This window comes from Rhodococcoides fascians NBRC 12155 = LMG 3623 (assembly GCF_001894785.1).
In the GTDB taxonomy this organism is placed as follows: Bacteria; Actinomycetota; Actinomycetes; order Mycobacteriales; family Mycobacteriaceae; genus Rhodococcoides; species Rhodococcoides fascians.
This window is the reverse complement of the sequence record NZ_BCWW01000009.1, coordinates 170,528-228,198: the sequence shown is the minus strand read 5'-3', so window position 1 is coordinate 228,198 and position 57,671 is coordinate 170,528. Positions and strand designations below refer to the sequence as shown.

Sequence of the window (57,671 nt, the reverse complement as noted above, 5' to 3'; positions counted from 1 at the left end):
GCAGTAGCCGCGCGGCTCGGCGAGAAGCACTCGCTTACCCCCGGCATGCGCGGTCGTGTGCGAGCCGGCGGAGTGTGCGATACCAAGATTCAAAGGAACAGCCGAAGACATACCTCCCAGGATACGTGTATCGCAGCAACCGGGTCATTCCGCAGGCCCTGGCCTGTCGGCTACCCAAAGACGACGACTTCGGGCAGTCTGGTGTGCATGACTCGACTCCCCTTTGCGGCGCGGGTGGCTGCAGGCGTCGCCGTGACCGTCGTGGAAGAGGCCCGCAAGCTTCCCGGTTCCGCGTTGATGTTGCCGATGACCGTCGTCAGCGAGGCGTTGGCGCGCGGCATGCGGCTTCAGCAGCAGGTGACAGCCCTCGCCATCAAGGGCGATCTGGTCATTTCGGCTCTGCCGGTGATCGGAACTCCGCGCGAGGAGCAGCCGTCGTGGGCGAGTTTCGACGAGGACGACGACGACGCGTTCCCGGCCACGTCGAGGTTCGACTCCGCAGCAGTCACCGATGACGTCGATGTTCCCGACACACCGGTGGCCGAGCCCATCGCCGCGAACGGACGATTTGCTCTGTACTCGACGCCTCCGCTGGACGAACCGGTGCAGGACACGTCGGCGAAGCCCGCAGCAGCTGCGAAGCCCGAGATCGTCGAGATGATCGACTTCGACACCCTTGCCCTGGCTCAGTTGCGCGCACGGCTGCGCACGCTGTCCATCGAGGATCTGGAAACCCTGCTCGAGTACGAGAACGCGACGTCGGCTCGCGCACCGTTCCAGACCATGCTCGCCAACCGAATCACCACCGCCAAGGCGAAGTGAGCACTCCCCCCACTCAGTCCGGCCCCGCCCCATCCGGTGCGAGCACCGCCGAACAACCATGGCCGGTGCGCACCGTCGCGATGAAGGTCGCCGGGTGGATCGACAAACTCGGCAGCATCTGGGTCGAGGGGCAGCTGACGCAGATCAACGCCCGCCCCGGCACGCGCACGGCATTTCTGACTCTGCGTGATCCGTCGGCGGACATGTCGTTGTCGGTGACCTGCTCGCCGCAGCTGCTGGATCGTTCGCCCGTTCCGCTGACCGAAGGCGCGCGCGTCATCCTCTACGGCAAGCTGTCGTTCTTCACCGGCCGCGGCACCATTTCGCTGCGCGCCACCGATATTCGCGCTGTGGGTGTCGGCGAACTACTGGCCCGCATCGAACGGCTCCGGGCTCTGCTGGCCGCCGAAGGACTGTTCGACCCGCGACTCAAGCGTCCGCTGCCGTTCCTGCCCGGCACCATCGGGCTCATCACCGCTCGCGCCAGCGCAGCCGAGAAGGACGTCCTCACCGTCGCGCAGAGGCGTTGGCCTGCAGTGCGATTCGAGGTACGGAACACTCCGGTCCAGGGTCCACAAGCGGTGCCGGCAATCCTGGACGCGTTGAAGGATCTGAACGACGACCCGCGCGTCGACGTCATCGTCCTCGCCCGCGGCGGCGGTAGCGTCGAGGATCTATTGCCGTTCTCCGACGAGGCACTGTGCCGAGCCATCTCACGGGCGACGACGCCGATCGTCAGCGCCATCGGTCACGAACCCGACAGTCCCCTCAGCGATCACGTCGCCGACCTGCGCGCTGCCACCCCCACCGATGCCGCCAAGCTCGTGGTGCCCGACGCCGTCGCCGAACAAGCGTTGGTCGCGGAACTGAAGGCCAGAAGCGCTGCAGCGCTTCGCAATTGGGTGGAACGTGAGGCGCGCGGGCTGGAGATGCTGCGGCATCGACCCGTGTTGGCCGATCCGTTGGCGGCCCTCGAACAGCGTCGCGAGGAAGTTCGGCGACTCGCCGATGCAGCTCGACGCGACGTGCAGCGCGAGCTGACCACCCAGGACACGCTCGTCGAACATCTGCGGGCGAGGCTGTCGACGCTGGGGCCTGCTGCCACACTTGCCCGGGGCTATGCCGTCGTACAGCGGGTGGTGCCGGGTGCCGATCCCGAGGTACTGCGTTCGGTCGAGGACGCGCCGCCGGGTACACAGATCAGGGTGCGGGTGGCCGACGGTGCCGTCACCGCCGCAGTAATGGGCCGAGTGAAATGACGCCGAGTGAAAAGACAGAGGGAGATTCGATGAGCGAGAACGAAGACAAGCCGGTGTCCGAACTGGGCTACGAGGAAGCCCGCGACGAGCTGGTCGGAGTGGTGAAGATCCTCGAGCAAGGCGGGCTCGATCTCGACGCATCCCTCGCTCTGTGGGAGCGCGGCGAACAATTGGCGACGCGCTGCGAGGAACAACTGGCAGGTGCACGCAAGCGCATCGAGACCGCGCTGGCGAGCACCGAGAACGACAGCTAGGGCGCGAGCGGTTCGGTGGCCTCGACCGCAGCCGCGAGAGTGGTGAATTCTTCGGTGTTCGCCGTGCCGCCCAACAGGATTCGCACGTCACCGAAGTCCGAGACCCAGTAGGTGCGCGAGCCTTCCTCGCCGTACACGACCCAGTCTCGACCCGAGACGTTCTGCGCGCCCGACGCGTACACCGTCTCCCCGGCCACGAACGGCACCACCAGTTCCTCGGACGCGGCCGTCTGAGTCAGTTGCAGGTACGCACCCGATCCGGTGATGTATCCGACAGTCGACGCCGCTCCACCGCTGTCACCGGAAATGGTCGCGCGGCTCCCCGAATTGGGCGTCCATTCCTCGGGAACGACCGGATTGCGCACCGGGAACCCGATTTCGGCCGCGTCGTACTGCAGTGCCGAGTTCACGTCGAAGTTGGGAATGGGTCCCTGCTTGGGTCCACCCGGGCTCAACGAGCACTGACTGGCCACGCCTGCAATCAACAAACACGCAATGACCAGCGGAATCAGCGACCAGACCATGTCGCGGTTGTTGTTGAGAATCCGAGGTTTGCTGTTTGCCACATTTCCAGTATCCCCTCTGTGCGGCAGTGCTCGGTCGGCGCGTACCTCACAGTCGACCCGACCCCACCGCGGGCATCACAGAAGTGAGATAATCCTGCCTGGGTAACACCCCACCAACCAGGAGGCTACAAACCGATGACGGCCAGCACCGAGTCCACTCGCGCCATGGCGCCAGATCGCAACCTCGCACTCGAACTCGTCCGCGTCACCGAGGCCGGTGCGCTCGCCTCGGGTCGCTGGGTCGGTCGGGGCGACAAGGAAGGTGGCGACGGAGCAGCCGTCGACGCGATGCGTCAGTTGGTCAGCTCGGTCTCCATGCGCGGCGTCGTCGTCATCGGCGAAGGCGAGAAGGACGAAGCGCCGATGCTCTACAACGGCGAGCAGGTCGGCAACGGAAACGGACCCGAGGTGGACTTCGCCGTCGACCCCGTCGACGGAACCACCCTGATGGCCAAGGGCATGCCCAACGCCATCTCGGTACTCGCCGTCGCCGAGCGCGGCGCGATGTTCGATCCCTCGGCCGTGTTCTACATGGAGAAGATCGCAGTCGGACCCGATTACGCCGACGTCATCGACATCACCGTCCCCGTCGCCGAGAACATCGCCCGCATCGCCAAGATCAAAAAGGGTTCCGCCTCCGACGTGACGGTGTGCATCCTCGACCGCCCCAGGCATGCCGAACTGATCCAGCAGGTGCGCGACGCCGGATCACGCATCCGGTTGATCTCCGACGGTGACGTCGCCGGCGCCATCGCCGCCGCTCGTCCCGACTCCGGCACCGACATGCTCATCGGCACCGGCGGAACGCCCGAGGGCATCATCGCGGCCGCCGCGATGCGCTGCATGGACGGCGCGATCCTGGGCCGTCTGGCACCCACGGACGACACCGAGAAGCAGAAGGCCATCGACGCCGGCCACGACCTCGATCGCGTCCTCGACACCAAGGACCTCGTCTCGGGTGAAAACGTCTTCTTCACCGCCACCGGCGTCACCGACGGCGACCTGCTGCGCGGCGTTCGCTACGCGGGCGGCGGAGCCCACACCCAGTCCATCGTCATGCGTTCGAAGTCCGGCACCGTGCGCATGATCGACGCCTACCACCGCCTCGAGAAGCTGCGCGAGTACTCCTCGGTGGACTTCGACGCCGACGAATCCGGCCAGGCACCGTCCTTCTGATCCCCGAAACCACGACTGGCAAAGTAAGGCTCATGACGCAGACAGACGAACAGCAGTTCCGGATCGAACACGACACCATGGGAGAGGTTCGCGTCCCCATCGACGCGCTCTGGCGCGCCCAGACGCAGCGTGCGGTGGAGAACTTCCCCATCTCGGGCCGCCCGCTCGAGCGCACCCAGATCCGCGCGATGGGCCTGCTCAAGGCAGCCTGCGCGCAGGTCAACAAGGATCTCGGTCTGCTCGACGGCACATTGGCCGACGCGATCATCGCGGCAGCCAACGAAATTGCCGAGGGCAAGCACGACGATCAGTTCCCGATCGACGTCTTCCAGACCGGCTCGGGCACCAGCTCCAACATGAACGCCAACGAGGTCATCGCGTCGATCGCCAAGGCCAACGGCGTCGAGGTGCACCCCAACGACCACGTGAACATGTCGCAGTCCTCCAACGACACGTTCCCGACGGCCACGCACGTCGCCGCCACCGAAGCAGCCGTCACCTCCCTGGTGCCCGCGCTGCGGCACCTGCACGAGGCTCTGGTGACCAAGGCCACCGAGTGGAAGCACGTCGTCAAGTCCGGACGCACCCACCTGATGGATGCCGTCCCCGTCACTCTCGGTCAGGAATTCGGCGGCTACGCCCGGCAGATCGAGGCCGGCATCGAGCGCGTCGAAGCCACCCTGCCGCGTCTGGGTGAACTGCCCATCGGCGGCACCGCCGTCGGCACCGGCCTCAACGCACCCGACGGCTTCGGCCCGAAAGTTGTTGCTGCTCTGGTGAAGTCGACGGGCATCGACGCCCTCACCGCCGCCAAGGATTCGTTCGAGGCGCAGGCCGCTCGCGACGGACTGGTCGAGGCATCGGGCGCACTGCGCACCATCGCAGTGTCACTGACCAAGATCGCCAACGACATTCGCTGGATGGGATCGGGGCCGCTCACCGGACTCGGCGAGATCGCACTCCCCGACCTGCAGCCCGGCAGCTCGATCATGCCCGGCAAGGTCAATCCGGTTCTGCCCGAGGCTGTCACGCAGGTCGCCGCACAGGTCATCGGTAACGACGCGGCAGTGGCCTTCGGCGGCGCATCGGGTGCCTTCGAGCTCAACGTGTACATCCCGATGATGGCCCGCAACGTTCTCGAATCCTTCAAGTTGCTCGCCAACGTCTCGGTGCTGTTCGCCGACAAGTGCGTCGTCGGCCTCGAAGCCAACGTCGAGCACCTCAAGACCCTCGCCGAGTCCTCGCCGTCCATCGTGACGCCGCTGAACTCCGCAATCGGCTACGAGGAAGCGGCCGCAGTCGCCAAGCAGGCACTGAAGGAAAAGAAGACGATCCGTCAGACCGTCATCGACCGCGGACTGATCGGCGACAAGCTCAGCGAAGCAGAACTGGACAAGCGCCTCGACGTCCTGGCCATGGCGAAGGTCAAGGACTAGTTTCGCTGCTCTACCCGCAGGACCCGCAGGACCCGCTGCACCCTTGAACGCGCCCGCCCCCGGTTGGATCAATGTGGGTTTCAGTCACTCTGACTGCAACAAAGTCGCATTGATCCGACCGGGGGCGGGTCGGTTTCGAAAGGGGCGTACCTCAGGCCAGGTGCGCGAGTTCTTCGCGTGCCTTCAGGCCGTCCTCACCCAGATCGGTGCGGTCGAAGATCTTCCAGCCTGCGAGCAACGGCTTGAACACCTTGTCGCGTTCCTGGTCGGCGTCGTAGATGCCGGCTTCGGCGAGGGCGGCGATGCTGCTGCCGCGGTCCGGAAGCTCGATCTCGGGGATCTTGAAGCCGTTGATGCGGTCGGCCACTGCGCGCGCAGCCTGATCGGGTACGACAGCGAATGCCTCGTCGAGGATGCTGGCGAAGAATGCCGACTGCAGCTCGTCGTCGTCGGCAATTTTGCCGAGGATGGTGGCCAGTACCGGATCCTTGCCGAGGGCGATGGTGTTGCGGTTACGCAAGGCGGCGGCAGCTTCTTCGATGGCGAAGTGCGCCAGGATGTCGAGCAGCCGCTGGCTGGGCGCGTCGAATCCGAGGGTCATGTGTTCCATCCGCACTCGCTCGAGGGCGACCGGATCGACAGCGCGGGTGAGCACCAGGAAGTTGCGCAGCACGATCGACTGTCGGTTCTCTTCCGACGTCCAGCGGCCCGTCCACTTCCACCAGGCACCGAGGCCGGTGAGGGCGTGGGCCAGTTCCCGGTGGTAGGCGGGGAGGTTGTCGGCCACCAACACGCCCACCGTGGCGGACAGAATTTCGACGTCGCTCAGGTGCGACTGCTCGGGCGACCAATCCTCGCCGCCGAGGAACGCGAAGTTCTTGCCGTCGTCGAACGGCGCGAGCTCATGGGGGTGCCAATCACTCGCTGCCTCGATATGGCGTCGTAGATTCTCTTCGACCGCGGGCTCCAAACGGACCAGCAGATCACCGTCGGACAGGTTCGTAGACATGCGGTAACCGTAGCGCCTGCCGCCGAGCGTCCGACGTCGCGCCCCTGACCTCTGTGAATTCTCCTAACGCCAGGTCGTTGCGGGTCTATCCTCAGGTGCATCCAATCATCGACGTGAGGACTCCTCATGATGCGGTCGGGTCGAAATTTTCTGTGTCTTGCTGTCGTGTGCTCTCTGGTTCTGTTGGCAGGGTGCTCCGAAGACGCACCCACCGCAGACAGTCCACCGGCGTCCGAGCCGGCGCCGACCGAGGATCTGTCGCCCGGCCAGGTTGCCGGCGTCGACGTTCCGGCCGGTCGCGTCGACGATGCGGTCGGCAAGCTCGACGGTATCGCCGACGAACTGATGGCGTCGTCGAACATTCCGGGTATGGCCATTGCCGTCGTGCACGGTTCCGACGTCGTCTACTCGAAAGGCTTCGGCGTTCGCGAAATGGGCAAGGACGACCCGATCGACGGCGACACCGTGTTCCAGCTGGCCTCGCTGTCCAAGTCGGTGGGTGCGACGGTGGTCGCGTCACAGGTGGGAGCGGGTGTCATCGACTGGTCGACGCCGGTGGTCTCCGAGCTGCCGTGGTTTGCGCTGGACGATCCGTGGGTGACTCAGAACATCACGGTCGGCGACTTCTACGCGCATCGAAGCGGACTCCCAGAGCACGAAGGCGATCTGCTCGAAGACCTCGGCTACGACCGCAGACAGATCCTCGAGCGCCTTCGGGAGGTGCCCCTCGATCCGTTCCGATCCACGTATCACTACACCAACTTCGGGATCACAGCCGCGGCCGAGGCCGTCGCTGCCGCCTCGGGCAAGGACTGGGACACCCTCAGCCAGGACACGATCTACGGTCCACTCGGCATGACCTCGACCAGCTCGTCGTTCTCCGACTACATCGACCGCGCCGACCGAGCGGTACCTCACGTCCTCGTGGACGGCGAGTATCAGGCCCGATACCAACGCGAACCCGATCCGCAGACGCCGGCCGGTGGCGTCAGCTCCTCGGTGAACGATCTCGGCAGGTGGCTGACGATGCTCATCGCCGACGGCACCCACGACGGGAACCAGATCGTCGATCCCGACGCCCTCCTTCCTGCCATCAGCGCGCAGATCGTCTCGAGCCCGTCGACGACGGCGGATTCGCGCGCGGGCTACTACGGATACGGATTCAACATCTCCACCAGTGCAGCCGGCCGCACGACCGTCAGCCATTCCGGAGCGTTCGCACTCGGGGCGGGCACGAACTTTCACTGGATCCCGTCGCTCGACGTCGCCATCGTCGTACTGACCAACGCCGCGCCACTGGGCATCGCAGAAACGGTCACGGCCGAGTTCGCCGACCTCGTGCAGTTCGGCGAGGTACGCGAGGACTGGCGAACGCTGTACAAGAATGCTTTCGCCGGTATGAGCGAGCCGGAGGGCGAGCTCGCGGGGAAGACCGCTCCGCCGAATGCCGCTGCACCGCAACCGCTCACGTCGTACACCGGGTTGTACCAGAACGCCTACTGGGGGCCGGCCACCGTCGCGGAGGTCGACGGGAGGCTGGTGTTGACCCTCGGACCGAACTCGACTTCCTACGAGTTGTCGCACTGGGACGGTGATACGTTCGCGTTCGAGCCGACCGGTGAGAACGCACCGGACGGAACGATTTCTCAGGCGACTTTCGAGGGGAACACGGTCACACTCGAGTTCTTCGACGGCGATGGATTAGGACGGTTCACCAAGTGACTGATACCCGACAAGCAACCGATATCGTGCAAAACCTGTTCGACGCGTTGAGGCTTCGCGAGACCGATCGCGCGCTGACGCTTCTCGACGAGAAGATCGTGTGGCACAACGTCGGGCTTCCGAAGGTACGCGGAATCTCGAACGTCGGCAGATTTCTGACGCTGCTGGCCAAGCCGGGTTACGGCTTCGACGTCGTCGTGCACAACATCGCGGCCGACGGAGATGTCGTGCTCACCGAGCGCACCGACGTCCTGATCTGGCGTCGGCTTCGTGTCGAGTTCTGGGTGTGCGGAACATTCGAGCTGCGCGACGGCAAAGTAGCTGTGTGGCGCGACTATTTCGACAACGTCGATTTCCTCAAAGGCGTTGCGCGAGGAGTGCTCAGGGCTGCACTCGGCCGGTGACCCATGTGAGTGGAACTTCGTAGCAGGCTACGAAGTTCCACTCACGAGGGGCGTCAGGCCCCTGACGGACCGAATTCCTCGAGCATTTCGGTCACCAGTGCAGCGATCGGTGAACGCTCACTGCGAGTAAGGGTGATGTGCGCGAAAAGTGGGTGTCCCTTGAGCTTTTCGATGACGGCAGCGACGCCGTCGTGTCGTCCGACCCGCAGGTTGTCTCGTTGCGCGACGTCGTGGGTGAGCACGACGCGTGAGCCCGACCCCAGTCGGGACAGGACCGTGAGCAGCACATTGCGCTCGAGTGACTGCGCCTCGTCGACGATCACGAACGAATCGTGGAGCGAGCGACCACGAATGTGCGTGAGCGGCAACACTTCCAGCATTCCGCGGGCGATGACTTCTTCCATCACCTCCGGGCTGGCGAGCCCTTCGAGGGTGTCGAAGACAGCCTGGCCCCACGGGCCCATCTTCTCACTCTCACTGCCGGGGAGGTAGCCGAGTTCCTGCCCACCGACGGCGTAAAGAGGCCGGAAGACAACAACTTTCCGATGTGAGCGACGTTCGAGGACGGCCTCGAGTCCGGCAGTGAGAGCCAGTGCGGACTTACCGGTGCCGGCCTTGCCGCCGAGCGAGACGATGCCGATGCTCTCGTCGAGCAGAAGATCGAGCGCCACACGCTGTTCCGCCGAACGACCGTGCAGGCCGAACGCCTCACGCTCGCCGCGCACGAGCTGCAGCTGCTTGTCGGGCGTGACGCGTCCCAGTGCACTCTGCCGTCCGGCAAGCAGTCGAACTCCGGTGTGACACGGCAAGTCTCGGGCCTCGACGAGATCGATGACACCGTCGTTGAACAGGGTGTCCACGGCGTCGGAGGGCACCTCGAGCTCCGTCATACCGGTCCATCCGGACGGCACGACGTCGTGAGCGTGGTACTCGTCGGCGGGGAGCCCGACAGCACCGGCCTTGACGCGCAGCGGGATATCCTTGCTGACCAGCACCACATCTTTGCCCTCAGCCGCCAGATTCAGGGCGCAGGCGAGGATTCGAGAATCGTTGGAGTCGGTACGGAATCCGACGGGAAGCACCGACGGATCGGTGTGATTGAGCTCGACTTGCAGTGTGCCGCCGGATGTTCCGATGGGGACCGGCTGATCGAGTCGGCCAAATTCTACGCGAAGATCGTCGAGCATGCGCAAGGATTCCCGCGCGAACCATCCCAGTTCGTGATGGTGGCGTTTGCCCTCCAACTCGCTGATCACGATCAACGGAAGTACCACATTGTGCTCGGCGAACCGGATGACTGCCCACGGATCCGACAGCAGGACCGAGGTATCGAGCACGAATGTCCGAAGAGGGGCGGAAACGGAGCGTGAAGTGGTCACGTGGGGCTCCTACGTTTGCGCGGCACCGCGCAAACTCTGTCGCTCGGCCGGTCGGGTCCGATGTGTCAGGTGACACGAGGACCGGGTACCGGCCCTCTCGCGCTCACTAGCTCAGTCACGTATCAGAACCTCCCGCACAGGCAGCTTCCCCGCTGCCTGTTACTGCCGACGGTACCGCCGAAATCCGGTATCGGCTCGCTGGAAGTCTGGCGTGTCGGTGAACAACGCGTTACGGCCGATTCGCCCCAGGTCGGCGGGACGTTCGGTGCCGAGACCGCCCTCCCCCGTCGGATCAATGTGGCTTTGTTGCACTCAGATCGACTGATAGCCACATTGATCCGACCGGGGGCCAGCGTGAATGAACCACTGCAGACGTCTGAACGCTGCAACGGTCCATTGACGCGACCGGGGTGGGGCGGATCCGCAAGAAGGAAAGCCAGGGTCAGCCCAGCAATCCCCAGTCTTCGAGGCCCTCGTACAGCGGCTTGCTCTGTGCCAGTTTCACGACGCGTTCTTTCAGGGCGTCGGTGGCCTGACCCGTGGCCAGGGCGGTTGCGATGATGTCGGCGACCTCGGTGAACTCGGCTTCGCCGAATCCGCGGGTGGCGAGTGCGCCGGTGCCGATGCGCAGGCCGGAGGTGACCATGGGCGGGCGTGGGTCGAAGGGCACGGCGTTGCGGTTGACGGTGATGCCGACCTCGTGCAGGAGGTCTTCTGCCTGCTGGCCGTCGAGCTCGGAGTTGCGGAGGTCGACGAGGACGAGGTGCACGTCGGTGCCGCCAGTGAGGACGGACACGCCCTTGTCGGCGACGTCGGCACCGGTGAGACGCTCGGCGAGCAGCGACGCGCCGAGGAGGGTGCGTTCCTGACGTTCCTTGAACTCGGGCGTCGCAGCGATCTTGAAGGCGACGGCCTTCGCGGCGATGGCGTGCATCAGCGGCCCACCCTGCTGGCCGGGGAACACGGCGGAGTTGAGCTTCTTGGCCCATTCCTTCTTGGCGAGGATGATGCCGGAGCGCGGTCCGCCGAGGGTCTTGTGCACCGTGGAGGACACGACGTCTGCGTAGGGCACGGGTGAGGGGTGTACGCCTGCGGCGACGAGTCCGGCGAAGTGCGCCATGTCGACCCAGAGCAGTGCGCCCACTTCGTCGGCGATGGAACGGAACGCAGCGAAGTCCTGGTGGCGCGGGTAGGCCGACCAGCCGGCGATCAGCACCTGGGGCTTGGCGGCGATGGCCTGCTTGCGCACCTCGTCCATGTCGATGCGGTGATCTTCTTTCGACACCCCGTAGGACTCGACCTCGTAGAGCTTGCCCGAGAAGTTGAGCTTCATGCCGTGGGTGAGGTGGCCGCCGTGGGCCAGGTCGAGTCCCATGATCTTGTCGCCCGGGTTGATCAGTGCCATCAGTACCGCGGCGTTGGCCTGCGCACCGGCGTGCGGCTGCACGTTGGCGAACTCGGCACCGAAGAGTTCCTTGGCGCGATTGCGCGCGAGGTCCTCGACGATGTCGACGTGCTCGCAGCCGCCGTAGTAGCGGCGTCCGGGGTAACCCTCGGCGTACTTGTTGGTCAGGACGCTGCCCTGGGCCTGCAGAACCGCGCGGGGCACGAAGTTCTCCGAGGCGATCATCTCGAGGGTGTCGCGCTGACGTCCCAGTTCACCTGCCATCGCCGCGGCGACCTCGGGATCGAGCTCGGCCAGTGACAGGTTGTTGACGTCAGTCATAACAGGAGTCTCCAAGGGACAGCAGAGTAAGGGGGCATCAATAAACAACGGACCTGGGCCAGTTTACGAGACGCGTACTGCGCCCGGTGTCAGTGGCTCGTCGAGCAGTCTGCCGAACAGCTGTGCCCGCTCACTGGCGGTCTCTCCCTGGTCCAACCAGCCGGCGAGAAGCTTGTAGCCCTCGACGTAGGTACTGATGTACGCCCGCCACAGCGGCGAGGACAGAAAGCGCAGACTGTGCCGTGCGCGCTGCGGCGAGGCCAGCGACCATCGCTCCAGGTAGGCGGCCACATCGTCCTCGCTCCTGTGCTGATCGTGCAGCAACAGAGCGGCGTCCTGGCGAACCCCCAGCAGTTGGCTCGACGCCGCCGAGAGTCGCTCGGCCTTGTCGCCGTCGAATCGCAGTCCGAGGTCGGCGTAGATTTCCTGCGCCCATGCGCCCCAGCCTTCGCCGACGATCGCCCCGAGAGCGTGATCGGCGAGCCCCTCGGCCATCAGGCACTGCGGAGTGTTGACCACGAACAACGTCTGCTCGAGTTGTCCTGCGCCGACGAGCCCCGTCTCCTTGCGGCAGTGCTCGGTGTGGTGGCCGGGGTAGGACTCGTGCGCGATCAGGTGGGGCAGGTTGGCCATCTGCTGTTCGATGTCGGAGTTGATCGCGACGGTGGACTGGAAGTTGCCGAGGTAGTAGTTGAAGCCGGACCACGGCTTGTCGCCGACTACCTCGTACGTCACCTTCTCGTTCTCGGGCAACGAGTATTCGGCGCGGACACGGTCGCGCAATGCGGACGAGAACGCTTCGACGCAGTCCTGCAGTCGATCCGCTGGGATGACGTCGGCGCGGCGGTGGGCGATCAACCGTTCGCTCAGCGAGCCGGGTCCGGGGAGCACCTCGTCCATCTTGCGATGCGCCTGCAGGTACTGGTCCTGATCCCCCGGTGCGATTCGAACGTCGAAGTAGGCGTGGACCTCGTCGACGAAGCCGATGTTCTCGCCTGCGAACTTGCGCGCGGAGCATTCCAACGCCCGCAGGTGGACGTCGAGAAACGTCCGGCGTTCCGCTGTCAGTTCGACGTTGCCGAGCTCGGCGCGCAGTGTCTGCGCTCGACGGACGAGCTCACGCGGCTCCGGCGCCGGGGCGTTCTCGGTGATTCGACGCAGTTCGGGATCACCGGTGTACGCGTCGACGAAACCGTCTTCGAGTCGGTCGAAACTCAGGCCCAGCAACAGGTATTCGCGAACCAGGGAAGCAGCATCCATATCCGAACCCTAGTACGGCGAACGACCCCGCCCGTGCGCGGTGGACAGGCACCGAGCACAATCTGGAACCATGCGACTCGCGCCCGACAGGAGCAACGCCGAATCCTCAGCAGCTCCGATGCTCAGGTGGCGTGCGTGAGCGAGTCCAGTCCGTACGTCGAGTTCGACCGTGTGCAGTGGCGCACGCTGCGTCAATCCACACCGTTGGTACTCACCGAGGAAGAACTGGTCGGTCTGCGCGGCCTCGGTGAGCAGATCGATCTGGACGAGGTGGCCGAGGTCTATCTGCCGCTGGCCCGGCTGATTCATCTCCAGGTGGCCGCGCGCCAGCGGTTGTTCGCGGCAACGGCCACGTTCCTCGGTGAGAAACATCCCGATCGACAGGTTCCGTTCGTCATCGGCGTAGCGGGCAGCGTCGCGGTCGGTAAATCCACCACTGCCCGTGTGCTGCAAGCACTCCTGGCCCGGTGGGATCACCATCCCCGCGTGGACCTCGTCACCACGGACGGTTTCCTGTATCCGACGGCCGAGCTCATGCGCCGAGGGATCCTGCACCGCAAGGGCTTTCCCGAAAGTTACGACCGACGCAAGCTGCTCAGGTTCGTCACCGAGGTCAAGTCCGGAACCGAAGAGGTGGGCGCGCCGGTCTATTCGCACGTGTCGTACGACATCGTCAAAGGCCAGTACCACATGGTTCGCCAGCCCGACATCCTGATCGTGGAGGGGCTCAACGTACTCCAGACCGGACCTCGGCTGATGGTCTCGGATCTGTTCGACTTCTCGATCTACGTCGACGCTCGCATCGAGGACATCGAGAGCTGGTACGTCAAACGATTCCTGGCGCTACGCAAGACCTCGTTCACCGACCCGTCCTCGCATTTCCATCACTATGCAGGATTGTCCGACGATCACGCGCAGATCGCGGCCGAGGATCTGTGGCATTCGATCAACCTGCCGAACCTGGTGGAGAACATTCTGCCGACACGTCCGCGAGCAACCATGGTGCTGCGCAAGGACAACGACCATGCGATCAACCGGCTGCGCCTGCGAAAGTTGTAGGTCCAGGTCGTGAGTGGAAGTTCGTAGCAGGCTACGAACAGGAGTGGAGCCTGCGGAATGACCAGACGGTCCAGCCGCGCACGTCAGATACCGAACCGTCGGTGCCGTGCGGCGAAGTCGCGGAGTGCGCGCAAGAAGTCGACGCGACGGAATTCGGGCCAATAGGCCTCGGTGAACCAGATCTCCGAATATGCGCTCTGCCACAGCAGGAAACCGGACAGCCGTTGCTCTCCCGAGGTGCGGATGACCAGATCGGGATCGGGTTGACCCGAGGTGTACAAGTGACTGTCGATACCGTCGACGTTGATCGAGGCCACCAACTCGTCCCCGGTGATGCCCTCGGCGATCTTCTCGGTGACCAGTGACTGCACGGCGTCGGCGATTTCCTGACGCCCGCCGTATCCGACGGCGACGTTGACGTGCGTTCCGGTTCGGCCCTCGGTGCGCGCAGCCGCCTCCTTGAGCCGGCGTGAGGTCGAAGCAGGCAGCAGATCGAGAGTGCCGACGAGTTTGACACCCCAGTTCATCTCGGGTCCGCAGATCTCCTCGACGACGTCGGTGATGATGTCGAGCAGCGAATCAAGTTCGTCGGCATCCCGTCGGAGGTTCTCGGTCGAGAGCAGATAGATGGTGGCCATCTCGATTCCGGCAGCGTCGCACCAGCCGAGCATCTCGGCGATCTTGAGCGCCCCCATGCGGTGGCCGTGCGCGACGTCGGTGAACCCGTTCTCCCGTGCCCACCGCCGGTTGCCGTCACACATCACCGCGACGTGCCGCGGGTGCTGCACACCCTCGAGCTGACTCAACAAACGCCGCTCGTACACGTTGTAGAGAACGCCGCGCACCTTCTGCGGAATGATCACCACTACTTCGTCACCGCTGCTCTCATCACCACGGAGGATCACCTTACGCCGACGTCTTCGAGCGGGCGGCCGGTACAGTAGCGTCCGAACCTACGGTTGCGTAGGTTCACTACGGCGGAACGGGAGGTCATCTTTCATGACGATGTTCGGACTGGACGAGATACCCGTCAAGCCACGCATGCGTGGCTGGATTCACCTGTACGCCTTCGGCGTCGCGGTAGTGTGCGCGATCACCCTCGTCACGATGGCGTTCAGCCTGGTGTCGGTCAGCGCAGGCCTCGCGACGGGCATCTATTCGATCACCGTGTGCGGGGTGTTCGGCGTCAGCGCCACCTATCACCGCGTGCACTGGAAGACCACCGCGTCGCAGATCTGGATGAAACGCGCCGACCACTCCATGATCTTCCTGTTCATCGCCGGTAGCTACACCCCGTTCGCCGTACTGGGTCTGCCGGCCGCGACGGGACGAACTCTGTTGATCGTCGTGTGGATCGGAGCGATCTGCGGGGTGGCTCTGAAGATGCTGTGGCCCACCGCTCCCCGCTGGGTCGGGGTACCGCTGTATCTCGTTCTCGGCTGGGCGATCGTGCCGGTCGCTCCCACCCTGATCGAGCACGTCGGCTTCGCACCGTTCCTGCTGCTGTTGGTCGGCGGCATCTTCTACAGCGTCGGGGCGGTCCTCTACGCCACCAAGTGGCCGAACCCGTGGCCCACGACATTCGGCCATCACGAATTCTTCCACGCAGCAACGGTGTTGGCGGCAATCTGCCACCTCGTGGCAGTGTGGCTCGTCCTGTTCTGACGACCCGTCGGAAGGCGGAACACCGCGTCGGCGACGTCACTTCCGCAGTGCGGCCGCCAGATCCTCGACCGACGTCACAGGCCGGTCGCAGACGAATCCGCGACACACGTACGCCGTTTCCTGCCCGTCGACGGGCGGTCGGCCCGTCAGCAGCGCAGACGAGTCGGCCGAGCCTGCGACCACCACGGAACCTCCGGGTGCCAGCGACCGCGCGGCGGCGAGCAACTCACCGTCCGGTGCGAGCGACACGGCGATCTGAATCGGGCCGCGCACCGACGCCTCGGCCACGGCCAGCCAGTGACCACCCGACCTGGGGGCGCGTTCGAGGATGGCCGCTGCTCGTGCGAGCGAGGCAGCGGCCAGTTCGGCGTACCGTGCGGACGATTCGTGATCGACGAGGGCGGCGGCGGTGAGCAGAGCCTCGGCCATCGTCGACGCTCCCGACGGAGTCGCGCCGTCGATCGGATCCCGCGGCCGGGTCACCAGGGTCTCGGCATCGTCGGCGGTGTCGAACCAGCTGCCGGCGTCGTCGGGATCGGCGAAGTGCTCGATCGCGGCGTCGAGGATCGTCGTCATCCGTCGGGTCCAGACGGCGTCGCCGGTGGCCTGGAACAGCGTGGCAGCGGCCACGGCGAGGCAGGCGTAGTCCTCGAGCACTCCGGTGGCCTCACCCACTGCGCTACCGAGGGACGCCCGCCGGACACGTCCCGATTCGACGTGAGTGGCGAACAGTTGCTCGCCGCATTCGACGGCGGCGTCGACCCAGGTCGGTTCGTTCGCGCCGGTTCCGGCCTCGGCCAACGCGGTGATGGCCAGTGCGTTCCACGCGGTGACCACCTTGTCGTCTCGACCGGGTTGCGGCCGCGACGCTCGAGCCGCCGACAACGCGTTCCGGATGCGGGCGAACCGGTCGTAGTCCTCGGGCTCGGCGGGCAGTTGCAGCACCGACATACCGGCCTCGAACGTGCCGGCGGAGTTCACCGCGAACAGGCCTGCCGCCCACACACCGTCCTCGAAACCGAGGGTGTCGACCAGCTGCTCGGGGGTCCACACGTAGGTCAGACCCTCGACTCCTTCGGTGTCGGCATCGAGCGCCGACGCGAAACAGCCGTTGGCCGTGCGCAATTCACCGAGCATGAATCGTGCGGTATCCGACGCCACCCGACGCACCAGCGGATCATCGTCGACCCGGGCGGCGTGCGCGTAGAACCGCAGCAGCAGCGCATTGTCGTAGAGCATCTTCTCGAAGTGCGGAACGATCCATTCGGCGTCGACCGAATACCGTGCGAAGCCGCCGCCGAGTTGGTCGTACATGCCTCCACGCGCCATTGCCGCCGCGGTACGTCGAACCACGTCGAGTACCTCACCGTTGCCGGTGCGCTCGTAGTGCCGGAGCAGACCCTCGAGCAGTGCACCCGGTGGAAACTTCGGTGCCCGGCCGAAGCCGCCGTACGTGGTGTCCTCGTCGGCGCAGACCGCCGCCACGGACGCGGCCAGAAAATCGGCGTCTATCGGTCGTCCGCCGGCCGGAATTCCGGAGCTCTGTTTGCGCAGTTCGGTGACGATGGCCGCGGACGCGTCGAACACCTCCTGTCGCCGGGTGGACCAGGTATCGGCGATTGCGGTCAGTAATTGTTCGAAGGAGGGCATCCCCTGGCGCGGGGCCGGTGGGTAGTACGTCCCGCAGTAGAAAGGTTCGGTCTCGGGTGTGAGGAAACAGGTCATGGGCCAACCGCCCTGACCGGTCATCGCGACAGTGGCGTTCATGTACACCGCATCGAGGTCGGGGCGTTCTTCCCGATCGACCTTGATGCACACGAAGTGCTCGTTCATCAGGGCCGCGGTGGCCTCGTCCTCGAACGATTCGTGTGCCATGACATGACACCAGTGGCACGCCGAGTACCCGATGGACAACAGGATCGGGACGTCGCGATCACGCGCGGACTGCAGTGCCTGCGGTCCCCACTGCTGCCAGTGCACCGGATTGTCGGCGTGCTGACGCAGATACGGACTGGTGGATTCGCCCAGCGTGTTCGCGTCGAGCATCAGGGTTCGTCGGGAACAGCGGGTTTCGGACGGCTGGTGTCCGGTTGTGGGCTCGGCGTGATGCCCCCACGATCAGTGCCCTCGTCGAGCGCCTGATCCAGCGTGGGATCTTCTTTCTCGAACGTCGCGGGCAGACGCTTGATCTTCTTGTTCATGGACCAGATCAGCAGCGCCGTTCCGACCAGCAACGCCACGAGGATCACCAGACCGATCGGCGACGACTTGCCGAACTCGGGCCCCGTGGGCTGCTGGGCGAGGATCGACACGATCATTGTTCGGTCTCTTCTATTCCCGCGAACAGGTCGGTCTCGGGCAGTGACGTGGTCACGCGGGTGCGGGCGAGCTCGAACTCCTCGGTGGGCCACAACTTGCGTTGGACGTCCACCGGCACCGCGAAGAACGCTCCGTTGGGATCGATCTGCGTCGCATGGGCTCGCAGTGCGTCGTCGCGCTGCTCGAACCAGGTGCCCACGTCGACCTGCGTGGTGATGCGCTCCATGATCTCGTCGCGCTGACCGTCCCACCGCTTCAGCCAGTCGACGAACGGGCTCTCCTCGCCGCGGTCGATGAACCAGTCGTGGAAGAGCTGCATGCGCTTACGCAGGAAACCGTGCGAGTAGTAGAGCTTGAGCGGAGTCCACGGCTCACCCGCATCGGGGAAACGCTCGGGATCGCCCGCGGCTTCCCACGCGGCCATCGAGACCTCGTGGCAGCGGATGTGATCGGGATGCGGGTAGCCGCCGCGTTCGTCGTAGGTGGTGATGACGTGGGGCTTGAAGTCTCGAACCACCTTCACCAACGCCTCGGTGGACACCTCCAACGGCACCAGCGCGAAACAGCCCTCGGGCAGCGGCGGCAGCGGATCGCCCTCGGGGAGTCCCGAGTCCTCGAATCCGAGCCACGTCTGCTGTACCCCGAGGATGCGCGCGGCCTCGGCCATCTCCTCGCGTCGAACCTCCCGGATGCGTTGGTGGACGCCCGGAATGTCCATGGCCGGATTGAGGATGTCCCCTCGCTCGCCGCCGGTGAGCGTGACGACCAGAACGTCGTGCCCTTCGGCCGCATAACGGGCCGTGGTCGCAGCACCTTTGCTGGACTCGTCGTCGGGATGGGCATGCACTGCCATGAGCCGCAGTCCGGACACGTTCTTCCTCACCTCGGATTCGCCTTGTTCTTGCCTGCCCTATAGTTCCACCTGACGCCGACATGCCCCCAGCGGCACCCCCGATTTCACTCCGAGAGCTGACATGACCAACGCACTTCCCGCAGGTAGATACCCGTCGGGTTCCGGTCCGAGCGGCATTCGGCGAGCTCCGAAACGTGCGACGAAGATCGCACTGGTGGCACTGGTCCTGCTGGTCGGGCTCGGCGTGGCCTACTACGCCTACACGAAATTCTCGGTCAAGCCCGTCGAAGGCAGCCAACTTTCGTTCGACATCGTCGACGAGAGCACGATGTCGATCCGATTCAGCGTCACCCGGGAGAACCCGGAGCAGCCGGCGGTGTGCATCGTCCGCGCTCGTTCTCGCGACGGTTCCGAGACGGGACGGCGCGAGGTGTACATCCCACCGGAGTCCTCCTCGACCACGGTGGAGCTCACCACCGACGTGACGACGTCGTCCCCACCCGCCGTTGGAGACGTGTACGGCTGCAGCCTCGATGTTCCCGAGTATTTACGAGCCCGATAGGCGAAGAGCCTGTTCGTGGTAAGCTCGGGTCGTACACGGCTGCCGCACAGGTGCCGTGTATTGCTGCATTGCGGGCAGGGTTACCTGCGTCAACGATGTCGACGGCTCCAGGATGCGGGCCGACCAAGGGGATCCATCCATTGGAGTCCCCTCTTCGTTGCGTGCCCTACCGCCTAGAAACCGGAATCGAACTCGAGATTCCGACTACGAGGGAGTGATCGAGATGACCGAGACCCAGGTGACCTGGCTTACCCAGGAATCACACGACAGGCTCAAGAGCGAACTCGACCAGCTCATTTCCAATCGCCCCGTCATCGCCGCCGAGATCAACGAGCGTCGCGAAGAGGGCGATCTGAAGGAGAACGGCGGCTACCACGCTGCGCGCGAGGAGCAGGGCCAGCAGGAAGCACGCATTCGTCAGCTGCAGGAACTGCTCAACAACGCGAAGGTCGGCGAGGCGCCCACCCAGTCGGGCGTGGCTCTGCCCGGATCCGTCGTCAAGGTCTACTACGACGGCGACGAGTCCGACACCGAGACCTTCCTGATCGCCACCCGCGAAGAGGGTGCCCGCGACAGCAAGCTCGAGGTGTACTCCCCCGCGTCCCCGCTGGGTGGATCGCTCATCGACGCGAAGGTCGGCGACACCCGCGAGTACACCCTGCCCAACGGCAAGACCATGAAGGTCACGCTGGTCAGCGCAGAGCCGTACCACACCTGATTCGGGCCTTTTCTCGAACAACACCCCCGGTCGCTCAGCGGCCGGGGGTGTTGTCGTTTCGGACGATCTCAGGCAGTCATCGTCTTCTGGTACTTGCGGACCGACAGCGGCACGAACACCACGAGCATCACCACGACCCAGATCAACGTGTACAGGACCGGGTTCTGCAACGGCCACACCTCGGGCGGTGGGGCCATCGGATTGGTGTTGCCGAACTGCTCACGCACGGCCAGGGTCACCGACGAGATGGGGTTCCATTCCGCGATGGTCTTGAGCACGCTCGGGAAGTTGTCGATCGGCACGAAGGTGTTCGCGATGAACGTGAGCGGGAAGATCACGATGAACGACGCGTTGTTGAAGATCTCCGGGGAGCGCACGATCAGTCCCACCAGCGCCATCACCCACGAAATCGAGTACGCGAACAACAGCAACAGCACGTAACCGAGCAGAGCGTCGAAGAACGACGACGTGATGCGCCAGCCCACGATGAGTCCGGTGATGGACATGATCGTGATGGTGACGACGTTGTTGCCGACGTCGGCGGCCGTCCGCCCGATGACGACGGCAGATCGCGCCATCGGCAGCGACCGGAAGCGGTCCATGACGCCCTTCTGCAGATCCTCGGCCAGCGAGGATCCGGTGATGGACGCACCGAAGATCATCGTCTGGACGAAGATGCCGCCCATCAGGAAGCTCTTGTAGTCGATACCGGGTACGTCGATGGCACTGCCGAAGACATAGGCGAACAACAGCACGAACATGATCGGTGACAGCGTCGCGAAGAACAGCAGATCGGGAACTCGCTTGAGCTTGATCAGGTTTCGCTTGGTGATGATCGCCGAATCCAGGAGAACGTTGCTCATTTCTCTTCCTCCGCAGCCTCGGGCTCGCCGGTGGTCTGACCGGTCAGAGACAGGAACACATCGTCGAGGTTCGGCCGTCGCAGACCGACGTCGACCACCCCGATTCCCGCAGCTTCCAGATGACTCAACGCCGTGGACAGATCCTTCGATCCACCGTTGACCGGCATGACGATCCGTCCCACCTGTTCGTCCAGGGTGGGCGGCTCGACGCCGATCGGGGTCAGGATCTCCTTGGCGCGATCGGCCTGAGATCGGTCCGTGAGTACGAATTCGATTCGCTCGCCGCCCGTTTGGGCCTTCAGCTCGTCGGCGGTGCCGCGCGCGATGATCTTGCCCTTGTTGAGCACGATGATCGAATCGGCGAGCCGGTCCGCCTCCTCGAGGTACTGCGTCGTCAACAGGATCGTCGTTCCGTCACGGACGAGATCTGCGATGAACTCCCACATCGTGATTCGGCTGCGCGGGTCGAGACCGGTGGTGGGTTCGTCGAGGAACACCACCCGTGGCCTGCCGATCAGACTGGCCGCGATGTCGAGTCGGCGACGCATACCTCCGGAGTACTGCTTGGCGGTGCGGTCGCGTGCATATTCGAGGTCGAATCTGCTCAGCAGCTCGTCGGCGCGTTTCCTCGCTTCGGCCTTGCGCAGCCCGAACAGTCTGCCGACCATCTCCAGATTCTCGTACCCGGTCAGATACTCGTCGACAGCCGCGAACTGGCCCGTCAGGCCGATCGTCCCCCGAACCTCGTTGGCTTGCTTCGCTACATCGAGCCCGAACACCCGCGCCGAACCGGACGTTGCCTGCAGCAGAGTGGCCAGGATCCGCACCGCCGTCGTCTTGCCCGCACCGTTGGGGCCGAGCACACCGAGTACCGTGCCCTCGGGCACCGTGAAATCGATCCCGTCGAGCGCGACGTTCTTCCCGTACCGAAGTACCAGGTTCTCTACTTCTATAGCGTTCGCCATGGCCCTCTCCCCGTTTCTTCCACTGTCGGTATAAGGACTTCCGAACGCGTAGAGATTAACCGGTTTTGATGGGACCGGGCGTCCACAGGCCGGAACGCTGGATCTCGGTTGCTGTGATCTTCGCCGGCTCAGCCGATCGGTCGTACGGTGTGTACTGCTCGATCGATCCCCAGTCGCGATCCCAGTCCCCGTCCAGGTACGACGGGATGGTGCGGGCCGAGGCAACGACATCGATCCATCCGAGCGGGCCGCCGCCGAAATGGTCCTGCCATGCGTTGGTGATGACGGCACCGCTGCGGTCCGGCAACACCCGGTACTGCGGAACTTCGGCAACCCCGAGTCGGTGATCGAATGGATGCTGACACGGAAAGTTGAAGCCCACCTCCCAGTCCAACAGCACCGGATTCTCGCGCCCGACCACCTCGTTCAACGTCTGGGTACGCGGCACCCGCGGCGGGGTGACCGCGAGCCACTGGTCGGGGTCACGGTCGGTGTCACTCAGTATTAAACGAATCATGTTGCTGCCGGCGGGAATCAGGTCCATCGGCACCCGCAGGTTGCGCCACGACGGCGTCGGGCCGATGTCGATGGGCGTCACCCGCCCCTGCGCCCGGCCGTCCACTCCGTACTCGAGTTCGAGGTTCTGGCCGTAGGTGACGATGCCGTCGGAGTTCACCGAGCGGATGCGTCCGGCCGCGGCAATGGAGACGAGCTGACCGGGGTCGGCGGGCAGCGCGTACCAGCCGGTGGTCAGCGTCGCGGGAGTGTCCGCTCCGAACGACCCCAGCACCGGCACGGTCGCAGGGTCGAGGCCGTACGGCAGTGCACTGCCCCCGGTTCCGGCTCCGGTGGTCGACGTCGGCTGTTGCTGATCCTCGGTGTCGACGGTGTTCGAGGTGCCCGACGCCGAGGATTCCTTGTCTGCGGTGAGGTCCCGCGCAACCCCGTCCGGGGTGAACCCGTCGTTCTCGGCCCCCAGAGCGGCGACGGCGTCGCCGCTGACCGGTTGCAGCACATCGGCATTGGGGTTCGTCTCGAGCAGCACGTCGTTCGCGAGTCCACACGTGTTGCCGGCCAGCGCCGACAGGTTCGATTTCGCGACCGAGTACGACGGCCACTGAGCCACCGCACCCTTGGCCATCGATGCCACGGCCAGCAGCACCATCAGCCCTGCGGCCACGGCGATCGGCGGCACCGACCACCATCGCGCCATCGGCTTGTCGGCGCGGACGTACGGCGCACGCAGATGGAACCACACAGCGGCGAGCAACAGCAGTACCGTCAGGCCGAGGAACATCGTCGAGATGCCGAGACCGGCCACCAGAATCGGCTTGTCCCAGAACGGAACTCCCCACGCCGAGACGTACCAGTAGCCGTTGGTTCCGGTGAAGGCGACCGCCGTCAGGAACGACACGGCCGCCGCGAACAGCAACCGGTTGCGCCGCGAACGGAGCACCGCTGCGCCGGTTGCCACGGCCGCGAGCACCGCAACCGAGGCCGCGAGCCCGGCGAACACGCCGAAGTGATGCGTCCACTTGGTGGGGGTGATCATCATCAATGCCATGGCCCCGACGGTGATGCCGACGATGCGTCGAGCGGGGCCGGTGGCGGTGCCGGGAATCTTGCCGCCCTTGCGCAGCATCGCGATCACCACCGCGATCAGCGAGACGACCATGACGAACACCCCGAAGCGGCGCGCCAGCGAGCCGTCGATGTCCATGTTCATCAGCCACTGGTAGCGCAGGTACTCCTCGAACCACGCCTGGCTCGGCCCGGCCGCAGTGTGCACCCGCTGCATCTCGAGCATGCCGGCCACGGTCTGATTCCCGAACGCGAAGACGAGTACCACCGTGCCCGACGCGATCAACGGCGCGAGCAGTGTCAGTGCACCCCAAGCTGTGGTGCCGAACGCGCGGGCACGGGCGACGACGATCTGAATCACCGGCCGGGCACCGGCAATCAGTGGCGCAAAACAGATGAAGCCCGACGGTGCGCACGTGACCGTCAACGCAGCGATCAGGATAGCCGCTGCCGCAGGGAGCAGTCGCCGTGTCGCGATGGACCGCTCCACCGAACACCACGTCAGCAACACGCCCAGAGCCACGAACGGCTCCGGGCGCAGACCGTTGTTGTACGGCAACCAGAACGCCAGCATCACCAGCCCGCCGGTCCACAACGCAGTTTTCGACGCGCGGGCAGCGGCACCGAACCGCGGGATCACCTCACGACTGAGGACGAGCCAGACGACGACGCCGCAGATCAACGTCGGGATCCGCATCCACACACTGGCCGTCGACACGTGCGAGAGGAGGGTGAACATGTCGTACAACGGTGTGCCGAACGGTGTTTCGGGCACCCCGAAGTAACGGAAGTAGTTGGCCATGTACCCGGCGTGATCGGCCGTGCGTGCCATGCCCAGTTGATAGCCGTCGTCGGAGGTGTTCGCGCCGATGACGTGCCACACCAGCAGAGTCCCGATCACCACCGCGTCGGCCGGCCCGAAGCTCCACCAGCGACGCGGCAGGAACCGGCGGGCGCGACGGCCGTCGGACAGATCGAGGCGGTGCAGGGCCACCAGCGATATTCCCGTGGCGAGCACTCCGACGATCATCGCGAACCACTTCAGCGCGCTGGGCGTGGAAGAAAACCTACTGTCCAGCTCGGCCTGCAGCTGCAGACCGGGAACGTTGCCCTGCAGATCACTGAACACTCCGACCAGCTGGGGCCGCACGTCGCCCTCACGGGAGACGGTGTCGTCACCGGTCAGTCCGACAGTGGTCGCGGTGCCGTTCGAGGTGATCGTCAGCAAGCAGTCGCCCGCAGTCGATGGGCTCAGTTCCGCGACCGGCTTCTCGAGCAGGACCGAATCGCGCAGCGTCACCTTCAGTTGCGACGCCTCGCCCCCGGTCACCTCGGCGACGAGACCGTAGCGATAGGCGTCGGGCGATCCCTTGGGCGACGTGGACAGCAACAGGCCGCCGTCGGAGAGATCAGCCGCGGCTGCACACGGAACGGTCGCGTCGACGCTGATCGGGGTGTAACCGACGAGCGGGGCCTCGACATTGCCGACCGTCTCGCTCTGCGGCCAGGTCAACGACGACTGTTGTTGTTCGATCGGCAACAGCGGTATCGAGATCGTCAGCAGGATTCCCACCAGTGCGGAAACGATCGCGACGAGCCGTGCCATGCAAACTTCTCCCACCGATGTCCTGGTCCAGGTCGCTGATCAAGGTACCAGTGCGACCTGTGTGAACCCGGCCGTCAGTTCTCGACCTGCACCGCATATCCCGCTGCGCCCAGGGCGTCGAGCACCGTGCCGCGGTGATCGGGTCCGCGTGTCTCGACGGTCAACATGACGTCGACTTCCTCGAGGCCCAAGCGTCCGCCGGTGCGGGAATGCACGACGTCGACGACACTCGCACCGGCGTCGCGCACGACCCCCAGGACGCCGGTGAGCCCGCCGGGCTTGTCCGAAATCGTCACCCGCACTGCCAGATAACGTCCGCCGGCCCGAAGTCCGTGGGTGATGACATGTGTGAGCAGCAGCGGATCGATGTTTCCGCCGGAGAGCACCGCGCACACCGAACCGGTCAGGCCCAATTCCTCGGCCGAGTGCGTCATCAGCGCTGCCACCGCAGCGGCACCGGCCGGTTCGACGATGAGCTTCGCTCGTTCGATGCACAGCACCAAGGCACGGGACAGCGCGTCCTCACTGACGGTGACGACGTCGTCGACCCAGCCCTGCACATGATCGAACGGCACCGACCCGGGGAGACCGACAGCGATGCCGTCGGCCATCGTCGACATCGACGTCAGCGCGATCGGGTGGCCCGCCTCCAACGACGCCGGCCACGCGGCCGCGCCCTCGGCCTGCACGCCGATTACTCTGACGTCCGGTTTCGTCAGCTTCACCGCAGCAGCGACCCCCGCCAACAGTCCCCCGCCGCCGGTGGGGATCACGATGGTGCCGACATCCGGCATCTGCTGCAGCAGTTCGGTTCCGAGCGTCGCCTGCCCGGCGACGATATCGAGGTGGTCGAACGGGTGGATGAGCGTGGCACCGGTACGGTCGGCGAATTCCCGTGCCGACGTCAGAGCCTCGTCGACGGTATTGCCCACCAGATGAACCGTCGCGCCGTACGCCTTGGTGGCGACGAGTTTGGGCAGCGACACTCCGACCGGCATGAACACCGTCGAGGTGATCCCCACCTGCGACGCGGCCCACGCGACACCTTGAGCGTGGTTGCCTGCGCTGGCCGCCACCACGCCTCGGGCTCGCTGGTCGGCGTCGAGCCTGGCGATGCGGTTGTACGCCCCGCGCGGCTTGAACGATCCGGTGCGCTGCAGGTTCTCGCATTTGAGGCGCACCTCGTGACCGGTCAGGTCGGACAGAATCCGTGACGCGACCACCGGCGTCCGGCGCATGACCGGCTCCAGCAACGCCTCGGCCGAGGCAATATCCGACGTGGTCACCCGAACGATTTCCGACACAACCGCAGTATGCCAGGAAGAATTGCGCCGCCGATCCGGCCGAGGTGCACCGCGTCACTACAGTTGTGGAGTGCAACACCACAGTGCCCACGACGAGTCGCGCGGAAGTCTGGAGATCAAACACCGTGCGCTGTCGAGAACGGCCATCGCGGCGGCATCGAAGGACCCTCGGGTCACCCGCACCACCGGCGGCATGTCGCGTTTGACCGGCCGCGAACTTCCCCGAGCCGACGTCACCCTCGGAGAGGACACCGTCTCGGTCAACCTCTACATCGGAGTGCGCTGGCCCTCGCAGATCACCGACGTGACCGAGTCGGTTCACCGCACCGTCGAGGCCGCACTGGCGACGATGACCGGCGTGCACGTGCATCGGGTGAACGTGCTGGTGTCGGATACCGCGCTGGACCGTTCGGCGCGCGGACCCGCGAACGGCGTTGCTGCTGATGACGTTGCTGCTGCGTTGGTTTCACCTCGACCACCCACGGCCGGTCCCGCGGCGATGCCGGTGGCGCTGGTGTTCGGGTTCGCCCTCCTCGCCGTGGCGTTCGTAGCCGGCCGCGAATTCTTCATCGCTCAAGGACACATCGTCGGCAGTCCATGGATTGCCGATGCCGTGCACTGGGTTTCGCAACTGCACTGGCAGGGGTGGATGATCGCTCCCGCCGTCGGATCGATCGTCGTCGGTGCACTCTTCGTCTTCGCGGGCGTCAAACCTCGGACGAGAACTCATTCGGGATTGGGCGGTCCGGCGCCCACCGTCTGGGCCACACCGACCGACATCGCTCGATTGTGCAGTGCTGCAGCGCAGTCCACCCGCGGAGTCGTGGACGCGCATACCGTCGTCACACGCAAGAAGATCGAGGTCCGGGTGCAGCGAGATCGAGCTGTTTCTCCGGACACTGCCGACGCTGCCGTGCGCGCTGCCCTCGGTCCGATACTGTCCGTCGCCGCGGGTGGGCGGCGTCTGACGGTGCAGCACTCGGTGTCGCAACCGACACGGGTGTCGTAGTGAAAACCTTTGTCGCAGGGGTGGATCGACTCGTTGCCGTCATCGCGGGAGCCACTCTCCTCGCCGGTGGCGGCTTCGCACTTGCGTGGCACTACGACGTTCCGTGGGCACGGGAGACGCTCTCTCGCTTCGAGCGTGCTCGTATTGCCGAACTGCCGCAGCAGGGTTGGTGGGTACCGACTCTGGCAATCGTCGTCGCGGTGGCCGTCGTCGCGGCGCTGGTGTTGTTGATCGGCAACTTCTCACCACGCATGACCGGAACGGCGAGCGTTATCGAGGAGCCACACTTCTCGGCGCATGTGGACCTGAGTGCGATCGCGTCGGGCGTGGCGGCGGAGTTGGCAGAATTTGACGGTGTTCGACGAGCCAGAGGAACAGCGATCGATGATCGCGGCATGCCCACGATCACTGTATCGGTCTATGCGGCAGCCGATTTCGACGTTGTCGTCTTCACCGCCGAAGCCGAGTCTCGCGCCGCGTTCGTGGCACGGTCTCTGGGCGGCGCGAATGTGGCGACACGCGTCCAACTGCACATCGACAAACGGACCTGACGCCACGTTACGGTGGATCCATGACGTCATCGACGCGTAGCAGATTCGAGCGATGGTCCGGCGGAATGCCCCTCTCTGTCCCGGTGGCATTCGGAGCAGTACTGGTGATTGCCGCGTTCGCCTCGAAACTCGGTGACAGTTCCCTCTACTTCTACGTCCCCCTGGTGTTCGCGACGACCGGGACGATGATCTGGCTCAACGCCCGTCGCACCCCCGATCGAACCGGCCTGCTCCACGCCGCTGTTGGATCAGCACTGCTGATCGGATGCGGCATCGTGGTCGCGGTCTGCGGACTTGCCGGAGGCGTGATGCTGGACTCGACCACCTTCTGGGCATCCATAGCGGTGACCGCCGCAATCGCAGCACCGATCGGTGCCGGAATCACTCCGTTTTCATCGCCGCGGGCCTGAGTGCGGCTTCGCCGCAGTGGTGTGGATATGTGCCCCAGATGGCGCATAGCCACACCACTGCCGCAGGCACTTACAACCGCGGGTCCACCGGCTCCGATTCCAGTGCGAGTACCGCGAACACTGCCTGGTGGATGCGATACAACGGTTCACCACGCACCGATCGGTCCAACGCCTCCATGCCGAGCGCGTATTCGCGTAGCGCCATCGACTGCTTGTGTCCCACGTTTCGGTTACGCAGTGCAGTGAGTCGATTAGGGTCGGTGTAATCCGCACCGTAGATCAGCCGCAGGTACTCCCGGCCACGAACCTTCATGCCGGGCTGCATCTTTCCGCGCGGCATGTTGGCCGCCGGTTTGACGACCATTCCCTCACCGCCCTGTGCCGTCAACTCCTCCCACCATGTCACCCCTGCCGCAACCGAATCCGACGACGACAGATCGACCTCGATCCGACGCGTCGTCGTGAACAGCTTCGGCGCAGTGGCCACCAGTCGATCGGCCAGTGCAAGGTGCCATTCGTGCGGGCGGTCCGCATACGTGCCGGCGTCGGAGGCCAACAGCTGGAACGGGGCGAGACTGACGCCTGCCAGTCCATCCGTCGGCCAGCTGTACCGCCGATACGCAGCAGTGAACTCGGCGAGGTTGCGCTGCCGAATCACGTTCCGTTCCTGCAGTTCGGACACGGCCAGGCCGCGCGAGGCCGCCCGAGCGAGCACCGACTCCTCGGCCTCGAGATTCGCCCGGGACACGGCCGCAGGTGCCGCATACTCGGACTTGATCAGGCCCTCCGCCTTGGCGGACCACGGCATCAGTTCGCAGTCGAGAACCAGCCAGTGCGAGGACAATTCGTCCCACACGCCGGCCCCCTCCAGAGCGTCGGCCACCCCAGCGATCAGCACCCCGGTCACGGTCTCGTCGAACACCGGCCGACCGGTCCGCGTGTACGCGGTGCCGAGGACACCGTCGGGAGCGTCGAACTTCGCCCGAGCGGTGTCGGCATCGCGACACACCACGACGACCACCCGCGAGCCCATGTGCTTCTCCTCGCAGATCACCGTCGACGCACCGAGCGCCCGATACGCGTCGAATGCCTCCGTCGGGTACTCAAGATAACCCTCTCGTTCCGAGGTACGACTCGGTGCCATCGTCGGCGGAAGGTAGTGCAGCCACTGCGGAACCAAGGCGAACCGGCTCATCACTTCCAATGCGCCCGCGGCATTCTCCGGCCGAATCGACACACGCCCACGCAGCGCAGTCTCCACTCCGGTCGGTCCGATGACGTCCGACAGATCCAGCGACGACGACTCCCGAACGAACCCGCCCAGCGGCCGGGTCGGCTCGTACCAGACCTGCTCCGCCGACACCGAGACGACCTCACGCTCCGGATACCGCAGCGCCGTCAACTTGCCGCCGAAGACACACCCCGTGTCCAGACACGCAGTGTTGTTCTCCCACTGCACCTCCGGCACGGGAGTGTGTCCGTACAGCACAGTCGCCGACCCGCGATAGTCCTGAGCCCACGGATACCGCACCGGCAGCCCGAATTCGTCGGTCTCGCCGGTGGTGTCGCCGTACAGGGCGAAGCTGCGCACTCGGCCCGACGCGCGGTTGTGGTACTTCTCGATCAACCCCGCGTGCGAAACGACGAGTCTTCCGCCGTCGAGCACCAGGTGTGCGACGAGACCATCACAGAATTCGAGCACCTCGCGGCGGAACTCGTCGGTATCGCCGTCGAGCTGCTCGAGTGTCTCGGCCAAACCGTGTGAGGCAGTGACTTTCCGACCTCGCAGCGCCTTGACGAGCTTGTTCTCGTGATTGCCCGGAACTGCCAGTGCTGCGCCGTTTGCCACCATCCCCATCACGAGCCGCAGCACACCGACCGAATCCGGCCCACGGTCGACGTAGTCCCCGACGAACACCGCCGTTCGACCCTCCGGCGGCGTTGCACCGACTGCCCTACCGTCTGCGTCGCGCTCGAGCGTGTAACCCAAAGTCGTGAGCAGGCTTTCGAGCTCCGACAGACATCCGTGAATGTCGCCGATCACATCGAAAGGCCCGGAAAGCTCCCGGCGGTCGCTACGCAGCGGGGTACGAACGAACGTCGCCGACGCCACCGCGTCGACACCGTCGAGGACATGAACCGAGCGAAAGCCTTCTTTGGACAGCCCTCGCATCGAGCGCTGCAACTGGGACTGCTGGCGGCGCAGCACGTCTCGGCCGAACGTCCTGTCGCTGCGGTCCGCGTTGCGCTGTGCGCAGACCGGTTCCGGCACGTCGAGCACCACGGCAACCGGCAGGACATCGTGCTCACGAGCCAAGGCGATCAGGGCCTTGCGAGCCGCCGGTTGCACGTTGGTGGCGTCGACGACGGTGAGCAGACCGGCCCGCAGCCTGGTTGCGACGAGAAATTCCAGGAGCGCGAACGCGTCCTTCGTGGCGCTCTGCAGGTTGGGGTCGTTGCTGACCATCCCTCGACAGGCATCACTCGACACGGTTTCGTACGGGCCGAACCGGTCTGCAGCGAAGGAGGACTTCCCCGATCCACTGATGCCGACGAGGACGACGAGGGACAGGTCCGGAATCTCGTAGGTACTCACTGGGACTGCTCCTCTCTGGTGAATAGCGCGATCTGGGTAGGGCTGCCGAGCACGTCGTCGACGGGTCCGATGCGGTCGAAGCGAACGGTGTAGGCGTGTGCGTCCGCCACCGACGTCGCCCATTGCTCGAATTGGGCACGGGTGAACTCGAATCGGTGATCGACGTGCCGAAAGGCTCCGGCGTCGAGGCCCGGGTACAGCACGTTGTATTCCGAGTTCGGCGTGGTGACGAGCACCGACCTCGGACGTGCCTCTCGAAAGACCGAGCGCACCAACGCCGGAAGGCGTTCGAGGTCGATGTGCTCGATGACCTCCATGAGCACCATCGCGTCGAATCCTTGCAACCGTACGTCGCGATAGATCGCCGACGACTGGAGCAGTTCGATGCGTCCACGCTGCCGATCCGACATCTCGTCGAGACGAAGCCTGCGCTGTGCCTTCGCCAACGCACGATCACTCACGTCGGCACCGACTATCCGCTCGATTGCGTTGTGTGCGAGCAATTCACGCAACAGTCGGCCCTCGCCGCACCCCATGTCGATGACCGACTTCGCACCGGCATCACCGAGTGCGGCCAGTACCGCATGTAGTCGCTGCTCGGCCAACGTCGGATCCCGTGGGCTGACAACCTCTTCCGGCGCATCGGGGACCAGACGATCGAGTGCGGACTCGACGAGCTCACGCCGGTGCGCAAGATATCGGGAGGCGATCAACGACGACTCCGGATGCTCGCCGAGCCAATCCCCCGCTGCCCGAACGAGTTTGTCCGCCTCGTCCTCACCGACCCAATAGTGCTTGGTGTCGTCGAGCACTGGCAGCAGTACGTACAGGTGCCGCAGCGCAGCCGACAGAGGAAAGGTGCCGGTGAGTACCAGATCCACGTATTCGGAGTCGCCCCAGTTCGGCTGCGTCGAATCCAGTGGGATCGGGGTGGCCTCGACATTCCATCCGAGGGGTCCGAACAGCCGAGGCGCAAGATCTGGCGAACCGCGCGACGGCGCGGCCGGCATCGTGACGCTCAGATCGATTGCCGCAGAGACCAATTCGGGTCTTGTGGTACAGACGCCTGCCAGCGTCTGCTTGAACAGCCGCGACAGCGCTACCGCCAATGCGGAGGCGGCGTCGGCATCGGCGAGAACGGCGACGGTGGTGCACTCAGCCGAGACCTCGGGATACAGCACCGTGGTGGCACCCATCGGCAGGTTCCAGCTCTGCACGCGATCGGGGTGCTTGTGCAACAAATACCCGATATCGGAGGCGTCCGGGAAATCGGTTGTGGCATTTGCAGTCACGGTCAGTAGCACCGCAGCGACGTTACGGGACAGCCGCGTCCGATGCGTCCCATTTTCCGGTCGTGTACTCCCCTCTACCCGCCGGATCAATGCGACTTTGTTGCAGTCTGAGCGACTGAAACCCACATTGATCCCGACGGGAGGGCCGTCCAACGGGAGGGCCACACAAGGGAGGCCGCACATTGAGGAGGTCGCGTGCACACGCAAAAGCGGCACCCACCAGAAGGTGGGTGCCGCTTTCGTAGAGCTGGGTGAAGCTAGATCACTTGATGATCTTCGTGACGCGACCGGCTCCGACGGTACGACCGCCCTCACGGATTGCGAAACGCAGGCCGACGTCCATGGCGACCGGCTGGATCAGCGTGACGGACATCTCGGTGTTGTCACCGGGCATGACCATCTCGGTGCCCTCGGGAAGGGTCACAACGCCCGTAACGTCCGTGGTACGGAAGTAGAACTGCGGGCGGTAGTTGTTGAAGAACGGCGTGTGGCGGCCGCCCTCGTCCTTCGAGAGGATGTAGGCGTTGCCCTCGAACTCCGTGTGGGGAGTCGTGGTGCCGGGCTTGATGATGACCTGTCCACGCTCGACGTCTTCGCGCTTGATGCCACGAACGAGGAGGCCGACGTTGTCGCCTGCCTGGCCCGAGTCGAGCAGCTTGCGGAACATTTCGATTCCGGTGACGGTGGTCTTGGTCGAGCCGGGGCGGATGCCGACGATCTCGACCTCTTCGTTGACGTTGACCGAGCCGCGCTCGATACGTCCGGTGACCACGGTGCCACGGCCGGTGATGGTGAAGACGTCCTCGACGGGCATGAGGAACGGCTTGTCGGTCTCACGGACGGGGTCCGGAACCGAGTCGTCGACGGCCTGCATGAGCTCCAGAACCGACTCGCCCCACTTCTCGTCACCCTCGAGTGCCTTGAGTGCGGAGACCTTGATGACCGGTGCGTCCTCGTCGAACTCCTGCGAAGCGAGGAGCTCGCGGACCTCCATCTCGACGAGCTCGATGATCTCGTCGTCGTCGACCATGTCGGCCTTGTTCAGTGCGACCAGGATGTACGGCACGCCGACCTGGCGGGCCAGGAGCACGTGCTCGCGGGTCTGCGGCATCGGGCCATCGGTAGCTGCCACGACCAGGATTGCGCCGTCCATCTGTGCCGCGCCGGTGATCATGTTCTTGATGTAGTCGGCGTGACCCGGTGCATCGACGTGCGCGTAGTGGCGCTTGTCGGTCTGGTACTCGACGTGGGAGATGTTGATCGTGATACCACGAGCCTTCTCCTCCGGAGCCTTGTCGATCTGATCGAAAGCCGAGGCCTCGTTCAGGTCCGGGAACTTGTCGTGCAGAACCTTGGTGATTGCAGCCGTCAGCGTCGTCTTACCGTGGTCAACGTGACCGATGGTGCCGATGTTGACGTGCGGCTTCGTCCGATCGAACTTCGCCTTCGCCACTGTGTGTCCTCCTGGACTGATCTGTGCGGGCCCCGACGGGGCACGCACGCGTATGTGTTGTTACTTATTACAGGTCGAGCGTGGTCCAGCAAACGAAGAGAATTACTCTCCGTTGACCTTCGCGATGATTTCCTTCGCTACGTTCGCGGGAACTTCTGCGTACGAATCGAAGACCATGGAGTAGTTAGCGCGGCCCTGCGTCTTCGACCGAAGGTCTCCGATGTAGCCGAACATCTCCGACAGCGGAACCAGTGCCTTGACGATACGGGCACCGCTGCGTTCCTCCATGGCCTGGATCTGACCACGGCGGGAGTTCAGGTCGCCGATGACCTCACCCATGTAATCCTCGGGCGTGATGACCTCGACGGCCATGACGGGTTCGAGGATGACGGGGCTGGCCTTGCGGGCGGCTTCCTTGAACGCTTGTGAGCCGGCGACCTTGAAGGCCATTTCCGACGAGTCGACGTCGTGGTACGCACCGTCGAGCAGTGTGACCTTGACGTTGACCAGGGGGTATCCGGCGAGAACACCGTACTGCATGGCGTCCTGTGCACCGGCGTCGACCGAGGGGATGTACTCCCTGGGCACACGACCACCGCTGACCTTGTTCTCGAACTCGTACGTCGCGCCGTCTTCGCCCTCGAAAGGCTCGAGCTTGATGATGACCTTCGCGAACTGGCCGGAGCCACCGGTCTGCTTCTTGTGCGTGTAGTCGTGCTTCTCGACCGTCTTGCGGATGGTCTCGCGGTACGCAACCTGCGGCTTGCCGACGTTGGCCTCGACCTTGAACTCGCGACGCATACGGTCGACGAGGATGTCGAGGTGGAGCTCGCCCATGCCGCCGATGACGGTCTGGCCGGTGTCTTCGTCCAGCTTCACCGAGAACGTGGGGTCCTCTTCGGCGAGCTTCTGGATCGCTGTTCCCAGCTTCTCCTGGTCGGACTTGGTCTTGGGCTCGATCGAGACCTGGATGACCGGGTCCGGGAAGCTCATGGACTCGAGGATGATCTGGTTCTGCGGATCGCAGAGCGTGTCACCCGTCGTGGTGTCCTTGAGGCCGATGACGGCGTAGATGTGACCGGCAGACGCGGTCGCGATCGCGTTCTCCTTGTTGGAGTGCATCTGGAACAGCTTGCCCAGACGCTCCTTCTTCCCCTTGGTCGAGTTGATGACCTGAGCGCCGGAGTCGACCTTGCCCGAGTACACCCGGACGTAGGTCAGCTTGCCGAAGAAGGGGTGCGTCGCGATCTTGAACGCGAGAGCCGCGAACGGCTCGTCTGCGGACGGCTTGCGAGTGATCTCCTTCTCCTCGTCGCCGACGGCGTGTCCGATGGTCTCGGCAACGTCGAGGGGAGACGGGAGGTAGTCGATGACCGCGTCGAGCATGGGCTGAACGCCCTTGTTCTTGAACGCGGATCCACACAGGATCGGGTACAGCTCGCTGTTGACCGTCATCTTGCGGATGGCGCCCTTGATCTCGTCGATCGTGAGCTCTTCGCCGCCGAAGTGCTTCTCCAGAAGCGCTTCGTCGGACTCGGCCACGGTCTCGAGCAGCATCGTGCGGTACTCGTCTGCGCGCTCCTTGAGGTTTTCCGGGATCTCCTGGATCTCGTACTTCTCGCCGAGCTTGGTCTCGCCACTCCACACGAGAGCCTTCATCTGCACGAGGTCGATGACGCCCTCGAACTCGTTCTCTGCACCGATGGGCAGCTGGATGACCAGCGGCTTGGCACCGAGACGATCGATGATGGTCTGCACGGTGTAGTAGAAGTCCGCGCCGAGCTTGTCCATCTTGTTGACGAAGCAGATACGCGGCACGTCGTACTTGTCGGCCTGACGCCACACCTGCTCGGACTGCGGCTCGACACCTTCTTTGCCGTCGAACACTGCGACAGCGCCGTCGAGGACGCGGAGCGAGCGCTCTACCTCGACGGTGAAGTCGACGTGACCGGGGGTGTCGATGATGTTGATCTGGTTGTCGTTCCAGAAGCACGTCGTGGCAGCAGAGGTGATCGTGATGCCACGCTCCTGCTCCTGCTCCATCCAGTCCATGGTGGCTGCGCCATCGTGAACTTCACCGATCTTGTAGGAGATACCGGTGTAGAAGAGGATGCGTTCGGTAGTGGTGGTCTTGCCGGCATCGATGTGGGCCATGATGCCGATGTTGCGGACCTTGTTGAGGTCGGTCAGCACGTCCTGTGCCACGAGTTAACCCGCCTTGGTGTTGGAAGAGGTATTGCCTGAGCTGATCAACGCTCCGGCGGCATCGGAAAGTTCCGAATACCGCCCGAGCGAGGAGATCACCAGCGGTAGTGGGCGAACGCCTTGTTGGCTTCGGCCATCTTGTGAGTGTCTTCGCGGCGCTTCACAGCGGCACCGAGGCCGTTGCTGGCGTCGAGCAACTCGTTCGCCAGACGCTCGACCATGGTCTTCTCACGACGAGCGCGCGAGAACGTGACCAGCCAGCGCAGTGCCAGCGTGGTGGAGCGGCCGGGACGAACCTCGACGGGCACCTGGTAGGTGGCACCGCCGACGCGTCGGCTGCGAACCTCGAGGGCCGGCTTGACGTTGTCGAGTGCACGCTTGAGCGTGACGACGGGGTCGGTGCCGGTCTTCTCGCGAGCCTGCTCGAGCGCCTGGTAGACGATGCGCTCTGCGGTCGACTTCTTGCCGTCGAGAAGGATCTTGTTGACGAGCTGCGTGACCAACGGCGATCCGTAGACCGGGTCGTTGATCAGCGGCCGCTTGGGTGCTGGGCCCTTGCGTGGCATATCAGCTCTTCTCCTTCTTGGCTCCGTAGCGGCTGCGAGCCTGCTTGCGGTTCTTGACACCCTGGGTGTCGAGCGAGCCGCGGATGATCTTGTAACGCACACCCGGGAGGTCCTTCACACGACCGCCGCGAACGAGCACCATCGAGTGCTCCTGCAGGTTGTGGCCCTCACCGGGGATGTACGCGGTGACCTCTACCGAGGTGGTCAGGCGAACGCGCGCGACCTTACGGAGAGCGGAGTTCGGCTTCTTGGGGGTGGTGGTGTACACGCGAGTGCACACACCACGGCGCTGGGGACTGCCCTTGAGGGCAGCGGTCTTCAGTTTCGCGACCTTGTCGGTGCGACCCTTACGGACCAGCTGGTTGATCGTTGGCATAAACCGGCTTTCTTCGTGTCGATAAACAGGGATCTAGCAGTTGGAGCAAGAGAACACTGCTCCTCACCCATGACGTCTCCGCGGGTCTCTTGCACCCCGCGGTCGGGTGTGTCGCATACCCCCACACGTCCAGCCGGTTGCGCGCTCTCGAGACGAACGTGCGCACGGCTGTACCTCGCATAGGCACACAAACGGTCCGGCCAGGCCGGACACGACCCATAACGATACCCGGCGGCGCGGCCTCGGGTCAAAACACCCTTCGCTCTGATACGCAACCTATCTGCTCAGGTTGAGTGTGAGGTCTGCCAGCTTCGCTGCGGCCTGGCAGGGATCGGGGTGTGCGACGCCCGGACGGTACTGCACCCACCACCCGAAGATGCCTGCCCGGTCCGCTCCGGCCGACACTCCGCACGAGTCCGGGTCGTTCGGGCGTTGAGCCTGTATTGCCTTGCGGCCCTGCACCGTTGTGTCGCTGACGGTGTACGCCATCTTCTCGTCGGCTGCCCGCTCGGCGGCCAGGGTGCCGGACTCGAACCAGTTGAACGTCACCTTCACGATGCCCGCGGAACCGATGAGATCCCATCGGCAGATCGCTCCGAAGAAGCCGCGAGCGATGTCGTCGGCTCCGGCGGCCTCTGCGATCTGGTCGTCGGAGACGGCATCGCACTCGGTCAACAACTTGGTGAATTCTTGGTTGCCCGATCCGGCGAAGCTCGCCGGCCGCGGCGTGCCCTCGACCGACTGAGAGCAACCGGCCGCGAGCAGCAGGGTCGCTGCGGCGGCGAAAACCCGTCTCGAAGTACTTGCTCGAGATCTCATTGCTTACGCTCCACGGTCAGCTTCGCCAGTTCGTTCCCGACGTCGCACGGCGGGCGCGCCGGGATCTGTTCGGAATAGGTGACCGACCAATGGAAGAAGTCGTCTCCGAATTGCACACCGATCTCGCACAACGGGCCCTGTTCGGCTTCGAATCCGGGGTTGCCGTCGATGGCGATGTCCTTGGCCGGACGGCCGATCAGTTCGGAACCGGCGCGTTCGCGGCCGATCGGACTGCCGCGGTACCAGGAGAAGCTGACACTCGGTCCGCTGATGGCCACGGTTTCCCACTGACAGCCGACGGAGTTGCGGGTGACTTGGGCAAACGGTCCGGCACCGAACGCAGCCTGCACCTCGGCGTCGCTGATCGATCCGCATTCGCCGAAGAACGGGCCGGGCTCGTACGCGGCCTTGCTCGTCGACGGCTCGGGCGCGGTATCGGCGGCGTCGGTATCCGAGCCACCGCAACCTGCGATCAGCGCGGCGACCGCGGTGATCACCAGTGTCACTCGCTTCATGCCGTCCTTCGCGTGCTGGTCCGATGCTGCAGTTCGCGTCGCACCGAACCTACCAACCGAACAGGGCAGCGGTCATGTGCCGTGCACAGCGCGTCCCTGGACGTACACACCCACGATGGCCGGCTCTCGCATGGCCATCAGCAGGGCGAACAGGGTCTGGTCGCGGGCCAGCTCGGGGTCCTCGGCCCGCACGCCGTGGTCGACGGCCGCAGCCAGCTGCGGCCACGCGTCGGGATCGACGACGACGAAGTCCGCCTCTTTCCCCACGTCGAAGTTGCCGATGCGCTCCTCCATGTCGAGAGCACGTGCCCCGGCGAGCGTTCCGGTGAACAACAGTTCGGCCGGATGCAACGACAGGCCTGCGTCCCCCGGTTCGGAGATGTGCACCTTGAACGCGTCGGCGAGTACCTGCGGCAGTAGCCACTCGTCACCGCCACCGAAATCGGACCCGATGGCGATGGTGACCCCGGCGGCGACGGTTCTCTTCCATGGCATCGTGCCGGAGCCCAGGAACTGCTGCGAGGTGGGACAGTGCGCGATGGACGTACCCGTCTCGGCCAACCTCGTCAGTTCCGCGTCGTCGCAGTGCACCGCGTGCGCAAGGATCGACCGTCGACCGAGCAGGCTCTTGCCCCCTACTTGCGAGCCCGGCAGGAACTTGCCGTCGTAGGTGTCCAGGTAACTCTCGACCTGGTACGCACCCTTCGTGGCGTCGATCTCGCCGGTGCCCGGTCGGTTGTTCTCGTTGAGGTGCGTGTGGAAGTAGACGCCTCTGCCGCGTACGGAGTCGTAGAGCTCGCCGAGGTTCCTCAGCGTGTCCGTCGTCACCGACAGAGAAAAACGCGGTACGACGGCAACGTGCAGCATCGCCGTGTCGACGTCGCCGGTATCGGCGGCGTGCCACTTCTCTATCTCCTCGGACACCAGGCGGATCGCCTCGTCCTCACCGGTGATCAGCGCGTGCGCCGACGCGGGGCCGGTGGTCTGGATCCCGCGGCCACTGACGATGCGCAGTCCGTGCTCGAGCGTCTCGGAGAACAAAGAATCCTGTGCGTGCGGGAATGCCGACCCGAACACCATGGCCTGCGTCGTCCCAGCGCGAATGCGTGCTGCGCAGAAGTCGCGCGCGGCCGCCGCCGCGAATTCCGGATCGGCGAATCGTGCTTCGGACGGAAAGATGCACGTGTTCAGCCATTCGAGCAATTGCCCGCCGCCGTAGGAATCGCCGGCATAGGTCTGTGGGAAGTGGATGTGCGTGTCGACGAATCCCGGCAGTAGGAAGCCGGGCCGATGATCGAACACATCCGAATGGGCGTAGTGCGTTGGTAGAGAATCGAACTCGCCGCAGTACTCGATCCTGCCGTCGCCGCCGACCACGAGGGCACCGTCGGGAATGGACACCAACGCGGTTGCGGCCTCGAGCACCGTGGGCGAGCCGGCGATGTGAAAGATATGGCCACGGTGGACGCGTGCGGAATCGGAAGTCACGAGCCGACTCAAGCACAGGTCGATCGGAACTGCAGATCGTGCGCTTCTAGTGCGCTACCGCTCCTACGGCGGACAGCCGCGCGTTCAGCGAGGCATCGAGCACATCGGCCCAGGCTCGCACGATTTCGACGCGGCGACGCGCGTCGTCGGTCAGGACGTCTGCGAGACCGAGCCCACGCGCCAGGTCGAGCGTCGCCTGAACGAGACGGTGGGTGACGGGATCGTTGTCGTCGACTCCGAGGTTCTCGACGGCCATCGAGTGCGCTCGACGACCGAATCGCTCTTCGAGTGGAACGATCCGGTCGCGCAGCTCCGGGTCGGCCGACGCGGCTGTCCAGACCTGCAGCGCCGCCTTGAACATCGGACCCGTGTAGTACTCGACGAGCCTCTCCACCACCAGTTTCGTTCGGCCGGGGCCGGGCGGAATCTCTTGCGCCTCGCGGCGCGCGTGGTCCATCCGGGTGTCGAACATGTACTCGAGTGCCCCGGTGATGAGGTCCTCACGCGTCGGGAAATGGTGTTGGGTGGCACCGCGAGAGACGCCGGCGCGCTCGGCGACGACCCCGACCGTCGTTGCGCTCCAGCCCTGCTCGGCGAGCGAGTCGATCGTCGCCTCGAGCAGTCGCTGACGCGTCACCCTGCTGCGATCCTGCTTGGGTTCGCGCGCCATCACCATCTCCCTGCTCCTTCTCGACCTACTTTTCGGCAGCCCAGGACGGCGGCCTTTTCTCCAGAAAGGACATCATCCCCTCTCGGGCTTCCTCCGATGCAAACAACCTGGCCGATTGCTCGGCGACGGCCGTTCCGCGCTCGTCGATCTCGCGTCGGATCGCGGCGGTGGTGAGCTGTTTGGACTCGGCCAAGCCCTGCGGCGAGCACTTCCTGAACATGATCATGTAGTCGGCCACCGCGGCCGCGGGAACGGCGTCGGCCACGGTGACCAGACCGATCTCCTGGGCCGTGGCACCGTCGAATGTTTCCCCGGTGAGGAAGTATCGACTCGCCGCCCGGGACGACAGTCGCGGCAACACGGCGACGGAGATGACCGACGCCGCCAGTCCGAGGCGAACCTCGGTCAGCGCGAACGAGCTTTCCGGTCCGGCAATGGCGACGTCGCACGCCGCCACGAGCCCCATCCCGCCTGCCCGCACATGTCCATCGATCTGTACGACGACGGGTTTCGGGGTGTCGATGATCAGCCGCATCAGATCCAGCATCTGCCGAGTCCGAAGCTCGGGCGACGCCCCGGCCTCTCTGAGGTCGGCACCGGCGCAGAACGTCGTACCGGTGTGACCGAGCACGATCGTTCTGATGTCGTCGTCGTGCGCCGCAGCGATGAGGCCCGCTGTCAGCTCCTCGACCAACACCGACGACAGCGCGTTTCGGTTCTGCGGCGAATCCAACGTCAAATACGCTGTGTCTTTGCCCGACTCGACGAGAACGGCCATCAGTAGCTTCTCGGCAGGCCGAGCGAGTGCTGGCTCACGAAGTTCAGGATCATTTCCCGGCTCACGGGAGCGACGCGGGCGATGCGGGCGGCTCCGAGCATCGCAGCCAATCCGTATTCACTGCTCAACCCGGCACCACCGTGGGTTTGGATCGCCTGATCGAGTGCCTTGATACTGGCCTCGGCAGCAGCATATTTGGCCATGTTCGCGGCCTCGGCGGCACCGAAATCGTCGCCGGAGTCGTACAGCACCGCGGCCTTCTGCATCATCAATTTCGCCAACTCCAGCTCGATCTTGCACTGCGCCAACGGGTGCGCCAAGCCCTGGTGAGCGCCGATCGGCGTCTTCCAGACCGTCCGCTCGTTGGCGTATTTGACCGCCGCGTCCAGAGCGTAGCGACCCATACCGACAGCCATCGCAGCACCGAGAATGCGCTCGGGGTTCAGTCCGGCGAACAACTGCATCAGGGCAGCGTCGGCCTCACCGACGAGTGCCTCGGCGGGCAACCGGACGTCGTCGAGGAACAGCACGAACTGGTGATCGGGCTCGACGATGTCCATCTGCATCTGCGTCTTCTGCAGTCCCGGAGCGTCGGTGGGCACGATGAACAGGGCAGGCTTGAGCTTGCCGGTCTTGCTGTCTTCCGTTCTGGCAACGATCAATACGGCGTCGGCCTGATCCACGCCCGAGATATAGATCTTGTTGCCCTTCAAGATCCACCCTGCTTCATCCCCCGTCGCTCCGCTCGCCCCGTCCCTGTCGCGACGCGCCGTGGTGGTGATCTGGTGCGAGTTGGATCCGGCATCGGGCTCGGTGATGCCGAAGACCATGATCTTGGAACCGTCGGCGAGGGCGGTGAGCCACTCCTGCTTCTGATCCGGCGTGCCGTACTTGCCGATGATGGTGCCGCAGATGGCCGGGCTGACGACGACGAGCAGTAGACCGGCACCGTGCGCAGCCAACTCCTCCTGCACGAGCGCGAGTTCGTAGATGCCTGCGCCGCCGCCGCCGTATTCCTCGGGCAGATTGACCCCGAGGAAGCCGAGCTTGCCCGCCTCGTTCCACAGTTCGGTCAGTGGCTCGCCTTTGCGCGCCTTGGGCAGCACGTAGTCGATGTAGTTGTAGCGCTTGCCCAGTGACGAGACTGCGTTGCGCAGACCCTTCTGCTCTTCGGTTTCGATGAAACTCATGGTTGCTCCACTCCGTTATCGGTGACTACTGGCGTGTCGGTGACTACTGCCAAGACCTGTCCTACCTCGACTTGCTGACCCTGCTGCACGTTCAGTTCGGTGAGCACACCATCGGCGGGTGCAGTCACGGTGTGCTCCATCTTCATCGCCTCCAGCCACAGAATGGGCTGGCCCGCGGTGACGGTATCTCCCTGCGCAGCAGCAATTCTGATGACGCTGCCCGGCATCGGCGCAAGCAGTGATCCGGCCGCCACCTCGTCGGTGGGGTCGGTGAACCTCGGTGCCCGAGCCAATCGAACGGGGCCCAGGGAAGAATCCACGAACACGTCGGACCCGTAGGTGCTCACTGCGAAGATACGACGAATCCCGTTGTCGTCCAACGTCACCGAGGTCGGTGTGTGCTCCACCAGTTCGACACCCTCCACCGAGGAGGTGAGTCCGCTGCGTCCGATCGAGTATTCGACGGTGATGTCGTTGTACGTCTTGCGCTGCGGTTGCGACCGGAGATTGCGCCAGCCGCCGGGTAGACCCCGGTTCACCCGAGCTCGCGAGACGTTGCTCGCCGCGTCGGCCAAGGCAGCCGCGAGCGCCGACAGTTCCTCGGCCCGGCCCTGCGCAAACGGCTGAGCCAGGACATCGAGGCCGTGCGTGTCGAAGAAGGCTGTATCGGTGTCGCCCGCCAGGAACGCCGGATGGCGCAGAATGTTGACCAGCAGATCGCGATTGGTCTTCAGGCCGTGAATGGTGGCGTTCTGCAGTGCTTTCGCCAACAGAGTCGCCGCTCGGTCCCGCGTCGGGGCGAAGGAGATCACCTTGGCGAGCATGGGGTCGTACTGCGTTCCCACCACACTGCCCGTCTCGACGCCGGAATCGACTCTGATGTATCCAGCTTTGTCCGACACCTCGAACTGCGCACCAGGGATTTCGAATCGGTGCACGGCACCGCTCTGCGGCTGCCAGTCCTGAGCCGGATCCTCGGCGTACAGCCGAACCTCGATCGAGTGTCCCCGTGTCGTGGGCTGTTCGGCCGGTAGCCGCTCCCCCGCCGCAACCTGGATCTGCAGCGCAACGAGATCCAGACCCGTCGTGCATTCGGTGACCGGATGCTCCACCTGCAGGCGGGTGTTCATCTCGAGGAAGAAGAAATTTCCCTTTTCGTCGGCGAGGAATTCGACGGTCCCTGCACCCTCGTAGCCGATGGCCTCGGATGCCAGTGTGGCTGCTTCGAAAAGCTTCTCGCGCATGCCGTCGATGCGTTCGACGAGCGGCGACGGAGCTTCCTCGACGACCTTCTGGTGCCTGCGTTGGATCGAGCATTCACGCTCGCCCACCGTCCACACCGTGCCGAATCGATCGGCCATGACCTGAACTTCGATGTGCCGCCCGGTTTCGATGTACCGCTCGATGAACACCGTTCCATCGCCGAAGGCCGAGAGGGCTTCTCGTCCGGCTGCCTCGAGCTCCGACTGCAGTGCATCGAGACTGCGGACGATGCGCATCCCCCGACCGCCGCCGCCCGCGGAGGCCTTGATCAGTACCGGTAGCTCGTTCTCGGTGACCGACTCGGGATCGAGTCGAGTCAACACCGGCACTCCGGCGTCGGCCATCATCTTCTTGGACTCGACCTTCGAGCCCATCGATTCGATGGCCTTGACGGGCGGTCCGATCCAGGTCAACCCGGCGTCGAGAACTTGCCGGGCGAATTCGGCGTTCTCGGAGAGGAATCCGTATCCCGGATGGACCGCGTCGGCTCCGGCCTGCACCGCGGCGGCGATGATCAATTCTCCGCGCAAGTAGGTCTCGGACGGGCTCTGCCCAGGCAGACGCACAGCGGAGTCCGCCTCACGCACATGGGGAGATGCCGCGTCGGCGTCGGAGAAGACCGCGACGGTATCGATGCCCTCCGCGCGGCAGGTGGTGAAGACGCGTCGGGCGATTTCGCCGCGATTGGCCACGAGGACTTTGTTCAGCATGCGGGCATCACATCCGGAAGACACCGAAGTTCGCGGTGCCTTCGATCGGGGCAGAGGCGATGGCCGACAGGCACATTCCCACTACCGTGCGGGTGTCACGGGGATCGATGACGCCGTCGTCGTAGAGGCGTCCGGACAGGAACATCGGCAACGATTCGGCTTCGATCTGATTCTCGATCATCGCGCGCAGTCCGGCATCGGCCTCCGCGTCGAACGCTTGACCGCGAGCTTCTGCGGCGGCGCGTCCGACGATGGAGATGACGCCGGCCAGCTGTGCGCCACCCATGACGGCGGATTTGCTGGACGGCCAGGCGAAGAGGAAGCGAGGATCGAAGGCGCGGCCGCACATGCCGTAATGGCCGGCTCCGTAGGACGCCCCGAGCAGGATCGAGATGTGCGGCACCTTCGAGTTGGAGACGGCGTTGATCATCATCGATCCGTGCTTGATCATGCCGCCTTCCTCGTATTCCTTGCCGACCATGTAGCCGGTGGTGTTGTGCAGGAACAGCAGTGGCGTGTTCGACCGGTTGGCGAGCTGAATGAACTGCGTCGCCTTCTGCGATTCCTCGCTGAACAGCACGCCGCGTGCGTTGGCGAGGATGCCGATCGGGTAGCCGTGCAACTCTGCCCAACCGGTGACGAGCGAGCCGCCGTACATCGGCTTGAACTCGTCGAAGTCGGAACCGTCGACGATGCGGGCGATGACCTCGCGGGGATCGAATGGGATCTTCAGATCGGTGGGGACGATGCCGAGCAGATCCTCGGGATCGGCGAGTGGCTCGATGACCTCGGTGCGTGGCTCGGGCCCCTTCTTCTTCCAGTTCAACCGGGAGACGATGCTGCGTCCGATGCGGATGGCGTCCTGCTCGTCGACGGCGAAGTAGTCTGCGAGACCGGACTTCCGGGCGTGCATCTCGGCTCCACCGAGCGACTCGTCGTCCGAATCCTCACCGGTGGCCATCTTCACCAGGGGCGGCCCGGCCAGGAACACCTTGGATCGTTCCTTGATCATGACGACGTGATCGGACATGCCGGGCACGTAGGCACCGCCCGCAGTCGAGTTGCCGAACACCAGGGCGATGGTCGGAATTCCGGCTGCCGAGAGCTGCGTCAGATCGCGGAACATGCGCCCGCCGGGGATGAACACCTCTTTCTGCGTGGGCAGGTCGGCACCGCCCGACTCGACGAGAGAGATCACCGGCAGTCGGTTCTGGGTGGCGATGTCGTTGCCGCGGAACCCCTTCTTCAGGGTCCACGGGTTGCTGGATCCGCCGCGGACCGTGGGATCGTTGGCCACGATGAGACATTCGACCCCGCACACGACACCGATTCCCATGACGGTGCTGGCACCGACGGGAAAGTCGCTGCCCCACGCCGCAAGTGGGCACAGTTCGAGAAACGCGGAATCCTCGTCGATCAACAATTCGATACGCTCACGGGCGAGCAGCTTGCCACGCTTCTTGTGGCGATCGACGTACTTCTGACCGCCACCGAGCAGCGCCTTGTCGTGTTCGGCGTCGATCTCGGCCAGTTTGGTGTGCATGGCCTCGGTGGCACCGGTGTACTGCTCCGATGCGGTGTCGAGAGTGGACTTCAGCACGCTCATGCCTGATACCCCAATCGTTTTGCGGCAAGGCCGGTGAGAATTTCGGTGGTTCCGCCGCCGATACCGAGGATGCGCATGTCGCGGTATTGCCGTTCGACCTCGCTCTCGCGCATGTACCCGAGTCCGCCGAAGAGTTGGACGGCTTGATTGGCCACCCACTCCCCGGATTCGACGGCGGTGTTCTTGGCGAAGCAGACCTCGGCGATGAAGTCACCGTCCTCCTGCAAGGACCGCTCGACGAGGGAGCGGGTGTACACGCGAGCGATGTCGATCTTGCGCGCCATCTCGGTGACGGTGTTCTGTACGGATTGCCGTGCGATGAGCGGCTTTCCGAAGGTCTCGCGATCACGGACCCACCGCAGCGTCAGATCGAGGCACCGCTGCGCGCTGGCGTAGGCCTGAGCGGCGAGAGCGATACGCTCGGTGAGAAATGCCTGCGCGATCTGGACGAAGCCACTGTTCTCGGCACCGACCAGGTTGGCCACCGGAACCCGTGCGTCGACGAAGGAAAGTTCGGCAGTATCGGAGGCGCGCCACCCCATCTTGTCGAGCTTGCTGGTGACCTCGAATCCCGGTGTGCCCCTCTCGACGACGAGGAGCGACACTCCGGCTGCCCCCTCGCCTCCCGTCCGGACCGCGGTGACGACGAAGTCCGCACGGCACCCCGAGGTGATGTAGGTCTTCGACCCGTTGACGACGTAATGGTCGCCGTCTCTGACCGCCTTGGTCCGCAGATGACCCACGTCGGAGCCGCCGCCCGGCTCGGTGATCGCGAGCGAGCCGATCTTCTCCCCCGCCAGCGTCGGCCGTACCCACTTGTCGATCTGCTCAGAATCTCTCGCGGCAACCAAGTGCGGCAACGCAATTCCACAGGTGAACAGAGAAGCGAACAGTCCGCCCGACGCGCCGGCCTGGTGCATCTCCTCGCAGATCAGCACCGCGTCCGCGAGATCACCGCCGTCGCCGCCGACGTCCTCGGGAAACCCTGCGCCGAGCAAACCGAGAGCGGCCGCTTTCTTGTGCAGCTCGCGCGGGATCTCGCCCTCGGTCTCCCACCGATTCATGTGCGGCGCAATGTCCTGCTCGACGAAACTGCGAACGGTCTTGCGAAGCTGCTGACGCTCCGGCGTCGTCCAGATGCTCATATGAGTGCTGCTTTCTTGTCGGGTCGTTCCGCAGGCTCCACTCCTGTGAACACGAGTGTTTCGGGGATGTCGATGTGCCGCGACCGCAGCCACTCACCGAGTCCCTTGGCCTGTGGATCGAATCTGGCCTGCGATGCAACGCCTTGGCCGAGGATGCCGTCGATGACGAAGTTGACGGCCCGTAGATTGGGCAACACGTGGCGCGTGACCGTGAAGTGCTCGGCCTCGGGCAGCATCGTTTTCAGGGTGTCGACGGTCAATGCGTGGACGAGCCAGGCGAATTCGTCGTCGGTGCGCACCCACACTCCGACGTTGGCGCTCCCACCCTTGTCGCCGCTGCGGGCGGCGGCGATGGTGCCGAGTGGTATTCGGATGGTGTCCTCGGCGGCTCGCGGTGCCGGCAGTTGCGGTTCGACCAGCGATTCCAGGACTCGCGTCTGTGCCGAGGGTGCGATGCTGCGTTCGGTGCCGTCGGCCAGGTGGGCCGTATGCGGTACGTCGTGTGCGTCGACGAAACCTGCGGTGAACACCCCGTACGGGGCTCCGTTTCCGGGCGGTGCGGTGACCGAGAAGCCCGGGTAGCTGGCGAGCGCGAGTTCGACCGCCACAGCCGAGAACTGGCGTCCCACCGCGTCAGGATTACTGTCGCGGGCGACGCAGCGCAGCAACGCGCTTGCGGTTTCCTCGGTCTCGGCGTCGGGCTTGTCGGTACGCACCAGAGTCCAGTCCAACTCGGTCGGTCGGGCGGGCAACCACGACTCGAACTGCCGTTGCGCCAGTTCGGCTTTGGCCTCGATGTCCAGGCCGGTCAACACCATCGTGAATTCGTTGCGGAAGCCGCCGAGTGCGTTGAGCGAGACCTTGTAGGTGGGCGGCGGCGCTTCTCCGGCGACCCCGCTGATCGATACTCGGTTGCTGGACTCCTGCGCCAGGACCGCCGTGTCGATGCGCGCGGTGACGTCGGGGTTCGCGTATCGGCCCCCGGTGATCTCGTACAGCAGTTGCGCGGTGACGGTACCGACGCTGACGGCACCGCCGGTGCCCTCGTGCTTGGTGATGACGGAGGATCCGTCGGCTTCGATCTCGGCGATCGGGAACCCGGGACGGGACATGTCGGCGATCTCGGTGAAGAACGAGTAGTTGCCGCCGGTCGCTTGAGTACCGCACTCGATGACGTGGCCCGCGATGACTGCGCCGGCCAGTGCGTCGTAATCGGTTGTCGACCAGCCGAAGTGAGCGGCGGCGGGGCCGACGATGACACTGGCGTCGGTGACGCGACCGGTCACGACGACGTCGGCACCGGAGTTCAGGCATTCCACGATTCCCCACGCACCGAGGTAGGCGTTTGCCGTCAGCGGGCTGCCGAGGCCGAGTTCGCCTGCCCTGCCGAGGAGGTCGTCGCCGTCCACGTAGCCGATCTTCGCGCCGGAATCCAGCTTTTCCAACGCCTCGACCAGTCCACGCGGATTCAGTCCGCCGGCATTGGCGACGATCTTCACGCCCTTGTCGAGTGCCAGTCCGAGACAGTCCTCGGCCTGCCGCAGAAAGGTTTTGGCGTAGCCACGGGTCGCGTCCTTCATTCGGTCGCGTCCGAGGATGAGCATGGTCAGCTCGGCGAGGTAGTCACCGGTGAGGTAATCGAGGTCTCCTCCTTCGAGCATCTCCCGCATCGCGGACAGTCGATCTCCGTAGAAACCGGAGCAGTTGCCTATACGTACGGTCATGCTTTCTCGCGTCCTGCCTTGTCTCGTCCCTGTCCGGGAGGGCCTGCGAAGGCTTGGGCGATGGTGAGCCAGTGTGCGGCATCGGCCCCGTCGGCTCGAACGTCCAGATCGTCGCGGTGTGCGCGCTGAGTGACGAGAAGGCAGAAATCGAGTGCAGATCCGGTGACACGCTGTTCTGCGTCGTCGGGACCCCACGTCCACACTTCGCCCGAGGGTGCGGTGAGCTCGATTCCGAACGGTTCCGCCGGCGGAGTCTGCTCGTTGACGGCGTACGCGAAATCCCGTGTCCGCACGCCGATGTGTGCGACTCCGCGGATTCGGTCGGTCGGCACGCGGGTGACGCCCAGCGCGTCGGCGACGTCCTGTCCGTGGGCCCACGTCTCCATGAGACGGGCGGTGGCCATGGACGCGGCACTCATGGGCGGCCCGAACCACTGGATCTTGACGCCCGACGGGACCTGCTTCAGCGCGTCCGTCATGGCGTGGCGGCGGGTTCGCCAGGCGCTCAACAGTTCCGGGTTGCTCGCTTCCTCCTCGGCGGCGTCGTCGACGAACCCGGCGGGGTTCTCCCAGGCCTTTTTCAGCGTGCGGGCGAACTCCTCCTCGGCCGCGGCATCACCGGACGCTGCGGATGTGGTTCGCTCCGCGACGTGATCCGTCCACGACAGGTGCGCGATCTGATGTGCAATCGTCCAGCCCGCCGCCGGAGTAGGTGCCGCCCAGCGTTCGGGTGCCAGCTCGGCCACCAGCGCGTCGAGGTCGTCACCCTCGGCACGGAGATCGCCGACGAGTGAGTCGAGGTCTGCCATGGGACCAGCTTCACAAAGGCACGAGAAAAAAGCAAGCACGCTTGCTTGTTAATTTGTAACCTTACGTTCGCTTGCCGTCTCTACGGTCGAAAACGTGAAAACGTCGAGACTTGTGGCCGTCGCCGTTACCCTCGCCGTCATGGGTGCCGGATGCTCCGCCACGGACCCGTCTGCTGCAGACCCGACCCCCGACGAACCGTCGAGCATCCGGGTGGCGACGTTCAACGCCAGTCTCAATCGGTCCGCGGCCGGACAGTTGGTCACCGACCTGAGCGCGGAGAACGCCCAGGCTCGCGCAGTGGCCGACGTGATCTCCGCGAACTCTCCGGATGTGTTGCTGGTCAACGAGTTCGACTATTCGGGGTCCGATGGCCCGACCCTCTTCAACGAGAACTACCTCGACGGGCAGTACCCGTTCTTCTTCACTGCTCCGGTGAACACCGGCGTCGACTCGGGACTCGACCTGGACGGGGACGGCGCACTCGGTGGCCCCGGTGACGCCTGGGGATTCGGACAGTTTCCCGGCCAGTACGGCATGGTGGTGTACTCGAAGTTCCCGATCGACACCGGTTCGGTACGCACGTTCCAGAACTTTCTGTGGAAGGACATGCCGGACTCGCTGTTACCGCGCGACTATTACGGAGAGAACGCGGACGCGCTTCGACTGTCCAGCAAGTCTCATTGGGACGTGCCCGTCGACGTGAACGGGAAGACGCTGCACGTGTTGGCCTCGCATCCCACTCCCCCGTCCTTCGACGGACCCGAGGACCGTAACGGTAAGCGCAATCACGACGAGATCCGGTTGAGCGCCGATTACATTTCCGGTGCCGACTATCTCTACGACGACAACGGCGTGCGAGGCGGACTCGACGAGGGAGCGTCGTTCGTGATGATGGGCGACCAGAACAGCGATCCGGTCGACGGCGACTCCGTGGCCGGTGCCATCGCACAGGTTCTGGATCTTCCGCGGGTTCGAGATCCGGCACCCACGTCCGATGGACATGGAACGGACACAGCTGATTTCGCTGATCCGACGCCGGGTGACCTGCGCGTGGACTACGTACTACCCTCGGACGATCTGACCGTGCGCGACTCGCAGGTGTATTGGCCCGATCAGGCCGAGCACCCGTCGGACCACAGACTGGTGTGGGTAGACCTCGAAATATGATGCGTGAGTGACCGATCTGCCGATTGTCGAGTTCGCCTACCCGGGCCCACTACGGGACACGCTGGTTGCGGCCGTGCTGTCCGGAGCGAAGACCAGCACGGCAAGCCTGTTGGCTCAGTACACCGACGAGGAGCTGCCGAGGGTCGGTGAACGCGGTGCGGTGGTGAATTCGACGGGTGCCGTGGTCGGGGTCATCGAGACCACGGCCGTCGATGTCGTTGCGCTGAGCGATGTTCCGCTGCAGCATGCGCTCGACGAGGGTGAGGGTTACACCGATGTGGCGCAGTGGCGTGCCGGCCACGAACGATTCTGGCAGTCCGTCGAAGTCCGCGAGGAGCTGGGCAATCCGAATTTCACGGTGAACGACGACACTCAGGTGGTGCTGGAGCGATTCGAGCTGGCATGAAGGTCTGCCTGTGCCGCTATCACCACAGCCTGAAGACCGCGGGCCTGTGGACTCCGGTCATGCTTGCTGATGGCGTCGAATTCTGGGTCTCCAATGCCGGCACCACTGCCGTCACCGTGCCTGCAACTACGCAGCTCGCAAATCACGGGCACCTTCCGACCGTCTACCGCAGACCCCAAGGCGCGGAACGGCATGCAGATTTATCGACCTCGAACTCGAGCAGCCGGGCTCGAAAAGTAGAGGTCAGACCCGATCCGCGTAGACGACGATGTTGTCCTCGTAACTCGCGACATCCGAATCGAATTGGCCACCGCATGTGATCAGACGCAACCCTGGGTGGTCGAGATCGCCGTACACCTTCTGGGTGGGGAAAGCATCCTTCGGATATTGCTCCACAGCGCTGACGACGAACCGGACCGTACTTCCATCCTCTGCAGTGACGGACACATCGTCTCCCTGCTCCAGTTCGCCGAGTCGGTAGAAGACACCCGGGCTACCGGCCCAATCCACGTGGCCGGCAACGATCGACGGTCCCAGCTGACCCGGGATCGGCGATCCGGTGTACCAGCCTGCGGGAAAACCGCCCGGCGGGACCTCCATTGCTCCATCGGGATTCAACCCGAGGTCCATCACATCGGAATCGACACCGATCGCGTCGATCTCGATACGTTCGGGCGGAGATGCGACACCATCGGCCGAACCACCGCTCTGGGCAGGGACCGAATTGGGTTGAGCAACAACGTCAGCCGATGTCGCCGCTGACGTTCGAGTCGGAGCGGGTTCATCGACGGGTGTCGCACACCCCGACACGAGGGCCACCACCATCAGGCAGGCTGCTGCCGCAGCCCGCACTGCAACCCGGCGACGGGTCACAGTGCGGGAAACTTCTGCAGCAGTATCGATCTCAGTGTTCACGTGTTGCTCAGCGTCGACGACGGCTGAGCGCCAAGGCGGAGACCCCGCCTGCAGCGAGTACCAACAGCACAGCCCACATCGACGTCATCGACGCCGCGGTCGGCCGCACGCTGGTGCTGCCATCGCCCGTTTCGACTCCACCGTTGGGAATCTGGGTGATCTGGCCACCGGGGTTGTATGTACCCGGCTGATCAGGGCCGCCCGGCTGATCCGGAGTGCGCGGCTGATCCGGAGTGCGCGGCTGATCCGGAGTGCGCGGCTGATCCGGAGTGCGCGGCTGGTCCGGGGTGTTGGGCTGGTCCGGAGTCCGAGGCTGGTCCGGGGTGTTCGGCTGATCGGGAGTGCGCGGCTGGTCCGGAGTGTTCGGCTGATCCGGCGTGTTCGGGTTGTCCGGCACGTTCGGGATACCCGGAATCGGCGGAAGCGTGATGCCGGGGATCGGCGGCAGACCCGGGATCGGGGGTACTTCGATGACGATCGGCGGCGTACCGCCACCATCACCTGGTGTACCCGGCGTTCCGCCACCATCTCCGCCACCATCGCCGTCACCCGGCGTACCTGGCGTTCCGCCACCATCACCCGGTGTACCGCCGCCGCCACCCGGGGCGGTCGTCGTTGTCGTGGGTGCCGGTGTCGTTGTCGTGGGTGCCGGCGGTGTGGTGGTCGTGACCGGAGGCGTCGTGGTCGTGACCGGCGGCGTCGTCGTCACCGGAGGTTCGGTGATCCCACACTCCGCATTGCTGATTGTGTTCGAGTCGAGGGTGACTGCGCCGGTCAGAGCCAAGAGCCGTCCCCGCACATCGGCATCCGTCGTCGCGGTGATCGACGCCTGCGCCATGACCGTGCCGACGAAATCGGTGCCGGTGCCGAGAGTGGCCGAGCTTCCCACCTGCCAGAACACGTTGCACGGGCTGGCCCCGTTGATCAGCGAGACACTGCTGTTCGACCCCGTGATGAGAGTGGATCCAGCTTGGAAGATGAAGACCGCAGCGGAATTGCCTTGCGCATCGAGCGTCAGAGGCAGAGATCCGGTCAGTCCGAGTGTGTCGCCCTTGTACAAACCGGCGTACCGAGTGGTGCCGCCCAGCTCGACCGGGACCAGTTCAGGACCCGACCTGTTGGCAGCGTCGGTATATGCAACCTGCAGAGCAGCTTTCGCATTCAGTGCTCGTTCGTTCTTGTCATCTATGACGCCGTTGGTCACTTGGCCCTGCAGCAGTCCGCTGACGCTCGAAGGGTTCCCGTCACCTGGGCTCACACCCACGGAGCCGTTGATCACAGATCCACCCGCGTCGGTCACGGTGGAGCCGGCAAGAATTGCGTACGGATCTGCGGCACCGAGACCGACGGTGGGGACGGCGACAGCAGGTGATTGAGCGTCGGCCGAAGAGGCGTTGACCAGCATGAGTGCGCTGGTGGCCAGTGCGACGGTACCGACGAGGGGAATCAACGCCGAGCCCTTGCGTCGGGATCTGGACTGCGCAGGACGATGTTGCGGAGAGTACATGGTGTGTACCGATCTGTTCGAGGGGATGCGTGCGAGGCTTGTTGCCGCACAACGCTTTAGGGATATCGATTCCCCCGACGAGATTCGATGATGTCTGCAGAAGTACCACGACGATCGACGATGGTCACTGGAACGATCCAGGGGCGCCGAGGTCTCGCGGTATCCGTACTTCGATGGCGTCGCCGGCTGGCTGTTCAACTGCGCGACATGAGTAGAGGGGGCGGAGGCTCGTGGCCCACTCCGCAACAGCGAGTTTCCCCGTATCTCTACGGTGTAGGCCTACAGCACACCATGTGTAGGGTCGAGGGTCAAGCGAATGACGTTGGTGAACAATAAAATTGTTTGTCGACCGAAAGCCGTCGGCTTACCGCTTGTCTGAATAACCGAAGATGGTGGAGCAATGTGATGACCCCCTCGGATCGCAGCAGCCACAACTCTCGGGACAGAATCGACCACGAATTCGTCGTGTCGGCCGCCCTTGGCATCATCGACGACACCGGACTCGACAGCCTGACCATCCGCAGCCTGGCCGTCTCGATCGATCGCGACCCCATGACCGTGTATCGTTACGTCGCCACCAAGGAAGCACTACTCGACGCCGTTGCCGATTCGATTCTCGGCGACCTCGTGTCGGTGGACGGATCGGACACCGACTGGCGACGTCAGCTGACGATCTTCGGTCGGCACTATCGCGAACTCGCCTTGGCACATCCGCGCGCGGCCGTTTTGCTGGCGACTCGGCCGCGAGAAACTCCGCTGGGCCTGGGCACCACCAGGTCCCTGATGTCACTCGAAGGCATATTGGGCCTGTTTGCCACCGCGGGATTCACTGTCCCCGAGTCACTCTCGGCCTACCGATTGCTGATGTCGTTGCTCCGCGGTCACGTGCTCAGTGAAACGCAGGAGACGACGGACAACCCGGACGAGACAGTCGACAGACTCAGCCTCGCGTTACGCAGACTCCCTATCGAGGACTTCCCGATCATGTCCGTCCTGCCGCCCCTCATCACCACATACGACGGTGCCCACGAACTCGATCGCGGATTGGACGCACTGTTCGACGGCCTGCGTCACAACCCGTGACCACAGATCAGGCTCGGCGAATGGGCGCGAACGTCTGCACTGCATCCCGGGTGAAGAAGTCCAGCAATATTGCATTGCACAACGCGGGCTTCTCGACCAACACGCCATGCGAGGTACCCGGGACTATTGCCAGCTCGGCGACCGGCACACTGCGGTAGAACTCGGCAGCATGCTCGATGCTCACCTCGTCGTCGTCACCGATCATCACCAGAGTGCGCACCGACAACGCGGCGAGATCGCTAGCAGTCAGTGCGGGATCTGCACTGTGCATATCGTCGAGTCGCCGTACGAAATCGCTGCGGTCGGCATCGGCGAGACCGGACAACCCGCCGCCCCAACCGTCGCGATGAAAGACGCTCGCGACGCAGGCGAGACGATCCACCAGATCCGGGCGTTGCAGCGCCACCAGTAGCGCTACGACACCGCCGTCGCTGCACCCGGCCAACCGCGTCCGTCGCCCGACGACCTGCTCGATGAACGCAATGGTGTCGTCGACCATGTCCGAGAACGTCAACTCGGAGGAGAGACCAGGCCCGGAAACATCAGGGGTGCGGCCATGCCCTCGACGTTCGGGGGTGAACACCCGAAACGCCGAGGACAACCCGGCAACAGTGACATCCAGTGCTCGCGCATCAGCGCCCCCAGGATGGAGAAGGACCAGCGGTTCCCCGTCGCCCACCTCGGCGTACCAGGTGTCCACCGAGCCGAGCCGAACCCAGTTCTCCGAATTCACGCCATCAATGTAGACCCGTGCCCACGTCGTTCGCTCGCTCTTCGTCGCGCTCCTGCTGAGCTGCCGCCAGACCCGACATCGTGCGCAACGGCACCTCCTTGAGGAAGAGCACCAGGACGAATCCGAGGAGCATCAGGATCGACACGGCCAGGAACACGTAGTCCATCGCGTCGGAGAAGCCGATGCGGAACGGCTCGGCGAGCGCGGGATCGAGCTTCTGGATGAACGAACTGTCCTGCAAGGCACTACCGGCAACGGATGCATCACCCGAGGCGATGGCCTTCGCGAACCCGGACTCCAACGGATCGGCACTGGTGGCCGCGCTCTGCACGGCCTGCTGGAACGCGGGCGTCGAACCGGCGGCGACCAACGCATCGCCGGTCTTGGGCGTCAGCTGCGTGAACAACATCGAGAGGAACACCGCCACGCCGACCGTCGCACCGATCTGACGGAAGAACGTTGCCGCCGAGGTGGAGACGCCCATGTCCTTGGGCGGCATCGCATTCTGGATGGCCAACGTGAGCGGCTGCATCATCGAACCGAGACCGAGACCGAACACACCCATCACGACCATCGTCTGCCACAACGGAGTGTCGGCGTGCACGTAGTGGAACGTGAACATGGCGATCGCCATCAGCGCAGTGCCGACGATCGGAAAGATCTTGTACCGCCCCGTCTTCGAGATGATCGAACCCGACACGATGGACGCGATCATCAAAGCGCCGACGAGCGGCAAGGTCTGATAACCGGCGAGAGTCGGCGAGGAACCCTTGACCACCTGCAGGTACTGCGGCAGCAACGAGATGCCGCCGAACATGGCTGCGCCTGCAATGACACTGACGGCAATACACAACGAGAACAACGGGTTTCGGAAGAACCGCATGGGGATCAAGGCGTCGTCGCCCATCTTGGTCTCGGCGAGAACGAACGCGATGACGCCCACGATGCCGATCCCGAAGCACAGCAGTGCCCGCGGCGAACTCCATCCCCAGACGCGGCCCTGCTCGGCGATGATCAGCAGCGGCACGAGCCCGACGCTGAGAAGCACTGCGCCCCACCAGTCGACGCGGGCCTCGCGGCGGTAGACCGGCAGGTTCAGCACCCGCCAGACGACGACGAGCGCGATGATGCCGAGCGGAACGTTGATGTAGAAGACCCAGCGCCAGCCGGTGATGCCGAGAATGGACGACTGCCCGGCCAGCAGACCGCCGATGACCGGCCCGAGCACACTGGACGTACCGAACACCGCCAGGAAGTAACCCTGATACTTGGCCCTCTCCCGCGGGGGCACGATGTCGCCGATGATCGCCAACGCCATCGACATCAGGCCACCTGCACCCAAACCCTGCACGGCCCGGAAAGCTGCGAGCTCGTACATCGATGTCGCGATGCCGCACAGCATGGACCCGACGACGAAGATCGAGATGGCCGTCATGAAGAACGGCTTGCGCCCGTAGAGATCGGAGAGCTTGCCGTACAGCGGGGTCGAGACAGTGGACGTGATCAGATATGCCGTTGTCACCCAGGCGAGAACGGAGAACCCGTTCAGGTCGTCGGCGATAGTACGTACCGACGTGGACACGATGGTCTGATCGAGAGCCGCCAGGAACATACCCATCATCAGGCCCGACAGAATGGTCATGATCTCGCGGTGCGAGTACTCGCCACTCACCGCACTCGCTTCACGCTCGGCGGTCGCTTCAGGCTCGCTTACCATCTCTTTGTTTCACCTTTACGTAACGTTTGCTTGTGTCCTACAACGATATTCGGACCACCAGCATGCTCGTAGAAAGCCGACTAAGTAAAGGTTTATTTGCGGCGCATCCGGTCTCGGACCTCGCGCATCGTGTGCGGGTGGATGCCGTCGGCCGCGAGCACCTTGCGCGTCTTGCGCCGTGTCGCCAGCACCCCGATGATCGCGATGATCCACACGGGAAACTGCACCAGCATCGCGACCCGGAAACTGTCGAAGTCGTAACCGCCCATGGCGTCGAGAATCCACCCGATCGCCGCGATGACCAACAGCGATGCCAGGAAGCCTCCGATGTTGACCATCCCCTGAGCCGTCCCCAGATTGGCACTCGGATTGAACGTGCGGGCGAGGTCGAATCCGATCACCGACCCGGGCCCACCCACGGAAATCACCACGACGAGAAGAACGAGCAGCCACAGCGGC

The 57,671-nt window shown here is 64.5% G+C and carries 53 protein-coding genes (2 of these 53 running past the window's edge); 17 read left to right on the top strand and 36 right to left on the bottom strand.

The annotated features are described in order from the left end of the window. Nucleotides 1-111: the start of a 4-hydroxy-3-methylbut-2-enyl diphosphate reductase gene (locus RFA01S_RS19660; protein WP_027498130.1), read on the bottom strand. 897 nt of this gene lie to the left of the window's left edge; the window shows 111 of its 1,008 coding nt (coding positions 1-111); its start codon is at nt 109-111; its stop codon lies beyond the left edge, outside the window. A 96-nt stretch (nt 112-207) separates the two neighbouring features. Between RFA01S_RS19660 and RFA01S_RS19655 the strand changes: the two genes are divergently transcribed. From RFA01S_RS19655 to RFA01S_RS19645, 3 genes are read left to right on the top strand one after another with little or no spacing between them, the layout of a single operon-like run. Further along, nucleotides 208-822 carry a lipid droplet-associated protein gene (locus RFA01S_RS19655; RefSeq protein WP_032407306.1) on the top strand — a complete coding sequence of 205 codons (615 nt, stop codon included), beginning with the start codon at nt 208-210 and terminating at the stop codon, nt 820-822. Beyond that, nucleotides 819-2,081, top strand: a complete 1,263-nt coding sequence (xseA, locus tag RFA01S_RS19650; protein WP_027498132.1) for an exodeoxyribonuclease VII large subunit — start codon at nt 819-821, stop codon at nt 2,079-2,081. Before RFA01S_RS19655 ends, xseA begins: the two co-directional genes overlap by 4 nt. A 29-nt stretch (nt 2,082-2,110) precedes the next feature. Beyond that, on the top strand, nt 2,111-2,335 hold the full coding sequence (locus RFA01S_RS19645) for an exodeoxyribonuclease VII small subunit (protein ID WP_027498133.1): 225 nt from the start codon (nt 2,111-2,113) through the stop codon (nt 2,333-2,335). Here RFA01S_RS19645 and RFA01S_RS19640 read toward each other — a convergent pair. Then, nucleotides 2,332-2,901 (bottom strand): DUF4245 domain-containing protein, encoded by a 570-nt coding sequence (locus tag RFA01S_RS19640; protein WP_027498134.1) that lies wholly within the window; start codon nt 2,899-2,901, stop codon nt 2,332-2,334. The genes RFA01S_RS19645 and RFA01S_RS19640 overlap by 4 nt on opposite strands. 135 nt (nt 2,902-3,036) lie before the next feature. Here RFA01S_RS19640 and glpX point away from each other — a divergent pair, with 135 nt between their 5' ends. Both glpX and RFA01S_RS19630 read left to right on the top strand, forming a co-directional pair. Next, nucleotides 3,037-4,077 (top strand): class II fructose-bisphosphatase, encoded by a 1,041-nt coding sequence (gene glpX, locus RFA01S_RS19635; protein ID WP_027498135.1) that lies wholly within the window; start codon nt 3,037-3,039, stop codon nt 4,075-4,077. A 32-nt stretch (nt 4,078-4,109) separates the two neighbouring features. Further along, nucleotides 4,110-5,513 (top strand): class II fumarate hydratase, encoded by a 1,404-nt coding sequence (locus RFA01S_RS19630; protein WP_032369679.1) that lies wholly within the window; start codon nt 4,110-4,112, stop codon nt 5,511-5,513. A gap of 151 nt (nt 5,514-5,664) precedes the next feature. On the opposite strand, the gene RFA01S_RS19625 is transcribed toward RFA01S_RS19630, so the two are convergent. Beyond that, nucleotides 5,665-6,522, bottom strand: coding sequence for an acyl-ACP desaturase (locus RFA01S_RS19625; RefSeq protein ID WP_032365327.1), 858 nt, complete (start codon nt 6,520-6,522; stop codon nt 5,665-5,667). Between the two features lie 129 nt (nt 6,523-6,651). Between RFA01S_RS19625 and RFA01S_RS19620 the strand changes: the two genes are divergently transcribed. Further along, a complete protein-coding gene (locus tag RFA01S_RS19620) occupies nt 6,652-8,244 on the top strand; it encodes a serine hydrolase (RefSeq protein ID WP_032407455.1) in 1,593 nt (530 codons plus the stop codon). Further along, nucleotides 8,241-8,648 carry a limonene-1,2-epoxide hydrolase family protein gene (locus RFA01S_RS19615; protein ID WP_032407307.1) on the top strand — a complete coding sequence of 136 codons (408 nt, stop codon included), beginning with the start codon at nt 8,241-8,243 and terminating at the stop codon, nt 8,646-8,648. Before RFA01S_RS19620 ends, RFA01S_RS19615 begins: the two co-directional genes overlap by 4 nt. Before the next feature lie 53 nt (nt 8,649-8,701). Here RFA01S_RS19615 and phoH2 read toward each other — a convergent pair whose 3' ends face one another. The 3 genes from phoH2 to RFA01S_RS19600 all read right to left on the bottom strand — a co-directional run bounded on the left by phoH2 (nt 8,702) and on the right by RFA01S_RS19600 (nt 13,013). Continuing rightward, nucleotides 8,702-10,027 (bottom strand): RNA 5'-3' helicase PhoH2, encoded by a 1,326-nt coding sequence (gene phoH2 / locus RFA01S_RS19610; RefSeq protein ID WP_027498140.1) that lies wholly within the window; start codon nt 10,025-10,027, stop codon nt 8,702-8,704. A gap of 442 nt (nt 10,028-10,469) precedes the next feature. Continuing rightward, a complete protein-coding gene (gene glyA / locus RFA01S_RS19605; RefSeq protein ID WP_027498141.1) occupies nt 10,470-11,753 on the bottom strand; it encodes a serine hydroxymethyltransferase in 1,284 nt (427 codons plus the stop codon). Between the two features lie 63 nt (nt 11,754-11,816). Further along, nucleotides 11,817-13,013 (bottom strand): hypothetical protein, encoded by a 1,197-nt coding sequence (locus RFA01S_RS19600; RefSeq protein ID WP_032407308.1) that lies wholly within the window; start codon nt 13,011-13,013, stop codon nt 11,817-11,819. Nucleotides 13,014-13,139: 126 nt separating this feature from the next. On the opposite strand from RFA01S_RS19600, the gene coaA reads away from it, so the two are divergent. Further along, a complete protein-coding gene (coaA, locus tag RFA01S_RS19595) occupies nt 13,140-14,072 on the top strand; it encodes a type I pantothenate kinase (protein WP_027498143.1) in 933 nt (310 codons plus the stop codon). An 83-nt stretch (nt 14,073-14,155) separates the two neighbouring features. On the opposite strand, the gene RFA01S_RS19590 is transcribed toward coaA, so the two are convergent. Continuing rightward, entirely contained in the window at nt 14,156-14,938 is a 783-nt protein-coding gene (locus RFA01S_RS19590; RefSeq protein WP_027498144.1) for an isoprenyl transferase, read from the bottom strand. A gap of 133 nt (nt 14,939-15,071) precedes the next feature. Here RFA01S_RS19590 and trhA point away from each other — a divergent pair, with 133 nt between their 5' ends. Further along, entirely contained in the window at nt 15,072-15,737 is a 666-nt protein-coding gene (gene trhA, locus RFA01S_RS19585) for a PAQR family membrane homeostasis protein TrhA (RefSeq protein WP_027498145.1), read from the top strand. Nucleotides 15,738-15,773: 36 nt separating this feature from the next. Here the strand turns inward: trhA and RFA01S_RS19580 are convergent, their stop codons facing one another. From RFA01S_RS19580 to mca, 3 genes are read right to left on the bottom strand one after another with little or no spacing between them, the layout of a single operon-like run. Continuing rightward, the gene (locus RFA01S_RS19580; protein WP_032407309.1) at nt 15,774-17,783 is read right to left on the bottom strand and encodes a thioredoxin domain-containing protein; all 2,010 of its coding nucleotides are present in this window, start codon (nt 17,781-17,783) and stop codon (nt 15,774-15,776) included. Further along, nucleotides 17,783-18,055, bottom strand: coding sequence for a hypothetical protein (locus tag RFA01S_RS19575; RefSeq protein WP_032381331.1), 273 nt, complete (start codon nt 18,053-18,055; stop codon nt 17,783-17,785). The genes RFA01S_RS19580 and RFA01S_RS19575 overlap by 1 nt, the downstream gene beginning before the upstream one ends. Next, nucleotides 18,052-18,927, bottom strand: a complete 876-nt coding sequence (gene mca, locus RFA01S_RS19570) for a mycothiol conjugate amidase Mca (RefSeq protein WP_027498148.1) — start codon at nt 18,925-18,927, stop codon at nt 18,052-18,054. Before mca ends, RFA01S_RS19575 begins: the two co-directional genes overlap by 4 nt. 103 nt (nt 18,928-19,030) lie before the next feature. Between mca and RFA01S_RS19565 the strand changes: the two genes are divergently transcribed. Together RFA01S_RS19565 and greA are read left to right on the top strand one after the other, a co-directional pair. Next, nucleotides 19,031-19,471, top strand: a complete 441-nt coding sequence (locus RFA01S_RS19565) for a DUF4307 domain-containing protein (protein ID WP_027498149.1) — start codon at nt 19,031-19,033, stop codon at nt 19,469-19,471. A 223-nt stretch (nt 19,472-19,694) separates the two neighbouring features. Beyond that, nucleotides 19,695-20,189, top strand: a complete 495-nt coding sequence (greA, locus tag RFA01S_RS19560) for a transcription elongation factor GreA (RefSeq protein ID WP_027498150.1) — start codon at nt 19,695-19,697, stop codon at nt 20,187-20,189. 68 nt (nt 20,190-20,257) lie between these two features. Here the strand turns inward: greA and RFA01S_RS19555 are convergent, their stop codons facing one another. The 4 genes from RFA01S_RS19555 to ilvA all read right to left on the bottom strand — a co-directional run bounded on the left by RFA01S_RS19555 (nt 20,258) and on the right by ilvA (nt 26,442). Further along, nucleotides 20,258-21,052, bottom strand: coding sequence for an ABC transporter permease (locus RFA01S_RS19555; protein WP_027498151.1), 795 nt, complete (start codon nt 21,050-21,052; stop codon nt 20,258-20,260). Continuing rightward, complete coding sequence (locus tag RFA01S_RS19550; RefSeq protein WP_032381330.1) at nt 21,049-22,017, bottom strand: daunorubicin resistance protein DrrA family ABC transporter ATP-binding protein; 969 nt, start codon at nt 22,015-22,017, stop codon at nt 21,049-21,051. Before RFA01S_RS19550 ends, RFA01S_RS19555 begins: the two co-directional genes overlap by 4 nt. A gap of 55 nt (nt 22,018-22,072) precedes the next feature. Then, the gene (locus tag RFA01S_RS19545) at nt 22,073-25,204 is read right to left on the bottom strand and encodes an arabinosyltransferase domain-containing protein (RefSeq protein ID WP_032407310.1); all 3,132 of its coding nucleotides are present in this window, start codon (nt 25,202-25,204) and stop codon (nt 22,073-22,075) included. 74 nt (nt 25,205-25,278) lie between these two features. After that, nucleotides 25,279-26,442, bottom strand: coding sequence for a threonine ammonia-lyase (gene ilvA / locus RFA01S_RS19540; RefSeq protein WP_218017706.1), 1,164 nt, complete (start codon nt 26,440-26,442; stop codon nt 25,279-25,281). A gap of 136 nt (nt 26,443-26,578) precedes the next feature. Here ilvA and RFA01S_RS19535 point away from each other — a divergent pair, with 136 nt between their 5' ends. Genes RFA01S_RS19535 through RFA01S_RS19525 form a run of 3 tightly spaced genes read left to right on the top strand, consistent with a single transcriptional unit; the run spans nt 26,579 to nt 28,478 of the window. Continuing rightward, the gene (locus RFA01S_RS19535; protein ID WP_032407311.1) at nt 26,579-27,517 is read left to right on the top strand and encodes an Asp23/Gls24 family envelope stress response protein; all 939 of its coding nucleotides are present in this window, start codon (nt 26,579-26,581) and stop codon (nt 27,515-27,517) included. Next, nucleotides 27,517-28,068 (top strand): hypothetical protein, encoded by a 552-nt coding sequence (locus RFA01S_RS19530; protein WP_032365316.1) that lies wholly within the window; start codon nt 27,517-27,519, stop codon nt 28,066-28,068. Before RFA01S_RS19535 ends, RFA01S_RS19530 begins: the two co-directional genes overlap by 1 nt. A gap of 20 nt (nt 28,069-28,088) precedes the next feature. Further along, the gene (locus RFA01S_RS19525; RefSeq protein WP_072692144.1) at nt 28,089-28,478 is read left to right on the top strand and encodes a hypothetical protein; all 390 of its coding nucleotides are present in this window, start codon (nt 28,089-28,091) and stop codon (nt 28,476-28,478) included. Between the two features lie 70 nt (nt 28,479-28,548). Here RFA01S_RS19525 and RFA01S_RS19520 read toward each other — a convergent pair whose 3' ends face one another. The 17 genes from RFA01S_RS19520 to RFA01S_RS19440 all read right to left on the bottom strand — a co-directional run bounded on the left by RFA01S_RS19520 (nt 28,549) and on the right by RFA01S_RS19440 (nt 49,683). Further along, nucleotides 28,549-31,074, bottom strand: a complete 2,526-nt coding sequence (locus RFA01S_RS19520) for a polynucleotide kinase-phosphatase (RefSeq protein WP_032407313.1) — start codon at nt 31,072-31,074, stop codon at nt 28,549-28,551. After that, the gene (locus RFA01S_RS19515) at nt 31,071-32,366 is read right to left on the bottom strand and encodes a 3' terminal RNA ribose 2'-O-methyltransferase Hen1 (protein WP_238325113.1); all 1,296 of its coding nucleotides are present in this window, start codon (nt 32,364-32,366) and stop codon (nt 31,071-31,073) included. The genes RFA01S_RS19520 and RFA01S_RS19515 overlap by 4 nt, the downstream gene beginning before the upstream one ends. 262 nt (nt 32,367-32,628) lie before the next feature. Next, the gene (gene tuf / locus RFA01S_RS19510; protein ID WP_032365471.1) at nt 32,629-33,819 is read right to left on the bottom strand and encodes an elongation factor Tu; all 1,191 of its coding nucleotides are present in this window, start codon (nt 33,817-33,819) and stop codon (nt 32,629-32,631) included. Between the two features lie 102 nt (nt 33,820-33,921). After that, on the bottom strand, nt 33,922-36,024 hold the full coding sequence (gene fusA, locus RFA01S_RS19505) for an elongation factor G (RefSeq protein WP_032407315.1): 2,103 nt from the start codon (nt 36,022-36,024) through the stop codon (nt 33,922-33,924). Between the two features lie 95 nt (nt 36,025-36,119). Continuing rightward, nucleotides 36,120-36,590, bottom strand: coding sequence for a 30S ribosomal protein S7 (rpsG, locus tag RFA01S_RS19500; protein WP_003941856.1), 471 nt, complete (start codon nt 36,588-36,590; stop codon nt 36,120-36,122). Nucleotide 36,591: 1 nt separating this feature from the next. After that, nucleotides 36,592-36,966 carry a 30S ribosomal protein S12 gene (gene rpsL / locus RFA01S_RS19495; protein WP_027498160.1) on the bottom strand — a complete coding sequence of 125 codons (375 nt, stop codon included), beginning with the start codon at nt 36,964-36,966 and terminating at the stop codon, nt 36,592-36,594. A 276-nt stretch (nt 36,967-37,242) separates the two neighbouring features. After that, the gene (locus tag RFA01S_RS19490) at nt 37,243-37,785 is read right to left on the bottom strand and encodes a DUF3558 domain-containing protein (protein ID WP_032407316.1); all 543 of its coding nucleotides are present in this window, start codon (nt 37,783-37,785) and stop codon (nt 37,243-37,245) included. Further along, nucleotides 37,782-38,300 carry a DUF3558 domain-containing protein gene (locus RFA01S_RS19485; RefSeq protein ID WP_027498162.1) on the bottom strand — a complete coding sequence of 173 codons (519 nt, stop codon included), beginning with the start codon at nt 38,298-38,300 and terminating at the stop codon, nt 37,782-37,784. The genes RFA01S_RS19490 and RFA01S_RS19485 overlap by 4 nt, the downstream gene beginning before the upstream one ends. Nucleotides 38,301-38,372: 72 nt before the next feature. Next, the gene (locus RFA01S_RS19480; protein ID WP_032407317.1) at nt 38,373-39,788 is read right to left on the bottom strand and encodes a guanine deaminase; all 1,416 of its coding nucleotides are present in this window, start codon (nt 39,786-39,788) and stop codon (nt 38,373-38,375) included. Between the two features lie 46 nt (nt 39,789-39,834). Then, a complete protein-coding gene (locus RFA01S_RS19475; RefSeq protein WP_032375521.1) occupies nt 39,835-40,458 on the bottom strand; it encodes a TetR/AcrR family transcriptional regulator in 624 nt (207 codons plus the stop codon). Between the two features lie 25 nt (nt 40,459-40,483). Further along, nucleotides 40,484-41,236: an enoyl-CoA hydratase family protein gene (locus tag RFA01S_RS19470; protein ID WP_032375412.1), complete on the bottom strand. Its 753-nt coding sequence runs from the start codon at nt 41,234-41,236 to the stop codon at nt 40,484-40,486. Next, nucleotides 41,236-42,426 carry an acyl-CoA dehydrogenase family protein gene (locus RFA01S_RS19465; RefSeq protein WP_032407318.1) on the bottom strand — a complete coding sequence of 397 codons (1,191 nt, stop codon included), beginning with the start codon at nt 42,424-42,426 and terminating at the stop codon, nt 41,236-41,238. Before RFA01S_RS19465 ends, RFA01S_RS19470 begins: the two co-directional genes overlap by 1 nt. Then, the gene (locus RFA01S_RS19460) at nt 42,423-44,399 is read right to left on the bottom strand and encodes an acetyl/propionyl/methylcrotonyl-CoA carboxylase subunit alpha (protein ID WP_027498167.1); all 1,977 of its coding nucleotides are present in this window, start codon (nt 44,397-44,399) and stop codon (nt 42,423-42,425) included. Before RFA01S_RS19460 ends, RFA01S_RS19465 begins: the two co-directional genes overlap by 4 nt. A 7-nt stretch (nt 44,400-44,406) precedes the next feature. Beyond that, nucleotides 44,407-46,005, bottom strand: coding sequence for an acyl-CoA carboxylase subunit beta (locus RFA01S_RS19455; protein WP_027498168.1), 1,599 nt, complete (start codon nt 46,003-46,005; stop codon nt 44,407-44,409). Then, complete coding sequence (locus tag RFA01S_RS19450; protein WP_032407319.1) at nt 46,002-47,150, bottom strand: acyl-CoA dehydrogenase family protein; 1,149 nt, start codon at nt 47,148-47,150, stop codon at nt 46,002-46,004. Before RFA01S_RS19450 ends, RFA01S_RS19455 begins: the two co-directional genes overlap by 4 nt. Next, a complete protein-coding gene (locus tag RFA01S_RS19445) occupies nt 47,147-48,874 on the bottom strand; it encodes an acyclic terpene utilization AtuA family protein (RefSeq protein WP_032407320.1) in 1,728 nt (575 codons plus the stop codon). Before RFA01S_RS19445 ends, RFA01S_RS19450 begins: the two co-directional genes overlap by 4 nt. Then, the gene (locus RFA01S_RS19440; protein ID WP_032407321.1) at nt 48,871-49,683 is read right to left on the bottom strand and encodes a TIGR03084 family metal-binding protein; all 813 of its coding nucleotides are present in this window, start codon (nt 49,681-49,683) and stop codon (nt 48,871-48,873) included. Before RFA01S_RS19440 ends, RFA01S_RS19445 begins: the two co-directional genes overlap by 4 nt. Nucleotides 49,684-49,777: 94 nt before the next feature. Between RFA01S_RS19440 and RFA01S_RS19435 the strand changes: the two genes are divergently transcribed. Continuing rightward, a complete protein-coding gene (locus tag RFA01S_RS19435; RefSeq protein ID WP_032407322.1) occupies nt 49,778-50,851 on the top strand; it encodes an endonuclease/exonuclease/phosphatase family protein in 1,074 nt (357 codons plus the stop codon). Between the two features lie 7 nt (nt 50,852-50,858). Beyond that, complete coding sequence (locus tag RFA01S_RS19430) at nt 50,859-51,257, top strand: ASCH domain-containing protein (protein ID WP_032386257.1); 399 nt, start codon at nt 50,859-50,861, stop codon at nt 51,255-51,257. A gap of 243 nt (nt 51,258-51,500) precedes the next feature. Here the strand turns inward: RFA01S_RS19430 and RFA01S_RS19420 are convergent, their stop codons facing one another. Both RFA01S_RS19420 and RFA01S_RS28410 read right to left on the bottom strand, forming a co-directional pair. Continuing rightward, entirely contained in the window at nt 51,501-52,172 is a 672-nt protein-coding gene (locus RFA01S_RS19420; protein ID WP_202902208.1) for a class F sortase, read from the bottom strand. A 7-nt stretch (nt 52,173-52,179) separates the two neighbouring features. Continuing rightward, nucleotides 52,180-53,679, bottom strand: a complete 1,500-nt coding sequence (locus tag RFA01S_RS28410) for an ice-binding family protein (RefSeq protein ID WP_052060709.1) — start codon at nt 53,677-53,679, stop codon at nt 52,180-52,182. Between the two features lie 405 nt (nt 53,680-54,084). Between RFA01S_RS28410 and RFA01S_RS19410 the strand changes: the two genes are divergently transcribed. Next, complete coding sequence (locus tag RFA01S_RS19410) at nt 54,085-54,762, top strand: TetR/AcrR family transcriptional regulator C-terminal domain-containing protein (RefSeq protein ID WP_032407324.1); 678 nt, start codon at nt 54,085-54,087, stop codon at nt 54,760-54,762. A gap of 7 nt (nt 54,763-54,769) precedes the next feature. Here RFA01S_RS19410 and RFA01S_RS19405 read toward each other — a convergent pair whose 3' ends face one another. The 3 genes from RFA01S_RS19405 to RFA01S_RS19395 form a co-directional block, all read right to left on the bottom strand. Beyond that, entirely contained in the window at nt 54,770-55,495 is a 726-nt protein-coding gene (locus RFA01S_RS19405; protein WP_032407325.1) for an alpha/beta fold hydrolase, read from the bottom strand. Nucleotides 55,496-55,499: 4 nt separating this feature from the next. Next, nucleotides 55,500-57,212, bottom strand: coding sequence for an MDR family MFS transporter (locus RFA01S_RS19400; protein ID WP_052060710.1), 1,713 nt, complete (start codon nt 57,210-57,212; stop codon nt 55,500-55,502). A 92-nt stretch (nt 57,213-57,304) separates the two neighbouring features. After that, nucleotides 57,305-57,671, bottom strand: partial view of an MFS transporter gene (locus tag RFA01S_RS19395; RefSeq protein WP_371829109.1) — the final stretch only. 935 nt of this gene lie beyond the right edge of the window; 367 of the gene's 1,302 nt are visible here — the last part of the coding sequence; the start codon falls outside the window, past its right edge; the stop codon is at nt 57,305-57,307.

Bases quoted from the DNA above. Each gene is read 5' to 3' on its own strand.
- trhA (WP_027498145.1), top strand. From the start codon at position 15,072: ATGACGATGTTCGGACTGGACGAGATACCCGTCAAGCCACGCATGCGT.
- RFA01S_RS19580 (WP_032407309.1), bottom strand. From the start codon at position 17,783: ATGCTCGACGCGAACACGCTGGGCGAATCCACCAGTCCGTATCTGCGT.
- RFA01S_RS19440 (WP_032407321.1), bottom strand. From the start codon at position 49,683: ATGGCAGACCTCGACTCACTCGTCGGCGATCTCCGTGCCGAGGGTGAC.
- RFA01S_RS19600 (WP_032407308.1), bottom strand. From the start codon at position 13,013: ATGGATGCTGCTTCCCTGGTTCGCGAATACCTGTTGCTGGGCCTGAGT.
- RFA01S_RS19485 (WP_027498162.1), bottom strand. From the start codon at position 38,300: ATGAAGCGAGTGACACTGGTGATCACCGCGGTCGCCGCGCTGATCGCA.
- RFA01S_RS19410 (WP_032407324.1), top strand. From the start codon at position 54,085: ATGACCCCCTCGGATCGCAGCAGCCACAACTCTCGGGACAGAATCGAC.
- RFA01S_RS28410 (WP_052060709.1), bottom strand. From the start codon at position 53,679: ATGTACTCTCCGCAACATCGTCCTGCGCAGTCCAGATCCCGACGCAAG.
- RFA01S_RS19565 (WP_027498149.1), top strand. From the start codon at position 19,031: ATGACCAACGCACTTCCCGCAGGTAGATACCCGTCGGGTTCCGGTCCG.
- RFA01S_RS19630 (WP_032369679.1), top strand. From the start codon at position 4,110: ATGACGCAGACAGACGAACAGCAGTTCCGGATCGAACACGACACCATG.
- RFA01S_RS19445 (WP_032407320.1), bottom strand. From the start codon at position 48,874: ATGACCGTACGTATAGGCAACTGCTCCGGTTTCTACGGAGATCGACTG.
- RFA01S_RS19620 (WP_032407455.1), top strand. From the start codon at position 6,652: ATGCGGTCGGGTCGAAATTTTCTGTGTCTTGCTGTCGTGTGCTCTCTG.
- RFA01S_RS19455 (WP_027498168.1), bottom strand. From the start codon at position 46,005: ATGAGCGTGCTGAAGTCCACTCTCGACACCGCATCGGAGCAGTACACC.
- RFA01S_RS19525 (WP_072692144.1), top strand. From the start codon at position 28,089: ATGACGTCATCGACGCGTAGCAGATTCGAGCGATGGTCCGGCGGAATG.
- rpsG (WP_003941856.1), bottom strand. From the start codon at position 36,590: ATGCCACGCAAGGGCCCAGCACCCAAGCGGCCGCTGATCAACGACCCG.
- ilvA (WP_218017706.1), bottom strand. From the start codon at position 26,442: ATGCGCCGGACGCCGGTGGTCGCGTCACGGATTCTGTCCGACCTGACC.
- RFA01S_RS19465 (WP_032407318.1), bottom strand. From the start codon at position 42,426: ATGAGTTTCATCGAAACCGAAGAGCAGAAGGGTCTGCGCAACGCAGTC.
- RFA01S_RS19555 (WP_027498151.1), bottom strand. From the start codon at position 21,052: ATGAGCAACGTTCTCCTGGATTCGGCGATCATCACCAAGCGAAACCTG.
- RFA01S_RS19475 (WP_032375521.1), bottom strand. From the start codon at position 40,458: ATGGCGCGCGAACCCAAGCAGGATCGCAGCAGGGTGACGCGTCAGCGA.
- RFA01S_RS19490 (WP_032407316.1), bottom strand. From the start codon at position 37,785: ATGAGATCTCGAGCAAGTACTTCGAGACGGGTTTTCGCCGCCGCAGCG.
- RFA01S_RS19450 (WP_032407319.1), bottom strand. From the start codon at position 47,150: ATGAGCATCTGGACGACGCCGGAGCGTCAGCAGCTTCGCAAGACCGTT.
- RFA01S_RS19625 (WP_032365327.1), bottom strand. From the start codon at position 6,522: ATGTCTACGAACCTGTCCGACGGTGATCTGCTGGTCCGTTTGGAGCCC.
- RFA01S_RS19460 (WP_027498167.1), bottom strand. From the start codon at position 44,399: ATGCTGAACAAAGTCCTCGTGGCCAATCGCGGCGAAATCGCCCGACGC.
- RFA01S_RS19645 (WP_027498133.1), top strand. From the start codon at position 2,111: ATGAGCGAGAACGAAGACAAGCCGGTGTCCGAACTGGGCTACGAGGAA.
- glpX (WP_027498135.1), top strand. From the start codon at position 3,037: ATGACGGCCAGCACCGAGTCCACTCGCGCCATGGCGCCAGATCGCAAC.
- RFA01S_RS19575 (WP_032381331.1), bottom strand. From the start codon at position 18,055: ATGATCGTGTCGATCCTCGCCCAGCAGCCCACGGGGCCCGAGTTCGGC.
- RFA01S_RS19655 (WP_032407306.1), top strand. From the start codon at position 208: ATGACTCGACTCCCCTTTGCGGCGCGGGTGGCTGCAGGCGTCGCCGTG.
- RFA01S_RS19550 (WP_032381330.1), bottom strand. From the start codon at position 22,017: ATGGCGAACGCTATAGAAGTAGAGAACCTGGTACTTCGGTACGGGAAG.
- rpsL (WP_027498160.1), bottom strand. From the start codon at position 36,966: ATGCCAACGATCAACCAGCTGGTCCGTAAGGGTCGCACCGACAAGGTC.
- glyA (WP_027498141.1), bottom strand. From the start codon at position 11,753: ATGACTGACGTCAACAACCTGTCACTGGCCGAGCTCGATCCCGAGGTC.
- greA (WP_027498150.1), top strand. From the start codon at position 19,695: ATGACCGAGACCCAGGTGACCTGGCTTACCCAGGAATCACACGACAGG.
- RFA01S_RS19470 (WP_032375412.1), bottom strand. From the start codon at position 41,236: ATGGCCGTTCTCGTCGAGTCGGGCAAAGACACAGCGTATTTGACGTTG.
- RFA01S_RS19545 (WP_032407310.1), bottom strand. From the start codon at position 25,204: ATGGCACGGCTCGTCGCGATCGTTTCCGCACTGGTGGGAATCCTGCTG.
- RFA01S_RS19400 (WP_052060710.1), bottom strand. From the start codon at position 57,212: ATGGTAAGCGAGCCTGAAGCGACCGCCGAGCGTGAAGCGAGTGCGGTG.